This is a genomic window from Streptomyces sp. NPDC047974, assembly GCF_040653375.1.
Classification (GTDB): Bacteria; Actinomycetota; Actinomycetes; order Streptomycetales; family Streptomycetaceae; genus Streptomyces.
In genome coordinates this window covers 1-56713 of the sequence record NZ_JBEZNU010000038.1, presented here as the reverse complement: position 1 = coordinate 56713, position 56713 = coordinate 1, and the positions used below count along the sequence as shown (strand labels likewise).

The following is a 56713-nucleotide window of genomic DNA, read 5'->3' as shown; positions in this document are numbered from 1 at the left end:
TCCTTCGTTCCTGTTTCCAGGCCCTCCGGGCGCTTCCTTCGTTTCCGACTCTATCAGATCTTTCCGATCCGATTTCCTCGGCGCTTTCCGGTCCCTTTCGCTTTCGCTCCGGGCCCTTCCGGCGTTTCCGACTCTATCAGATCCTTTCGGCGTCTGATTCCCAGTCAGCGGGGTTTGTCTTCGCGGCCGATTGGGCCGTTCCGACGAGTGAGACATTAGCGGATTCCCCGCCCCCGAAGCGAATCGGGAGTTCCGAATCCTCATTCCGCTGGAAACACACGAAAAGCAGGTCGGCACGACGAATCGCAGCCGACAGGCTGTGTGGATCTTGCGGAGTGGCTGTCCGGGGCCGACCGGAGTCGGTGCTCACGTCGGACAACCCGGAGGACATTACGTATCGGGAAAACGCATGTCAACCCCACTCCGAGGTGGGGGTCCACACTCCCCACCACGGATACATCAGGTGACTGAGACGCTACTCCTGGTCACCGCATTCGGCATGTCGGCGAAAGCGTGGGTTCAGGAGTCCGGTGCGGCCCAGGTCTTCAGCGTGGCGGCCACCTCGCGGGCGTCGGCCTCGCCGGTCAGGACGCGGTCGACGAGGTCGATCGCGTCCTCGCTGGTGACGTCGACCGGGTGGCCGGAGGCATGGAGGTAGGCGGCGGCCACGGCGACGGCGAAGAGCTCGTTGGAGTGTTCCAGGGCGGGGACGCGGACGAGCTGGTGGAGGAGGGCCGCCGCGCGGTGGTGCGGCAGGTCGTAGACGGGCGTGCCCATGAGGTGGAAGGCGTGGCGGGCGCGGGCGGCTTCGAGCGAGCCCCAGTCGGTGATCTCCGGATCGCTGGGGATCATCTTCTGCGCGATGCCGAGGAGCCAGGCCAGGTCGACGTGGACGGTCACGGGCCGCTCCCCCGGTCAGGCGGCGCCGGTGGGGCGGACTCCGTACCGGGCGGCGAAGGCGTCGCCGTGCTCGTGGACGAAGGAGCGGGCGCCCTCGATGAAGCGGGACCGGGTGAGGTCGGCGTGCAGGACGTCGCCGGCGTAGTCCTCGGCGGCCAGGTGGCGCTCGGCGGCGGCCCGCTGGAGCGCCGCGTACGCCTCGTCGCTGATCTCTATGCGGATTTCCCGTGCCATGGCACCACGGTAGCGGCCCGGGACCCGGCGGGTGAGGGTTCCTGACGATCCGGGTCCGCTTCGGGGCGGGTGCTCACGCGCGCGCGGATGTGGCGGATGTGTACGCGTCGAGCCAGCCGGCCGCCAGCCGGTCTCCGCGCGTGAAGGCGGCCGCGCCGTGGCGGCCCGCCGACGGGTCGGCCGGGTCGGCGGGCGGGAGCGGCAGCGTGGTCCCGTCGGTGTCGATCTGGTGGTGCGTGGTCGTGGCGCCGTTCCACAGACGGATCACGGTTCCCGGCGGGGCCGACACCCGGACCGTGTCGTCCTCGACGGTGAGGCGGGTGCCGGTGGCGCGTTCGGCGAGCAGCGCGCGGTACCGCTCCGGGGGCAGGGCGCAGTCGGCGGGCGGCGTGGTGCCGGGCCAGTCGGGTGCGTCGACGCCGCGCGCCCGTGCGGCGCTCCACATGCGGGGGACGAGGGCGGGGGCCAGCGGGGCCGTGGCCATGCGCTCGCACATCCAGAGGAGCCGTCCGGCGCCGCGGCCGGGGCCCAGGGTGCGCCAGCGGATGCGCGCCGCGAGGTCGGCGGCGACGACGGCGGCCCAGGGGTGGACGGTGCCGAGGGGGCCTTGTGCGCCGAGCCAGGCCAGGTAGCGCTCGGCCTCGTCCAGGATGCCGGTCATGGAGTCGACGGGGATGCCGAGGACGTACGGGCGGCGGCCGCGGAACAGGTGGGGGCGGGTCGCGGCGAGCATGAGGACCGCGCGGGCGTGGTCGCCGGGCTCCGTCCGGCGCTCGTCGTCGTCCTGGACGGCCCCGTCCTCCCCCGCCGGGCCCAGGCCCCAGGGGTCGTCCGGCAGCCCGTCCGGGGCGTCGCCCTCCTGCTCGGTCTCGCGCAGGGCCCGGCGCAGGGTTGCCTTCGCGCGCTCGGTGAACGGCGCCTGCCCCAGGACCGGCAGATGGGCGCAGAGCAGGGTCGTGAGCAGCCGCTCGGCGGCGAGCGGGCCGTCGGGCACGGGGGCCCGGCGCAGCGCCGCCGCCAGGTCGTGGGCGACGGCGGCGTCGACCATGAAGCGGCTGGTCAGCCGGCCGAGCGCGCTGGGTTCCAGTCGGCTCTCCGCCGCGCCGGGGCGCAGGCAGCCGGCGGCGGTGAGGAACAGCGCGGCGTGGTGCAGGGGTTCGACGCTGTCGTGTCCCTGATGGGCGGCGAAGGTTCCGGCCCACCAGCGTTCCGCGTCCTCGACGGTCGACACCCGGTCCTGGACGGTCTCGGCGAGGAGGTGGTCGGCCAGGTGCTCGTCCAGTCGGGACCGCACGGTGTATCCGGCGACCAGCCGGGCCTGCCAGTGCGGGCGTTCCACCGGGTCGGCGAGGAGGAAGGCCCAGCCCTCGCGTTCCCCGGCGCCGATGCGCCCGGCGCGGCCGAACATCTGCTGGACCATCGACACCTCGACGCGGTCGAGGCCGAGGGTGGTGTCGCGGACGACGACCGCGCGGGCGGGGAGGTTGACGCCTGCCGCGACGGTGGAGGTGGCGACGAGGACCTCCGCCTCGCGGGCGCGGAAGGCCCGTTCGGCCTCGTGCTTGAAGGGCCAGTCCCGGTAGTGGAGGCGTACCCCCGCCTTCGTGCAGAGCCGCTCCACGGCCTCGGGGTCGTCGGCGTCCACGCCCGCGGTGGGCACACCGCGGTCGGCGGCGAGGGCGAGCGCCGTGATCCGCACCCCGCGCTTGCTGCCGCAGAAGACGAGGACACTGCCGCCGTCCGCGGTGACCCGCCGGGCGATGCGTACGGCGGCGTCGGTGCGGGCGGCGGCCCGCGCCGCCCGGTCGGTCGCGTCGGTCTGCGGCAGGAGGGGCAGCTGCCAGGTGAGCCGGGTGGGCCGCCAGGCGGTGCGGACCAGGCGGGCGCCCAGCCAGCGGGCGACCTCGTCGGCGTTGGCGACCGTCGCCGAGAGGCCGACGATGCGGGTGGTCGCGCTGTCCTCGCGTACGCGGGTGAGCAGCGCCTCCAGGACGGCTCCGCGCGTCGGGTCGCCGAGGAGGTGGATCTCGTCGACGACGAGGCAGCCGACCTCCGCGAGCGCGTCCCGCAGCGAGCCGGTGCGGCAGATCGCCTCGAACTTCTCGGTGGTGGCCACCCAGACGTCGGCCGAGCGGATCAGCTCCGTGTCCACGGCGGACTCGCCGGTCAGCCGCACGACCCGCAGCCCGTGGCTCCGCCACAGCCGCAGCTCGCGGTCGAGCTCGTCGGTGAGGGAGCGCTGCGGCACGAGCCAGGCGGCCTTGCGCCCCCGGGCGTGCGCCCGCAGCGCGGCGACCATCCCGACCGGGGTCTTCCCGGCGCCCGTCGGTGCGACGACGACCAGGTGTCCGGTGTCCTCCAGGACGGCGGGGACGGCGGCGGCCTGCATCGGGTTGAAGGTCGGGTGGGGCAGCAGGCCGGCCCACTCGGCCGGCACGAGGTCGGCGACGGGGACGTACGCGTCGTCGCCTCCGTCGCCGCTCTCCGCCCGGGTGTCGGGGAGGTCCTCCAGGGCGTCCCACTGGGCGGCGAAGGCGTCCCGGGCCGCGGCCGCCCAGGGTCCGGCGGCGGGGGCCGCGCCCTCGGCCGTGACGGCGACCAGGTCCGTACGGCCCCCGGTGTCGGAGACGGTGCCGACCCGGCCGGTCTCCTCCCAGTAGCGGCTGACGCGGCAGGGGACGCCCCGCTCCGCCAGCCAGGCGCGGAGGGGCTCGTGCGCCGGGCCGTCGGGGAGGATCACCCGTACGTCCTCGGCCGCGGTGAGCGCCGCGTCGGACGGGCGCCACGCGGGGTCGGCGACCTTGCACCACAGCAGGGCGCGCGGCTCGGTGGCGTCGGGTTCGGGCAGGTCCTCCGGCCAGCCGGGGCCGGGTTCCGGGCGCTGCTGTGCCGGGACCCTGACCCGTACGAGCACGGTGGGCACCGGGTCGCCGTCCGGGCGGGCGGAGGATCGGCGCGCGGACTTCCGCCCGGTGCCGGTCAGTTCGTCGTACCGTTTCGCGCCCAGGTCGGCGAGGGTGAAGGCGGCGGGGCAGGCGGGGCAGACGAGCGCCGTGTACCGGTAGGTCCGGCCCTGGGACTCGTACGGGCGGCGCAGGGCGTGCAGTGCGCCGGCGCAGACGGGGCAGGGGCGCTCGACGGCCGCCTCGTAGCTCCACCCCGGCTCGGTGAACCGCTCCGGGAACTCGCCGCCGGGCGTCACTCCCCACCGTTCGCGTGCCAGGTCGATGACGGATCCCTGGGCGTCGGCCTCGTCGCTGCGCATGACGAGACTCTCGCATCCCATGATCATCGCCCGCAGGCGATTTCACCGGGCCGGGCCGGGCCGGGCCGGGCCGGTCGGCGGGGGAAGGTTCAGGCCTCCTGGGCCGGGCCGCCGGCCTCGGTGTCGGCGACAGGCCGCGCCGACTTCCGCTTTCGGTACGCCACGACGCCGCACACCGCGAGGAGGAGGGCGGCGACCACGGCGACGCCGAGCGCCGTACTGCCCGCGAACACCCTGCCCAGCATGTCGAGCACCCCGATCCCGACGGTCGCGTAGAGCAGCGCCCAGGCCGCTCCGCCGAGGAACAGGGCCGGGAGGTAGCGCGGCAGGGGCATGCGCATGCTGCCCGCGAGGAAGTTGGCGGCGGTCTGGAAGCCGACGGTCAGGAAGGAGACGGCCACCACGGGCGCGCCCCACCGCTGGATCGCCCGCTCGACGCGCTGGAACCGCTCCGAGGAGAACCGCGCGGAGAGCCTGCTGCGCCGGGCGCCGGCCCCGGCGAGCCAGCCGAGGGCGAACGTCCCTCCGGCGCGCAGCAGCACGATCACGTACAGGGCGCCGGCGGTGAGCGCGACCTTATCCACGACACTCCGCTCCGACCGCCGGCCGGAGGGCCGCGGTCCCCGTCACGTCTCCGGTGGGCCGGACGCGTCCCGCCGTGGTGGGCCGTCGAAGGCCGTGATCCCGCTCTCCGACTCTCACCTGCGGTCCGCCTCTGCCCGTTCGGTCTCTCCCGACATAGGCCACCCTAACCGACCGCCCGAGGCCGTCTCGGGGGCGGTGTCCTGGCCGGTGACAACGCCGCTGTCCCCGGCCGTGGTGCGGCCGGGGACAGCGGGCGGGGGTGCGGGTCGGGCGGCGTCAGATGTGGATCTGCGCGGCCGTCCAGCCGGAGGAGCCGGTGGCGATGGTGCCCTGGTCGGCCCAGCCGTTCCGGTTGAGGTAGGCGCGGAGGCTGCCGTTGGCGCCGACGATCACGTAGTCGGCGCGGCCGTCGGCGTCGAGGTCGGTCATCCGGACCTGCGGGCCCGTCCAGGTGGACGAACCGGTGGCGACGGTGCCCTGGTCGGCCCAGCCGCCCTGGCCGTCGCCGCCCTTGTTCAGGAGGACCCGGGCGCTGCCGTTGTCGCCGATGACGACGTAGTCGGCGCGGCCGTCGGCGTCGTAGTCGGCGAAGCGGACCTGGGAGTCGGTCCAGGCGGTCGAGCCGGCGGCGATGAAGCCGAGGTCCGTCCAGGTCACGGTGGTGCCGGTGCCGGCGTTGCGGTAGGCGTGGACGCTGCCGTTGGAGCCGACCGCGAGGTAGTCGGCGCGGCGGTCGCCGTCGAGGTCGGCGAAGCGGACCTGGCCGCCGGTCCAGGCGGCCGAACCGGTGGCGACGTACCCGATGTTCGACCAGGTGATGGCGCCGCCGGCGCCCGCGCGGTTCAGCAGCGCCTGGGTGCCGCCGTTGGCGCCGACGACCAGGTAGTCGCTGCGGCCGTCGCCGTCGAGGTCGGCGAAGCGGACCTGGTTCCCGGTCCAGGACGAGGAGCCGGTGGCGATGTACCCGAGGTCGGTCCAGGTGATCGCCCCGTTCGCGCCGGCCTTGTTGAGGAAGGCGCGGGTGCTGCCGTTGGCGCCGACGATCACGTAGTCGGCGCGGCCGTCGCCGTCGAGGTCGACGTCGGAGTCGGCGACGCTGGTCGACTCGGGCAGGGCGGGCTTGACGACGACGTTCTCCTCGATCCAGCCCTTGCCCGCGGTGCGGGCGATGGCCTCGGAGAACGCGGTCGCGATCTTGGCGTAGCCGGTGTCGTTCGGGTGCAGGCCGTCGCTCAGGTCGGCGGTGGTCACCGCGGAGGTGTCGGCCAGCTCGACGTGCGCGCCCTGGGCCTGGTAGTCCGCGACCAGGGCGCGGACCGCGTTGTTGTAGGCGACGACCCGGGCCTGCGCGGCGCTGTCGGCGTTGGGGACGATGGTGGCGACGACGACGGTGATGCCGGGGGCGGAGGCGCGGATCCGGTCGACGAGGGCCTTCAGCCGGGCCGGCGCGTTCGCCACGTCGACGTTCTTGTTGATGTCGTTGGTGCCGATCTTCAGGGTGACCACGTTGGGCCGGGCCCGGTACAGCCAGGACCCGATGTTGTCGTGGATGCCGCCGATGAACCAGCCGGAGTGGCCCTCGTGGTCGGTGTCGGGGAGGGTGCCGCCGCTCAGCGAGCCGACGAAGTCGATCGTGGTCCCGTGCCCCTGGAGCCTGTTCCACAGCCCGGGGCGGTAGCCGTCCCTGGTGCCGCTGCCGACGCCCAGGGTGATCGAGTCGCCCAGGGGCATGACGGCGAGGCGCGAGACCTTCCACTGCGGGTCGCCGGGGACCGGCGGCGGCAGCGGGGCGGGGCCGGGCGGCGGGGTGGGGGTGGGTCCGGTGAAGGGCTCGCCGCGGTAGGTGTAGGTGTTGAGGGCGTTCACGGCGGCCATGGGGTCGCCGTCGCGGTACTGGTCGATGGCGAGGAAGTTGGGCTTCTTGCGGGCGGCGGGCATGCAGAACCGCTCGGCCCGGTTCTGCAGCTTCTCGTTGTCGTTCCGGTACGTCGGGTCCATCGCCACGTCACGGAAGTGGTTCATGACGAACAGCGGCCGGTAGGGCTTCACCGCGCCGGTGTCCTCGGGGGCGTACTCCTGGCGGCTCAGCGGGACGGAGTCCCAGCGGGTGCGGCAGGTCCAGTCGGAGGAGCCGAGACCGGGGCCCATGGACCAGTAGTTCTCGACCGTCCACTCGTCGTCGTTGAGGATGCCGAGCGACTCCTTGTCGGCGCCCTGGCTGAACATCACGAGCCGCTTGTTCCGGTCGATCATGTCCTGGACCCGGGGCCAGCCGTTCTCCTTCACCTTCCACTCGCGCGGGTCGAAGACGAGGTCCGAGAGGGTGCCGGCCGTCTTCACGGTGCCGTCGGCGTTGCGTTCGCCGAGCAGGCCGCCGAGCGCGGCGCGCAGCTGGTCCCCGCTGACGTGGTCCTCCATGAAGAGCGTCACGATCTGGTCGGGACGGCTCCGCAGGAAGGACGCGATCTCGCCCATCGGGACGGTCATGGCCTGCCGGGTCGCCGTGGAGCAGTCGGGCTTGTGGCAGAGGACGATCCGGCCCTCCTGGTCGTACACGTCGATCATCAGGCCCCGGACGCCGTCGTTCAGCTGCGTCTGGATGCTGTGCGGCTGGTTGGGCGCGATGATGTGCCCGGCGTCCTGCTCCGTGTTGCTCATGGAGTTGTGCGTCGTCAGGTACGTCATCTGGTCGAAGGTCCGCTCCGAGGCCGGCGGCATCGGGCTGCGGACGGGGTCGGCGGGGGTGAGGTACCAGACGGTCTCCTTGGCGTCTCCACCGGTGAGCGTGGCCTCCTGGTGGATGGTGCCGGGGTTCGCCGTGAGGCGGCGGCCGTCCGAGGGGCGGTAGACGTGGTACCGGTCGCCGCCGATGTGCGACAGGGACCACTCGGTGTCCGCGCCGCCGCAGCCGAGGAGTCGTACGAAGTCCCCGTCGCGGCCCGCGCAGGCCCGGCCGCCGGCGAGCGCGATCTCGTAGGCGCCGTTGTCGAGCGCCCGGAACTCCCATTGCTGGTTGTCCTCGTCGCCCTTCGGGGGACGGGTGGTCAGCGGGTCGTCGAGCGGGACCTCGATGGGGTAGATCGCGGACCCGGACAGGTTGTTGCCGTTGGCGAGGCTCTGGACGTAGTAGCGGGTCGCCGGGGCGGGCGCGGCGGCGGCGGGCGCCGCGTCGACGACGACGGCGAGGGCGCTCAGCGCTCCGACGGCGGTGGCACCGGCGAGGGACCGGACGAGCCGGTCGCGGAACCGGGCCCCTCCGGTCGTTCGTCGGGGAGCGGAGGATCTGGGCAAGGCGCGTCCTTCCCGGAGGGGAGTCGTGGGGGCGGCCGGCCGCACCGGGGCGCGGCGCGCGCCCGCGGCCGTCGCCCGCGGAGTCTTCGTGCGGCACCCGACCGTGGGGGACGCCTCCGCCGCGCGGGGCCGCAGCCCACCGCGGCGGGCGCCGTCTCCCCCGCGGAGCGACCGGTCGTTGCCGCCCCCAGCCTCCGCACCGGCACTGGCGCGCGGCTTGCGTGTCGCTAACGCGGGCGGCGGGACGGACGGCGGGGCCGGGCGCGTGACCCTCTCGGCGAGCGGCGCCGACGCCCCGACCACGCCTGTACGCGTCCGTAGGACGCCCCGACCACCCCCGCAGGCGTCCGTACGAAGCCCCGACCACCCCCGTACGCGTCCGTATGGCGCCCGGACCACCCCCGTACGCGTCCGTATGGCGCCCGGACCACGCCAGTACGAGGCCTGTACGAGGCTCGTACGACGTCCGGCGATCGGCCGCGGGCGCCGGGGCCGGGCGGGCCGCGTCCCGGTCCGTCCGGTGGCTCAGGTCTCCCGGCCCGCCGTCACCAGGCCCGTCTCGTAGGCGGCGATGACCGCCTGGGCCCGGTCGCGGACCCGCAGCTTGGCGAAGAGGGCGGTGATGTGGTTCTTCACGGTGGAGGCGCTCAGGCCGAGCCGGTCGGCTATCTCCGCGTTGTCCGAACCGCGGGCGATCAGCCGCCACACCTCCCGCTCCCGCGGTGTGAGCCCCTCGGCGCCGAGGGCCGGCGGGGGCGTCGCCCGGAGGTCCGGAGCGGTGACGTGCCGGGAGATGAGCCGGGTGAGGAGCCTCGGGGCGAGGATCGCCTCGCCGTCGCGGACCACGTGCAGGGCGGCGACGAGGTCCTCGGGCGAGATGTCCTTGGGCAGGAAGCCGCACGCCCCGGCCCTCAGGGCGCCCACGACGTGTTCGTCCATGTCGAAGGTGCTCAGGGCCAGGACCCGGCAGTCCGGCAGTTCGGCGGTGAGCCGCTCGGTCGCCGCGATGCCGTCGAGGACCGGCATGCGGATGTCCATGACGACCACGTCGGGCCGGTGCTCGTGGGCGAGGCGGACGGCCTCGGCGCCGTCCGCGGCCTCGGCCACGACCTGGAAACCGGGTTCGGGGGCGAGCATCAGGGCGAGGCCGCGGCGGACGAGCGGCTGGTCGTCGGCGATGAGGACCTTCACGGTCGCGCTCACGCGTACTCCTCCTGGCGGTCGGCCGGCAGCGGCAGTCGGGCCCGCACGGCGAACCCGTCGCCCTCCGGCCCGACCTTCAGGGTGCCGCCGTGGAGGGCGACGCGTTCGCGCATCCCCATGAGTCCGTGGCCCGAGCCGCGTACCCGGGGACGGCCGGGGCGCGGACCGTCGTCGGTGACGGTGATCCGCACCTCGTGGGCGGCGAAGGACAGCCGCACGTCGACGTGCGCGCCGTCGCCCGCGTGCCGACGGGCGTTGGTGAGGGCCTCCTGGACGACGCGGAAGACGGTGAGCGCGACCCCGGGCGGCAGCGACCGCGGGTCGCCGTCGGTGGTGAGGGTGGTGGGGAGGCCCGCGCGGCGGCTGTCCCCGACGATGCGGTCGAGGTCCCCGACGCCGGGCTGCGGCGCGGTCGGCTCGCCCTCGTCGTCCCCGTCGTCGGCCCGGAGCACGTCGAGGAGGTGGCGCATCTCGCGCAGGGCGGTGCGGCCGGAGCCCTCCAGGGTGACGAGCGCCTCGCGGGCCGCCTCCGGGGACCGGTCGAGGTTGGCCCGGGCGCCTCCGGCGAGCAGCTGCATCGTCGTCAGGTGGTGGGCGACGATGTCGTGCAGTTCCCGTGCGATGCGGCGCCGTTCCTCGGAGACGGCCCGCTCGGCGAGCAGCCGCCGCTGGGCCTCCGCTCCGCGCTGCCGGCGGCCGGCCACGACGGCGGCGGCGGCCACCAGCAGCGCGGACGCGACGTTGGCGACGAGCTCCGTCAGGGAGGGCGCGGGCAGTCCCGGACGCGCGAACTGGAGCACCGCGACGCAGCCGGCGACGGCCGCGGCGCCGACCGCGGGACGGTGGTGGCGTACCGCGGTGTAGAGGGCCACGATGGTGGCCGCCCCGTAGTGCTGGCCGACCGAACCGGTCCAGGTGAGCGCCAGGTTCGCCGCGAGGACGCCCGCGAGGACGCACAGGGGCGCGCGGCGGCGCGCCGGCAGGAACAGCGAGGCGGCGACCACGAGCAGGCACCCGGCCACCGGCACCTGGCCCCGGTCCATCTGGCTGGTGACGGTGAAGCCCACGAGGTCGACGGCCGCTGCGCCGGCGGCGACGAGTCCGTCGTGCCGGCTCCACGGTCCCGTCCTTCCGCGCCGGCTCCCCGCCCCGGTCCCGTCGGGGAGCGTCTCGTCCGCCCGCCGTCCCATCTCAGGCCCCCTGCCCGTCCACGCTCTCCCCGGAGCCGCCGCGGCACCCCGATGACCTGCGGTTCGTCCACCGAGTCTCCCATGGTGCCGGTGCCCGGGGTCCGGGGCGTCGGGACCGGGAGGGAGCCGGGACCAGGAGCAGGCTCCCAGCCGCCGGACGGTGCGGGCCCGTGCTCCCAGCCGGTTTCTCCTCCCCGGCTCCGAGGTGCGGGCCGTGGGCCGCTGATGTGCTGGACGCGTGCCGGAACGACCCGGCACGGGGAGCGGCCCGGACCTCCGCGGTCCCGCGGCTCCCCCTCCGCCCTCACCCCTTCCCGGAGGCTCCCGTGATCCGCGCCCTGACCGGATTCTCGACCCGCAGACCATGGCGGGTCATCGCCGTGTGGGGGGTGCTCGGCGTCTTCCTGACGATCATGGGCCAGGCTCTCGTCTTCCGCGTGACGCAGACCGACAGCGCCGGCTTCCTGCCGCCGGAGTACGACGCGGCCGCGGCGCTGCGGATCGCCCGGGAGGAGTTCGGCGCGGAGCCCGACTCCGAGGCGGTGACGGTGCTGGTGGCGCGTCGCGACGGCAAGCCGCTGGAGGACGCGGACAGGCGGCGCGTGGAGGACGTGGCGCGCGGACTGAGCGCCGCGCGCGTGGAGATGCCGTGGACGGACGAGCAGATACGGGGGCTGTCCGAGGACCACTCCCAGGTTCCCCGCGTGGCGCTGGTGACGACCGCCCCCGACGGTTCGTTCGCGCTGCTCGGCGCACGGCTGCGGGGCAACTCCACCGACCCGGGCGTGCACGCCGTGTACCGGGTCTTCCACGATCGGGCCCAGCGGGAGTTCGGCGAGGCCGGGCTGCGCACGGGGTTCACCGGGGGCCTGGCGGACGTGGTGGAGCGCGCCGACGCGGAGAAGACCACGCGGACGGTGGTCGGCCTCGTGATGGTCGGGCTGATCGTGCTGGTCAACGTGGTGGTGTTCCGCAGCGTCCTGGCGGCGTTCGTCCCCTTGTTCGCGGTGTCCGTGGTGGGCGGCGCCGCGACCGGCACGGTCGTGGGGGCGGCGCTCCTGACCGGTTTCGCGCTGGATCCGGGCACCCCGGGCATGATCGGCACCGTGCTGATCGGCATCGGCGTGGACTACTTCCTGTTCCTGCTGTTCCGCTTCCGCGAGGAGCTGCGCCGACGGCCGGAGGCACACCACCGTGCGGTGGCCGCGGACGTGGCCGGACGGGTGGGCATGGCGGTCACCTCGGCGGCGCTGACGATCGTGGCGGCCTTCGCGACGCTCGGCACGGCGTCGTTCGGGCAGTTCCGGGTGCTCGGCCCCTCGGTGGCGGTGTCGGTGCTCGTGATGCTGGTGGCGAGCCTGACGCTGATGCCGGCGCTGCTGGCGGTGACCGGCCGGAGGATGTTCTGGCCCTCGCGGACCCTCTCGAAAGCCGGGCGGCCCGGTGCGGCCGCCCGTGTCGGCGAGCTGGTGGCGCGCCGTCCCCTGCCGGTGCTCGTGGCGTCGGTCGCTCTGCTCGGCGCGCTCGCGGTCGGCGCGGTGGGCGTCCGCATGGACTTCGGCACCGGTGGCACCCCGCGCGACACGGCGGCCGCCGCGACGGCGCGGGAGATCGCCGGCGTCCTGCCGCCGGGGGTGTCCGATCCGACGACGGTGTACGTCTCCGCCGACGACGGCCGCCCCCTGGACCCCGCCGGGCTGGAGGCCCTGCGCCGGGCGCTGTCCGGGGTGGCCGGCGTGGGCGAGGTGGCCGCCCCGGTGCTCGCCGCCGACCGCACCGCCGCCCGGTTGGACGCCTATCTGACGGTGGACGCCCGGTCCCAGCCCGCCCGGGACCTCGTGGCGGGACCGGTGCGCCAGGCCGTGCGGGCGGCGGCGCCGGCCGGGACGACCCCGCACGTGGGCGGCACCGCGGCGGTGTTCGCCGACGTGGCGACCGCGGTCGACCGGGACCTTCGGACGGTGTTCCCGGTGGCCGCGGCCCTGATCGCGCTGATCCTCGTGGTGCTGCTGCGCAGCGTGGCCGCCCCGGTGGTGCTGATGCTGTCGGTCGGACTCTGCTTCGCGGCGACCTTCGGCGCCTCCGCGCTGGTCTTCCAGCACCTCGGCGGTGCGCCGGGCGTGAACTTCGTCCTGCCGCTGGTGCTCTTCCTGTTCGTCGTGGCGCTGGGCACCGACTACAACATCCTCGTCGGCGACCGCCTGCGGGAGGAGACGGCCGACGGGGGCCCGGTCCGCGCGGCCGTGGCCCGCGCGGTGCGGCACACGGCCCCGGCCGTCGCCACGGCCGGTGTGGTCCTCGCGGCCTCCTTCGGCAGCCTGGCGGTGGGCGCGGACGCCTCCACCCGCCAGCTGGGCTTCGCCACGGCCCTGGGCATCCTCCTGTCGGCCTTCGTCCTGTCGCTCCTGCTCGTCCCGGCGGCCGCGGCGCTGCTGGGCCGGGCCATGTGGTGGCCGGTGCGTGGGGCGAGGAGCAGGAAGGACGAGGCGGGTTCCGTCGCGGTGCTCCCCGTCGGCCAGGGGGCGTCCCGTCCGCTGTGACGGGCCTTCCGTGCGGGGCGGCCGCCCGGTCACGCGGGTGACCGGGCGGCCGTCTCACGGGTGGTGCCGCGAGGGCGCGGAGCCGTTCGGCGGCCGGGGGCTCAGCGGGCGGGTTCCTGCATGGTCACGCAGTGGGCGCCTCCGCCGCCGTTGCCGTAGAGGTTGTCGAGGTTGAGCTGGACGACGGGCCGGCCGTAGGCGGCGGCGATGGCCGACTTGGCGGCCGCGTCCTTGGCCGTGTCGCCGAACTGGGTGGTGATGATCGCGCTGTTGGTCACCGTCCAGTTCATGTAGGAGCTGAGGAACTCCGCCCGCCGGCCCGAGGGGATGCGGGGCAGCGTGTCGGGGCCCTCGATGGTGAGGACCTGGAGGCGGCGGCCCCGGGCGTCGGTGGCGTTGACCAGGACGTCGCGCATCGCCCGGGCGTTCTCGGTCCAGACGTCCGGGCGTACGGCTCCGGCGAGCTGCACCATCACGACGCCGGGCCTGATGTAGCGGGCGGTGCCGTCGATGTGTCCGTCGGTGACGTCCTGTCCCGTGACGCCCGGCAGCCAGATCATCTTGGTGGCGCCGAAGCGGGCGAGCAGTTCCGCCTCGATCTGGGCGCGGGTCCTGCCGGGGTTGCGGTTGGGGTTCACCCAGCAGCTCTCGGTGGCCATCAGGGTGCCGTCGCCGTCGTACTCGACTCCGCCGCCCTCGCCGACCACGGACGACGCCGCGAAGGGGACGCCGGCGTAGGAGGCGACGCGCTGGGCGAGGACGCGGTCCTTGTCGTAGGCGGAGGCGGGGATGCCGTAGAAGCGGGTGGCGTTCTCGCCCCAGGCGTTGAAGTTCAGGCCGAAGGAGTCGAGGCCGCCGGCGTCGTCGACGCGGAAGAGCGGACCGGTGTCGCGCATCCAGCAGTCGGAGACCGGGAGGGAACCGGTCACCGTGACCGTGGAGCCGCAGGCGCTCCTGGCCTGCGAGGCGGCGGTGGAACCGTCCGCGCACATGATGACGGGCTCGTACCTGGCGACCTCCCTGGCGAGCTTGGCGATGTCGGCCTGGATCTTGGAGAGGGCGCTGCCCCAGATCGTGTAGCTGGACGGCCACGCCATCCAGGTCCTGCGGTGCGTCTCGTCCTCTCCCGGTACGCGCCAGGAGGCGGCCATCGCGGGCTGGGCGCCGAGGACCGGTCCCGCCGCCAGGGCGGCCGCGACCGCTCCGGTGCGGGCGAGCAGGGACCGGCGGCTGAGGCCCGGCCGGTCGCCGTCGTGTGCGTTCTTCACGTGGTGCTCCTTCTGTGCGAGGGGTCTGTACGCGGGGATCGCGGGGATCGTGGGGATCCCCGGGGCACGCGGGTGCGGGGCCCTCCGTGCGGAGGTGTCGTCGTGTCGTCGTGCCGTCAGTGGAGGCGGCCCAGGAGTCCCTCCTCCCGGACCAGCCGGCGTTCGGTGGCCAGGTCGAGGCTCCGGGCGAAGGCCCAGTAGAGGCCGCCGGCCACGGGGAGGCCGACGAGGAGTGAGCAGTCCACGCCGCCGAGGAGCCGCGCGGCGGGGCCGACGAAGAGGCCGGTGATGACCATGAAGGGGGCCATGCAGACGAGGCCGATCGCATAGGCGAGGTTGCCGCGCCAGCCCCACCGGCCGTATATCCCGCGGGGGTTGAAGATCTCCTTGACGACGTACTGGCCGCGCCGGACGAAGAAGAAGTCGACCAGGTTGATGGCCGTCCACGGGATGAAGAGGTAGGTCAGGACCACCACGACGTTGGCGAAGAACCAGGTGAACCGGTCGATGCCGACGAGGGTGGAGACGGCGCCGACGGCGGCCAGCATGATGCCGATGGTGACGACCCGGAGCCTCCGCGTCGGCTTGACCGGGCGGAACGAGTCCATGATCGAGATCATGGTGAGGCTGCCGCCGTACTGGTTGATGGCCATGATGGAGAGCAGTCCGACCAGCAGGACGACGACCGCGACGGTCCCGAAGCCGTCGAACAGGCGGTCCGCCGCCAGCTTGAGGGCGGTCACCGGGTCGGTGCCCTCGGGGGCGCCGGCCGAGACGACCGCGCCGAGGACGAAGACCCAGATGCCGGAGACCGCGCTCGGCAGGTAGGTCCACCAGAACGTGCTGCGGACCGGGACGTCGGGTCTGAGGTAGCGCGAGTAGTCGGAGACGTACGGCGCCCAGCCGAGCTGGAAGCCGGCGACGAAAACGAACACGAGCATGAACGGGGAGAGTTCGAAGGGACCCGGCTCCCAGACGCCGTCGGGCAGACCGCCGCCGAAGAGGGCGGCCGCCGTGACGGCCGCGGTGATCACGACGAACGGCCAGGTGAGCCAGCCGTTGATGCGGTGGATCCACTCGTATCCGAAAAGGGCGATCACGGTCGCGAGGCCGGCGGCCAGGAGGTAGCCGACGGTGTTCGGCATCCCGGTGAGCAGGTTCATGGCCTGGCCGGAGAGCAGGGCGTCGGAGGTGTTGAAGGCGACGTAGTTCACCAGGGCGAACACCCAGACCGTGAGCGCGGCTCCCAGATAGCCGAACTGGGGCCGGGACTGGACGAGTTGGGGAAGCCCCAGCTGCGGTCCCTGGGCCGAGTGGAAGGCCATGAAGAACGTGCCGAAGAGGGAGCCGAGGACGGTGGCGACGACCGTCCAGACCAGCGAGGCCCCGAGCGAGAGGGTCACGACGCCGGTCGCCAGGCCGGTGAGGTTGAGGCTGCCGACGAACCAGATGGCTCCCACGTCGGACGGCTTGCCGTGCCGTTCCGGGAGGGGCACCCAGTCGATCGAGTGCTGCTCGATCCCGGCGAGGGGGGCGGGATCATTCGTCTGCGAGGCAACTGGCCCCATGCGGGCTCCTGTTCACGGGTGCTTCCACGAATCCGGCGGGCCGTGAGGGACGTCGGGCGCCGCTCGGATGGAGACACCGTAGGAACTGACTTAAATTTCAGTCAATCCCTTGGACGTAAGGAATCGACCGGGTTTTCGGTGCGGATTCCGTCGTCGGCGCCCGCCCTCGCCCCCCCTTTCCCAGGGTCAGAGGGCGCGGCGGGCGGCCGCGATCGCGGCGGGGTCCCAGCCGGGGCGGGGTACGGATTCCAGCAGCAGCCGGGTGTAGGGGTGTTCGGGGGCGGCGAGCACCTCGGCGGTGCGTCCGGCTTCGACGACGCTTCCCCGGCGCATGACGATGACGTCGTCGGTGACGCAGCGGACCACGCCGAGGTCGTGGGTGATGAACAGGTAGCCGATCCGGGTCTGTTCGCGGATGTCGGCGAGCAGGTTGAGGATCTGGGCCTGGACGGAGACGTCGAGGGCGGCGACGGCCTCGTCGAGGACGAGGACGGCCGGTTCGACGGCGAGGGCGCGGGCGATGGCGACCCGCTGCCGCTGTCCGCCGGAGAGCTGCCGGGGGCGGGCGTCGGCGGCCCGGGTGCCGAGGCCGACCTGGTCGAGGAGTTCGCGGACGCGCCGGTCGTGGTCGGTGCCGGGGAAGTGCAGGCCCAGGGTCTCGCGCAGCACCTGTTCGACGCTGGTGCGGGGGTCGAGGGAGAGGTACGGGTCCTGGAAGACCATCTGGACCTCGCGGGCGCGGGCCAGGCGCCGGGCCCGGCCGCGGCCGCCGGCCCGGGCCCGGCCCCGTATCCGTACGTCTCCGGCGTCGGCCCGCTCCAGGCCGACGACGATGCGGGCGGTGGTGGTCTTGCCCGAGCCGGACTCCCCCACGATGCCGAGGGATCCGCCCTCGGGGAGGACGAAGGAGACGTCGTCGACGGCTTGGACGCTCCCGTAGGCGCGGTGGAGGCCTACGGCCTCCAGGACGGGCTCAGGCATCGGCGGGGCTCCCTTCGAGCCGGTCGGTGTGGTGGCAGGCGGCCCGGTGGTCCGGGAGGCCGGGCGCGGACCTCGGTTCGGGCGCCTGCCGCGCGCAGAGCTCCGTGGCGAGGGGGCAGCGGGCGGCGAACGGGCAGCCGCTCGACTCCCGCCGCAGGTCGGGGGGTTGGCCGTCGATGGCGGCGAGCCGGCCGCCGGGGGCTTCGAGGCGGGGGGTGGAGGCCAGCAGGGCGGCGGTGTACGGGTGCCGGGGCCGGGCGAAGAGGGCGTCGGCGGGGCCGCTCTCCGCGATCCGGCCGGCGTACATGACGTGGACGCGGTCGCTGACGGCCGCCGCGAGGTCGAGGTCGTGGGTGACGAGGAGCAGCCCCGTGCCGAAGCGGGCGCGCAGCTCGGCGAGGAGGGCGATGACCTCGGCCTGGGTGGTGACGTCGAGCGCGGTGGTGGGCTCGTCGGCGAGCAGCAGCTCGGGGTCGCCCATGAGCGCGGCGGCGATCATGACGCGTTGCAGCATGCCGCCGGAGACCTGGCCGGGGTACTTGCGCAGCGCGGAGTCGTCCAGGCCTACGGCGCGGAGCAGTTCGACGGCGCGGGCGGTGGCGTCGGCCCGGTTCATGGTCCGGGTGAGGGTGACGCTCTCGGTGAGGAAGTCGCCGATGCGGCGCATCGGGTTGAGGGCGGCCCGGGGGTCCTGGAAGACCATGGCGACGGTGCCGGTGCGCAGGGCCCGCAGTTGTTCGGCCTTCATGGCGAGGACGTCGTGGCCGCGGACGCGGATCCGGCCCTCGACGGCGGCGCCGGGCGGCAGCAGGCCGAGGGCGCCGCGCGAGGTGAGGGACTTCCCCGAGCCGGACTCGCCGACGAGGGCGACGGTCTCGCCGGCGGCGACGTGCAGGTCGACGCCGTCGAGGACGGGGCGGGCGGTGCCGGGCAGGGTGACCCGCAGTCCTTGGACGTCGAGCGCGTGCGGGGGTTTCGTGGGGGTCATCGGTCTCTCCTGGCGACGCGGTCGGCCCAGCGCTCGCCGACGACGTTGAAGGCGACGACGGTCAGCACGATGAACACGCAGGGCAGTACCGCGGAGAGCGGGTAGCCGTGCTGGATCGCGGTCTGTCCGTCGAACACCATGCGGCCCCAGTCGGGGGTGAGGGCGGGGACGCCGAGGCCGAGGAAGGACAGGCCGGCCAGGTCCATGAGCGCGTAGCCGAAGTTGATGGTGGACTGGGCGAGGACGACGGGGGCGATGTTGGGCAGGATGTGGCGCAGGCAGATCTGGAGCGCCGAGTGGCCCTGGACCCGGTAGGCGCTCACGTAGGGCCGGGCGCGTTCGGCGAGGACGAGCGAGCGGGTGAGCCGGCTGACGTAGGGCAGGTAGGCGAGCGACAGCGCGACGACGGGGGCGAGCAGCCCTTCGCCGTGGATCGAGATGATCAGGATCGCGAGCAGCATGCCGGGGAACGCGAAGACGAGTTCGGTGGAGCGGGACAGGACGGAGTCGAGCCAGCCGCCGCGCCAGGCCGCCGCCATGCCGATCGCGAGGCCGGCGAGCGTGGAGAAGAGCACGACGCCCAGCGGCCCGAGGAGCGAGGTGCGGGCGCCGAGCAGCAGCCGGGACAGCGTGTCGCGGCCGGCGGCGTCGGCACCGAGCGGGTGCGCGGCGGACGGGCCCGCGAGCGCGTTGCCGAGGTCGACCGCGTGGGGGTCGTACGGGACGATCCAGGGCGCGAGCAGGGCGGCGGCGGTGACGAGGCCGACGAAGCCGAGGCAGAGCAGGTGGAGCGGGGACCGGGTGGTGCGCAGCCGGGCGAGGCCGGGCCTGCGGGTGAGGACGGCGGTCATGCGGAGGAGCTCCTCGATCCGAGCGTGATCCGCGGGTCGACCAGGGGCAGCAGCAGGTCGACGATCAGGTTCACGGTCATGAAGAGAGCGACGATGATCAAGGAGATGGCCTGGACGGTCGGGAAGTCCTTGGTGGAGGTGGACAGTTCCAGGAGTTGGCCGACGCCTCCGATGCTGAAGGCGGTCTCCACGAGGATCGTGCAGACGAGCAGGGTGGAGACGATGAGTCCGCCGGTGGTGAGGACGGTGCCCAGCGCGTTGCGGAAGACGTGGCGGCGGATGACGTGGCGCTCGGGGACGCCCCTGCTGCGGGCGACGGTGACGTGCTCGCTGTCGAGGGCGTCGAGCATGGCGGAGCGGGTGACGCGGGCGAGCATGCCGATCAGGTAGAGCGCGAGGGCGATCGCGGGCAGGGTGAGGTGACGGACCCGGTCGAGGAGGCCGTCGCCGGCGCCGCTGCTGGGGAACCAGCCGAGCTTCACGGCGAAGACGCCCTGGAGCAGCACGGCGGCGACGAACGACGGGGTGCCGACGGCGAAGGTCGTGCCGACCAGGACGGCGGTGTCGGTGGCGCCGCCGCGGACGGCGGAGAGCCGGCCGAGGAACAGGCCGACGGCCACGACCACGACGAGCGCCATGCCGATCAGGAGCAGGGTGGTCGGCAGCCGGTCGGCCAGGAGGCGCGAGACGTCGGTGCGGTAGGTCAGGGAGCGCCCGAAGTCGCCCTGGATCATGTCCCCGAGCCAGCTGAGGTAGCGGACGGCGAAGGGGTCGTCCAGGTGGTACTGGGCGTTGACCGCGGCCAGCGCCTCGGGCGAGGCCGAGCGGCCGGCGAGCAGGAAGCTCGCCGGGCTGCCCGGGGCGAGGTACAGGGCGCCGAAGACCACGAAGGAGGCGGCGAGGAGGGTCGCGGCCATCTCCGCCACGCGGCGTACGGCGAAGCGGAGGAAGCTCACCGCGCGGCCCCCACGGAGGCGGCCCACGGCCCGTACATGTACGAGATGGTCGTGGGGGCGCCGGTGATCCTCTTGTTGAGGAAGACCGAGGTGGGCCACTCGGCGACGGGGATCCACAGGAACCGCTCGGCGGCCATGCGGTTGAGCTCGGCCTCGGCCTCCATGCGCGCCGCGGGGTCGTACGCGGCGGAGGCCCGGTCGACGAGTTCGTCGTACCGAGGGTCGCTGTGGCCCCCGTAGTTGAGGTAGGCGCCGGTCTTGAAGTTGGTGAGGAGGTCGAGCGGGTCGGTGATCGAGTTGTAGATCGTGAGCGGGAACATGTCGACGCCCTCGCGCGCCTCGGGGTCGGTGAAGAGCGCGGTGAAGGCGTTCGGGGAGACCGTCTTGAGGCGGATGTCGAGGCCGATCCGCGTGCCGGCCGCCTGGACGGCGGTCGCGAGGAGCGAGACGTCCTGGCCGATGGGGCTGGTGACCATGGTCAGGGTCTTGCCGGTGGCACCGGCCTCCGCGATCAGGGCCTTGGCCTTCTCGATGTCCGGCTCGGTGGGCGGAAGCCCGTCGAAGGCCTTCCTGAGGGCGCTCTCCGGTGCGGCGGCCCAGGCCGCGCGGGTGGTGAGGGAGCCGGTGGCGGTGCCGGCACCGCCGAGCCCGGCCTTGACGAAGCCGGAGCGGTCGAGGGCGAGGGAGAGGGCGCGGCGGACGCGGACGTCACCGAGCGCGCCCTTCATGTTCGTGATGTTGACGTTGACGGTGCTGAGGCCCTCGCCGAAGTAGAGGGTGCCGACACCGGAGGCCCTCAGCCGGGCGTAGCTCTCGGTGGGGATGAGGTAGCCGCCGTCGATCTCGCCGCTGAGCAGGGCGTTGGTGCGGGCGGACGGGTCGGTGAGGACGCGGAAGACCGCCTTCCTCGCCTTGGCCCGGGTTCCCCAGTAGCCGTCGAACCGCTTCAGCTCGATGGACTGGCCCTTCTGCCAGGCGCCGAGCTCGAAGGGCCCGGTGCAGGCGAGGCCGCCGGTGGTGCCGTAGTCCCTGCCCGCCGCCTGGACGCCCGCCTTCGAGGCGACGACGCCGGCGGCGGTGGCCATGTACTGCGGGAACTGGGAGTCGGGCCGCTTGAGGCGGACGGTGACCTGGAGGGGGCCGGTCGCGCGGATGGAGGCGACGTTCTGGAAGACCTGCGCCCAGGCCGCGGCGTTCTCGGGGTCGGTCTGCCGGCCCAGGCTGAAGACGACGTCGTCGGCGGTCATGGTCCGCCCGTCGTGGAAGCGCACGCCGGCCCGCAGGTCGTACACCCAGGTCCGCGGGTCCGGGTTGGCCGCCGCGCGGGCGAGCCCCGGCTCGACGGTGAGCTGCGGCGTCCAGCGCATGAGGCTCTCGCACACGTTGGCCAGGACGGTGTTCTGCGGGTAGTCGAAGGCGACCGTGGGGTCGAGGGTCGGCGGCTCGGCGTAGAGGGCCCAGGTGAAGGAGTCGATGTCGGCGCGGGCGGGGGGCGTGGAGGCGGAGAGCCGGGCCTCGACACCGCTCGCGCCGCCCTTCGGCGGGCCGGAGCACGCGGCGAGCAGGGCGAGGGCGGAAAGGACCGCGGTCGCGGCGGCACTCCGGCCGACCCGGCCGTTCCGGCCACGCCGGCCGGAGAAGCGTCTGCGACGCGGGGAGGGCGCTGTCGTGATCGTCATCGTCATCGTCGCGCTGTCTTTCGGTGAGGGGTACGGGGGGGAGGAGCGGGCGCTGCGCTGGGGAGGAGGTGTTGTCGGGGAGGAGAGGGGAGGGAGGGGAGGGAGGGGAGGAGGGGAGGGAGGCTGTCCGGGGCGGGGCGGGTTGCGGCGGACCCGGGGTGGATCCCCGCGAGCCCGGGCGGGTCACCGCGGGCCGGGTGCGGGTGGCTGCGGGTCCGGACCTGGCCACCGTGGATCCGTTACGGGTGGCGGCGGGCCCGATGCGGGGTCACTGCGGGCGCGGACAGGTCACCGCGGGTACGAACAGGTCACCCGGACCCGATACGGTCCGGCCGCAATGCCCGTCCGATCCGGAGGCGGCGCCCGTCCGATCCGGAGGCGGCGCCCGTCCGGTGCCGAGGGCCGCCGTGGCCCTGAGGGGCCGGAAGCCCGGTGTGAGCCAGAGGCCCGAAGGTGCCGGTTCGGGGCGGAGGAGTCGGTGCGGGCCGGCGGGGTCGCCCTACGCGGGGGTGCCGGGCGCCGGCAGTTGCTGGGTGATGCAGTGGACTCCGCCACCGCCGTAGGCGATGGCGACGGCGCGCACCGGGACGACCTTGCGGCCGGGGTACGCGGAGGCGATCACCGCGAGCGCGGCCTCGTCCTGGGGCTGTCCGGCCACGGGGACGACGACGCCGCCGTTGGCCACGTAGTAGTTGAGGTACGAGACCTCGACCTCGCCGTCCGGCAGGTCGGCGAAGGCGGTCTGGGGCACGTCGACGATCTCCAGCCGCCGGCCGCGGGCGTCGCGGGTGGACTCCAGGACCGCCCGGTTGGCACGCATCCGGGCGTAGTCCGGGTGGTCGGGGTCGTCGGGCAGGGAGACCACGACCGTGCCGGGGGCGGCGAAGGCGCAGACGCCGTCGACGTGCCCGTCGGTCTCCGTGTCGAGGAGACCGCCGTACGGCAGCCAGATCACCTTCTCCACACCGAGCCGGTCCTTCAGTTCGGTCTCGATCTGCTCGCGGGTGAGCCCGGGGTTGCGGTTCGGATGGAGCAGGCACTGCTCGGTGGTGATCAGGGTGCCTTCGCCGTCGACCGTGATCGCCCCGCCCTCCAGGACCATGCCGGAGGCGAGGCGCTCGACGCCCAGGTGCTCCAGGAGGAGCGCGGCGACGCGGTCGTCGGAGTCGTACGGGTGGTGCTTGCGGCCCCAGGCGTTGAAGCGGAAGTCCACGCCGGCGCGGTTGCCGGCGCCGTCGAGGACGAAGAGCGGGGCGGAGTCGCGGAACCACGAGTCGTCCTGCGCCAGCTCGACGACGGTGACGCCGTCGCCGCACCTGGCCCGGGCCTCGTCGCCGTGGCCGGGCGGCGCGACCATGGTCACGGGCTCGAACCCGGCGATCGCGCGGGCGACGTTCGCGTACTCCTCCTTGGCGTCGTCCAGCACGTCGCCCCACAGGTCCTCGCGGACGGGCCAGGCCATGAGACACGCCTCGTGCTCGGACCATTCGGCGGGCATACGGAATGCAGTCATCACGGGTCTCTCTTCGTTTCGCCAGAAGTACCCGTCGGCGGCGCCGGCTCTGCCTGGCGCGAGCGTGGGGACGGGTACGCGGTGTGCACAGCATCCTCCTCCCGACTGAAAATTCAGTCAAGACTGCGGACATGGCTTTCGGCGGATCGGAACACGGGCAAGGGCAGGGGCAAGAGCAACGGCAACGCGGAACGCGGAACGGGCGTAGGGCTGACGGCCCTACGCCGGATCCGCGACGGGCGCCCGGGGCCCGCGGGCGTCAGCGGCGGCCGAGCCGCTCGATCTCGGCGTCGATTCCGTCGCTCATCAGGGCCCGGGCGTGGGAGATCCGGAGCGTGCCGCTGAGCCAGCGCATGCTGAGGCCCTCCAGGAGCGCGGTGAGCCGCTCGGCGGCGCCCGCGAGGGCGACCGCCGGGGCCATCGGCTGGACCCGGCCGAGCAGCGCGGCGACCTCCTGGACCCAGACCAGCGTGGCCCGGGTCAGGTCCTCGCGCAGGACGTCGTCGAAGACCGCGCTGGCGCGCAGCTCGCCCCAGGCGCTGCTGTTCTCCCGGACCTCGGTGGTGTCCTGGAGCTCCAGCAGCAGCGTGTGCTCCAGCTCCTCGCGCGGGCTGAGCGGCGGGGCGTCCGGGTCGCGCTCGGTCGTGTACCGCTCGGCGCGGTCGTTGATGAACTCCAGCGTCTTCAGCAGGATCCCGTTGCGGTCCTTGAAGTGGTAGTAGATCAGCGCGGTGGAGACGCCCGCCTCGGCGGCGAGTTCCTCCACGCGCAGCCCGCGGACCCCGCGCCGGGCGATCACCCGGGCGGCCGCTTCGAGGATCTGAGTACTACGAGACGCCATGGCCCGAACCTTACCGGTCCCCGCCCGCCCCGACCGGGGCGGGCGGGGACGACAGGTCAGACGGCCGGCGGGACGGCGGGCTGCGACTGGGTGGCGCAGTGGATGCCGCCCCCGCCGCTCGCGATGTCGTCGATGTTCAGCTGGACGACGTTCCGGCTCGGGTACGCGGCCGCGAGGATCGAGGCGGCCGCGGCGTCGGCGTCGGGGTCGCCGAAGTGCGGGACGAGCACGGCGCCGTTCACCGTGTAGTAGTTGGTGTAGCTGGAGAGGAAGCCCGAGCCGCCGCGCCGGATCTTGAGCCGGTCCGGGCCGGGGAGTTCGGTGAGGGCGAGCCGGCGGCCCTGCGCGTCGGTGGCGCTCTGCAGGATCCGCTTCGTCTCCTCGTAGACGGCGACCCACTGGGGATCGGTCCGGGGCCCGGGCCGGTCCAGGATGACGTGCCCGGGCGCGACGAAGCGGGCCAGGCAGTCGATGTGGCAGTCGGTGATGTCCTGGCCGGCGAGGCCGGGCACCCAGATCACCTTGGTGACGCCGAGCGCCGTCCTCATCGCCTGCTCGACCTGGTCCTGCGTCATGCCGGGGTTGCGGTTGGGGTTGACGAGGGAGCTGACCGTGGCGAGCAGGGTGCCCTCGCCGTCGGTCTCCAGCGAACCGCCCTCGCCGACGAACCCGGCCTGCACGCGCGGGACGCCGTACTGCGCGAGCAGGGCCTCCGCCGCCAGGGCGTCGTTGGCGTAGGGCTGCGCGTACGAGGTGCCGGCCTTGCCCCAGCCGTTGAAGTGGGTGTCCACGCCGGCGACGGCGCCGGGAGCGACGACGAAGGTGGGGCCGAAGTCCCGTATCCAGAGGTCGTCGTTGGGGACCTCCAGGACGTCGATGCCGTAGTACGCCCCCGCTCCGCACTGGTGGCGGGCGTCGGCGGCCTGCGCGGGGCGCGCCAGCACGGTGACCGGCTCGTAGCGGGAGATCGCGTCGGCGACCCGCGCGATGTCGCGGCGGACGCCGTCGAGCCTGGTGGACCAGATCGACGAGAGCGCCGGCCAGGCCATGAAGGTCCGCACGTGGCGGTCGGTCTCGGCGGGCATCCGCAAGGGGGTGGCCGCGGCGTCGGTGGCGGTGATGGCGCCGGTCGCGTGGGCGGCGGTCGAGGGGAGCGCCGAGCCGAGGGCCGCGAGCGGCAGGGCCGCCGCGCCGAGGTGGAGCAGGCGGCGCCGGGAGGTGGTGGGAGTGTCCATGGGTTCCTGCCTGAGGGAGGGAGGGGCGGAGGGGCACACCCATCGTTCAACAGACTGAAAATTCAGTCAATGATCTCGTCAGGACTGTCCGTGCCGGACCGCCGGCCCTACTCCCGGCGGTAGCGCTCGAAGAGCGCGGTGACCGGTCCGCCGTCGGGCCGGGCCTCCAGGAGCCACACGACGACGAGGTCCCGGCCGTCGGCGCCGCGGATGCAGAAGGGCCTCTCGTCGGCCAGGTCGGCGAAGGCGATCCGGGTGACCGGCTCCGTGTCGACGCCCCGGACGCAGTCGGCGGGGCCCAGCTCGCCGCCGTCGGCGAGGTAGGCGTCGCTGTCCTCGGGCAGGACGAACTCCGCCCCGTCCCGCGCCAGGTACCAGCGGGCCGTGTCGGCGGGTACGACCTTCCCGGCGCCGAGGTCGAACTCGTAGCTGTCGTCCGGGGCGGTGAGCGTGGCCTCCTGGCCGACCCGGACGTAGGAGGCCGGGGAGGCGGCCGGGGACGCCGGATCCGTACCGGTCGGCGGGCCGAGGAGGTACACCCCGCCGCCGATCGCGCCGACGGCCGCGCATGCGGCGAGGGCCCACGCCACCGGACGCCGGCGGCTCCGTCGCGCCCGGCGCGCGGGCGAGCCGGAGGACCTTCCACCGTCCAGGACCGACGGCTCCGGAGACGGCGCCGAGCCCGGAGCCACCACGACCCCCGGAGGCCGTGCCCCGGGGCCCTGCGGAGTCGCGGCACCGGGCGGCGCACCAGGAGTGGCACCCGGCGGGGTCGGCGCGCCGGGAGTGGCCGCCGGCGCCGCGAGGGTCGGCCACGCGTGCACCGGCGCCGCGGACGGCCAGGCCGGCGACTCCTGCCGCGCCGCCCGTCCCGCCACCTCGCTGCCGATCGGCCACGGGAGCCATCCCTCCCCGAACTCGGACCGGGAGCCCACGAGGGGGTGGGCGTGGACGGCCGCGATGAGGTCGGCCGGCGACGGACGGTCCTCGGGCCGCTTGGCGAGGCACCAGGCCGTCACGTCGCGCAGGTCCCGCGGCACGCGGGCGAGGTCGGGCTCCTCGTGGACCACCCGGTAGAGCGCCGCCGACTCCGGCCCCGCCCCGAAGGGCGCCTCGCCGCCGACCACGTACGCGACGAGGGCGCCGAGCGCGAAGACGTCGGTCGCCGGCGACACCGGGCCGCCGAGCGCCTGCTCCGGCGCCATGAACGCGGCGGTTCCGATGCGCAGGCCCGTCCCGGTCAGCGCGACGGCGTCGGCGGCCCGCGCGATGCCGAAGTCGATGACCCGGGGGCCGTCCTCCGCGATCAGCACGTTGGCGGGCTTGAGGTCGCGGTGGACGACACCGGCCCGGTGGATCGCCTCCAGCGCCTCGGCGATCCCGGCCAGCAGCATGAGGACCGTACGCACCGGGAGCGGGCCGTGCCGCTGGACCACCTCGTGCAGCGACGGGCCGGGGACGTAGGCGGTGGCGAGCCACGGGGTGGGGGCGTCCACGCCCGAGGCGACCACCTGCGCGGTGAACAGGCCGTGGATGCGCTCGGCGCTGGCCACCTCCCGGGCGAAGCGCAGCCGGAACCCGGGGTCCCCCGCGAACTCCTCCCGCACCGCCTTCAGGGCGATGGGACGGCCGCCGGGAGTATGCGCCAGGTACACCACGCCCATGCCGCCCGATCCCAGTCGCGCCTGGAGGCGGTAGCCGCCGATCTCTCGCGGGTCGTCGGCCGTCAGCGCCATGGGGGCGGGCTGTGCACCGGGAAGCTGAGCGGACATGCGGGGCTCTTTCGACGAGGGGAACGAAGCAGCGCGGGTCGACGGACGCAACGGGCGCATCGTGCATCTAACTAAAGATTCAGTCAACATGCGACACTGGCGACTCGGACCGCATGGGAGGGGAACACACGTGGCGACGGACCGCCGAGGCGCCATCCTGGAAGGCGCCGCCCGGGTCATTGCCCGGCGAGGAGTGCGCGGGCTGCGCATGGAGGAACTGGCCACCGAGGCCGGGGTCTCCACCGCGCTGATCTACTACCACTTCAAGGACCGGGCCGGCGTCCTCCGGCACACCCTGGAGTTCATCAGCGACCGGGCCGACCGGTACACCTCCGGGGAGGACGACGCCGACGCCGGCACGGACGCGCCCCAGGACCCGCGGTGGGAGCTGGAGCAGTCCCTGCTCCTCGAATTCCAGGACCTCCCCGAGGTCCGCGAGAACAGCACGGCCTGGGGCGAGCTGCGCGCCAGCGCCGTCTTCGAGCCCGAGTTGCGCGGCGACCTGGCCAGAGCCACGCTGTCCTGGATCCACGATGTCGCGGACCTCCTGGGCGGCATCCGGCCGACCGCTCCCGCGCCCGCCCTCACGGCCTCCGCCGAGCGGCTCACCGGCCTCCTGGAAGGGCTCAGCACGCGCTGGCTCAGCGGTGCGCTCCCCCTCCCCCACGCCCGCGAGCTCCTGAAGGAGGCGGTCGCCCTCGAAATCGAACGCCTGAGCCGCTGACCGCAGGGCCAGAGTTTGACTGAATATTCAGTCAGTGTCAGAGTGGCGGTACGACAGACCGCCGGGGCGGCACGACACGGCCCCGTCCGGCCCGGCCATGCCGGGGTTCGGCGGGTCCGTCCGTGCACGCTGTTGACCTGCTCCGCCCCCACCTCGAACGGAGACCCCGATGTCCGACTTCCGCCCCTCCCGCCGCTCCGCCCTGCGGGTGCTCGCCGGGATCGGCGCACTCGCCCTCGGCTCCACGGCGTGCGGCCCCACCGACCCCGGCGGGACGGGCGCCTCCGCCACCGGTTCCGCCGCCGGCAGGGGTACCGGCACCGACGTGGACCGCCGCCTGGGCGCCGAGTGGGAGAGCCACGCCCGCACCTTCATGTCGTGGCCCGCCCTCGCCTCCGTCTGGGGCGAGGACCTGCCGTACGTGCGGAAGGACATCGCGCGCGTGGCCCGGGCCATCGCCGAGTACGAGTACGTCGTGATGATGGCGCGCCCCGACCAGGTGGCCGCGGCCCAGAAGGCGTGCGGCCGGGACGTCGAGGTCATCCCGCTCGCCGTCGACGACCTGTGGGCCCGTGACACCGTGCCCGTCTTCGTCGAGGAGGCCGGCAAGGTGGTCGGCGTCGACTTCAACTTCAACGGCTGGGGCGAGAAGCAGGTCCACGACAACGACGCCCAGGTCGGCCGGAAGCTGCCGGCCAAGTACCGGATCCCCCGCGAGGAGGCCCCCCTCGTCGCCGAGGGCGGCTCCTTCGAGACGGACGGCGAGGGAACCCTCCTCGTCACCGAGAGCTCGATCGTCAACGACAACCGCAACCCGGGCATGAGCCGCGCCGAGATCGAGGCCGACCTCAAGGAGCTCCTCGGCATGGAGAAGGTGATCTGGCTGAAGGGCGTCCGCGGCGAGGACATCACCGACGCCCACGTCGACAGCCTCGTCCGGTTCACCGCCCCCGGTGTGATCCTCCTGGACCGGGCGTTCCCCGGCATGCCCGCCGACTCCTGGTCGCGCTCCTCGGACCAGGCCGCGTCCGTGCTGCGCGAGGCCACCGACGCGAAGGGCCGCCCCTTCGAGGTCATCGACCTGCCGCAGCCCGACCCCGACCGGATCAGCGGCTACAGCGACGACTTCCTCTCGACGTACGCGAACTTCTACATCGGCAACGACGCGGTGTACATGCCCAAGTTCGGCGACCGGAAGGCCGACGACCGCGCCCGGGGCATCCTCCGGGAGCACTTCCCCAAGCGGGACGTCGTGCAGGTGAACATCGACACCATCGCCACCGGAGGCGGCGGGATCCACTGCGCCACCCACGACCAGCCCGGCAAGCCGGTCGACTGACCGCCGACAGCCGACCGACACCTGCCGGAGAAGAGACCGAGGAGGGCCCGCGTGTCCACCACCCGCCGCCGCGGACCGACCCGGGGCGGCCTGCTTCCCGCCGCCCTCGCCTGCCTCCTGATCGCGGCCGCCGCCGCCCTGGGCATCTGGGTCCAGTTCGGCGAACGCCAGACGCAGGACACGGTGTACGCCGTGGGCGGGTCGCCCCCGGACCGGGTGGACGTCAGCGCCTCGGTCCAGCGCGTCGACGCCGCCGGCCGGGAACTGGTCCTGCGAGTCCTGGTCACCCCCCGGGGCACCCTGGCCGAGGCCGGCGGCGTCTCCCCCACCGAGGATCTGACGCTGCAGACCTCCCCCTCCACCCGGGGCGACCTGTCCTTCCCGGCGCACGGCCGCATCGCGACCACGGACCTGGCCGTCACCCTGACGGGCGGCTCGATCACCGACTACCCCTTCGACTCCTACGACGCGGCGATCGAGTTCACCGCCGTCCAGGGTGGCGAGCGGGTCCCCGTCCGCGTGACGCTGACCAACGGCGACGCGCTCTTCTCCGCGGCGGTGGACGCCACCGAGGGGGACGGGACCGCGTACTACGCCGTCGCCCTCGGCCGCTCCGACAGCGTGCTCGTCTTCGCCGTCTTCATGATGGTGGCCATGTGGGCCCTGGCCGTCGCCGTGTTCCTCGGCGCCTGGTTCCTCGTCACCCGCCGCAAAGGACTGACCTGGCCCGCCCTCGGCTGGATGGCCGCCACGCTCTTCGCCCTCGCCGCCTTCCGGAACACCGCCCCCGGAACGCCCCCGATCGGCAGCCTCCTGGACTACCTCGCCTTCCTCTGGGCCGAGACCGTGATCGCCTGCTGCCTCGTCACCGTGGCGGTCACGGGCTTCCGCGCCGAACGCGACGAGCAGGAAACCCCCGAGACCCCGAAGATCCCGGGGACCCCGTAGCCACCCACGACCCCGGCGCGGTCGCTCCGGGCGCCATCCCTGAGCGACCGCCCGGGGGCAGGCGTCAGTTGCCGCCGGCCGGCAGGCCGTGCCCGCCGCGTCCCGCGTACACGGCGTCGTAGACGGGCCGTTCGATCCCGCCCGCGTCCGAGAGGACGTTCTTCACCTGCCCGTCGACGACGAACGTGGTGGATCCGCCGCCGTCCAGGTTGAGCGCGTCCACGGCCCCGAGATCCTCCATGATCTTCGCGAGGTCGTAGATCGGGACACCTCGGCGCAGGCCCTCCTCCCTGGCGGTGACGGTGACCAGGAGGGTCCGCCCGTAGCCGTCCGCGCCGATGGCGGTACGCGGGTCGTTCGCGACGTTGTCGTCCGGTTCGGCCACGACCCTGCCGTGCCGCATCAGATCGTGGGTGCCGTTGACGACGTCGATCGACGGGTACGCGGGGTCGAGCGGCAGGTCGACGTCGTCGTCCGGGTCCCCGACGACGCCCAGGTCCGTGGCGCGCTGCGTGTACGTGAGCTTCGCGCCCACCATGGCGTGGTCCCTGAGCCACTGCGCGCCGCCCCCGGTCTGGGCGTCGTCGCCGATGCCCTGGAGCACCATGCCCCCCGGAGGGACGGCCGTTCCGCCACGCGGGGACTTCACCGCCGTGACCCTGCCCGACGCGTCGACGGCGACCTCGACGCCGTCGGCGTCGTCCGCCGCCACGAAGGGCGTGTGCCGGGGCTCCGGCGTCTTCTGGCCGTAGGCCGACGTGAAGACGACGATCTCGCTGGAGTCCTGGTAGTACGGGCCGCCCTTGATGACGTTGCCGTACTGGTCGAGCCGTTGGACGACGCCGTCCGCGTCCTTCCGGTACGGAAGGACCACGTCACCGGCCTCCTGCGGGCAGAACACGATCCAGCCCGGGTACCGGTTGACGCCGTCGACCACGCGCGTGGCGTCGTCGGCGGTGTCCGCGGTGTTCCGGTCCGACGTGATGCCCAGCGCCGTCGTGATCTTGGTGAAGTGCGGCCGGCCGTGCTGGAGGACGACGGAGTTCTGCCCCTTCAGGCAGCCGGCGCCCTGCACGACGTCCTCCTGGACCGAGGTCACCATCGGGACCGACCGCTCCTCCGGGATGCCCTTGCCGGTGAGGTCGTCCTCGTCCTTGGTGGAGACGGAGTAGCCGCCGTTCACACCGACGTACGGCGCGCCCCCGCCGGCGGCGACGGTCGCGAGCATCGCGGTCGTGGGCTCCTTCACGCTCACCCCGGCGCCCACCGTGCTGTCCAGGGATATCGCCCCCAGGTCCGGATCGATGACCGACACACGGACGACGATCTCGGAGGAGTCGCTGGAGTACGTGGTCCGCTCGATGCCGTCCGCCACCGTGAGGTGATGGGGTGTCAAGGTGTCCAGGACCGACGGGACGCCGTTGGTGGCGGGGTCGGCGACCGCCGCGGTCTGCGTGAGGGCCAGTGTGGCCAGGGCGACGGGAACGGCCGCGACGCGGCGCACGCGTGAGCGGCCGGCGGAGGTCGTGGCGTGGCGCACGGTCAGCACTTCCCTTCCGCGTCGGCGAGCTTGTGGGAGCTCACGGAGGACTGGTGGAGGGTGGGCAGGGTCGTCTCCTCGCCGGGCGGGACCACGAACGCCCGGTACGCGACGCCGCCCGCCTGCCAGGTTCCGGAGTATCCGGGATCCCGGTAGAAGCAGGCGAACTTGTGCGAGCGGTTCGCGACGGACACGAGCTTCTCGTCCCAGGTCACGCCGTAGTCCCTGTTGCCCAGGACGCCGTCGGGAAGGACCTCGGCCTGGCTCGTCACGCCTCCGACTCCGCGCCCGCTGGGGCCTTGGAAGATACAGACCCGGCCGGCGTCGCAGCGGTCGAACCCGGTGCGGCAGAGCGACTTCGACGGGGCGAACTTGTGCGAGGCCACGGTCACCTTCGGCAGTCCGTCGGCGCCCTTGGCCAGGTCGCCGCCGGTGTGGCCGGGCAGTACGGCCTGGATGTCGGCCCCGCCGTACGCCGGATCGTCGTAGAGGCACGTCCAGGATGCGGTCTTGTTGATGAACGACAGGAAGGTCCGGTTCTTCAGGCTCTCGACCACGCCGTAGTCGAGCACGGGCCCGTCCTGCGGCGCGAGCGACACCATCTCGCCCTCGCCGCCGGCCTGGGTGTACAGGCAGAACGTCTTCTCCGGACAGTCGTCGTACGCGGCCTGCGCCGGCCCGGCCTGCCACCACACGAGGCAGGCGGCCAGGAGAACGGCGGCCAGCCCGGCGGCGGGCAGACGGCCGAGTGAACTCTTGATCATGTGCATGGTCGTGCACTCTAGACAACGCCGCACCCTCGCCCCCTCCTGCCGGGGACCGCCCGCCCCGGCCCGCACGTACACCGCCGGGCCGTCGGCTCACCGCCCCCCTGACAGGGCGGCCGGACCGGCTGGTTGCCGTTGCGGAAGGTCCCGACGTCCGCGTGCGACGCTGTCCTGCGCACCAGCGCGTCGATGAGCGCCGGGATCGCCGGCGCCCTTCGTTCGCGGCCACGTGCGGCGCCGCCATGCTCGTGCCGCTCATGGTGGTGACACGGTCCCGCACGCGTCGTCCGTCGGCGGGCGCCGTTGCACAGGGTGTCGGTCGTGAACAGCGGGTCCGGTGCCGTGAAGTGACTCTGGCGGCCGCGGTGCACTCGCTCCATCCAGCCGTGCACCTCTGTGTCGGCCCTCCCGAAGTGCGGGATCCGCCCCCGTCGCACACGCTGGGTGTGTGAGCTGAACCGCGTCGCCGACCGCAGTGCCCAATGGGGCGGCGCGATGAGAAATTCCACACCGTGGCAGCGCATGATCACATCGCCGAAACGGCCTCGACGGCTGCCATTCCCCCCCACCTCGCCCCTTACAGCCCAGGCTGTTCAGGCCTTTTCCGGGCGGGCTTCCTGTTCGCTTATCGATCGGCCCGACGGGCTCTTTCCGCATGCTCCTCACCGCGCGGGAAACGCCGGTGCCCACAAGGCAGCACGAGAGAGGATGAAGGACCATGTCCGAAATGTTCGAGCTGGCACAGGGAGGCATCGGCGTGATGCCCGATCCTCAAGACAATCCCGACAACCACACGGTTCCCCACCACGACTCCGGAACGCGCATCAGCTTCGAACTCGCCAATGTGGGAGACGCCGGCGGGGTCGCGCGGGTAGGAGTCGAAGTCGATGGGAATTTCGTCGTCGAATGGACGTCGCAGTCCCTCAATCCGGGAGACTCAGCCATGGGTTACGTCAGCCTCGGCCGACTCGACCAGGGTTCACATAAGGTGCTCATCTACGTCAATCCGGGATCAGGCACAGCAGATCACCAGGAGAACACATTCGACGTAAATTGAGCCGCCCGGGTCGGCAGCTGTGACCGTGTCACTTCCCCTGCCCCTTCTGGTTCGGGATGGGGGAGTAGGAGGTACCGAAGATGTCAGACAATGAACCCACCGACGGTGGGCTGCTACCAGGCGGTGTTCCGGAGCAGCAAACCTGCCCCTTCGGGCCGTGCCCGGCGTGCAGTGAAGATCGGCAGATGTCCTCCCCCTGCGTTCACGGGCTGGGGCACGGCGGCGACCACCAATGCGCCTTCGGTGACGTCTGGGAACAGGCGAGCCCCCAAGCGACGCCGCAGCGCAAGTACTGTGGCTCTTCGTGCCCCACGGCAGGCTGCGGCAAGACGTGCACAAGGCAATTCATCCACGAACATCCGCACATGTGCCCTCTTGGCCATACCTGGTAGTGCGTGGGAGGCAGTCGACCACGTTGCGGGCGAGCCGGTCGGCGGCGGCGAGAACGTCGTACGTGCATCGACTCGATCAGCCCAGGAAGCTCAACCGCACCTGCCGCTGCGGGTTGTCCTTGTTCGTGTCGACCAGGCAGACCGACTGCCAGGTGCCGAGGCTGAGGCGGCCCGCGATCACGGGGAGGGTGGCGTGGGGCGGGAGGAAGGCGGGGAGGACGTGGTCGCGGCCGTGGCCGGGGCTGCCGTGGCGGTGCTGCCAGCGGTCGTCGGCGGGGAGCAGGTGGTGGAGGGTGGACAGGAGGTCGCTGTCGCTGCCGGCGCCGGTCTCCAGGACGGCGAGGCCGGCGGTGGCGTGGGGGACGAAGAGGTTGAGGAGGCCGTCGCGGCCCGTGGCCGTCTCCGTCAGGAAGTCCTCGCAGGCACGCGTCAGGTCGGTGACCGTCTCCCGGGTGCCGGTGCTGAGGCTGAGGACGCGGGTGGTGAAGGAGTGGGACATGGGGCCATCCTGCCGCCCGGGGGGCGGGGGCGCGCGGGCGGCGGGCGGGGCGCTCGGCGGTGGGGAAGATCCTGGGGGCCGCTTCAGTTAGTAGAAACGTGAACGAATCTTTGGTGGACGTGGTGGTGGTCGGGGCCGGTCAGGCGGGGCTGTCCGCCGCGTTCCATCTGCAGCGGGCCGGGCTGGAGCCGGAGCGGGATTTCGTGGTGCTCGACCACGCGCCGCGCGCGGGCGGGGCGTGGCAGTTCCGGTGGCCGTCGCTGACCTACGGGAAGGTGCACGGGATGCACGCCCTGCCGGGGATGGAGCTGGTCGGCGCCGATGCCGCCCGGCCCTCGTCCGAGGTGATCGCGGGGTACTTCGACGCGTACGAGCAGCGCTTCGGGCTGCGGGTGCACCGGCCGGTGGACGTGACCGCCGTCCGGGAGGGCGCCGGCGGGCTGCTGCGGGTGGAGAGTACGGAGGGGACGTACGCGACCCGGGCGCTGATCAACGCCACCGGGACGTGGGACCGGCCCTTCTGGCCCCGGTATCCCGGACAGGAGACCTTTCTCGGCCGTCAGCTGCACACGGCGCACTATCCGGGCCCCGAGGCGTTCGCCGGGCTGCGGGTGATCGTGGTGGGGGGCGGCGCCTCGGCGACGCAGCATCTGCTGGAGATCGCGGAGTACGCCGCCGCGACGACCTGGGTGACGCGGCGCGAGCCGGTCTTCCGGGAGGGGTCGTTCGGCGAGGCCGAGGGGCGGGCGGCGGTGGCCCTCGTCGAGGAGCGGGTGCGGCAGGGGCTGCCGCCTCGGAGCGTGGTGTCGGTGACCGGGCTGCCGCTCAACGACGCCGTCCGGGCCGGCCTGGCGAGCGGCGTGCTCGACCGGCAGCCCATGTTCGAGCGGATCACGCCGACCGGGGCCGTCTGGGCGGACGGCCGTACGGTCGACGCGGACGTGATCCTGTGGGCGACCGGCTTCCGGCCGGCCATCGACCATCTGGCGCCGCTGCGGCTGCGGGGTCCGGGCGGGGGCATCCGGCTGGAGGGGACCCGCGCCGTCCTCGACGAGCGCGTCCACCTCGTCGGCTACGGCCCCTCGGCCTCGACGATCGGCGCCAACCGGGCCGGCCGTGCCGCGGTGGCCGAGATCCGCCGCCTGCTGGCGCGCGGGCCGGAGCGCGCGCGGGAGACCGTCACGGTCTGAGCGAGCCGTCGCGCGGGCGCCGCCACTCCCGGTCCTGCGCGCACCCGGGGCCCTCCTCCAGGAAGACGGCGCTCCGGCTGAGGAGGACCTGGGTGAGGACGTCGTGGGCGAGGGCGAAATGACGCTCGTCCGGATGGGTGGTCAGCCGGATCTCCACCCAGGCGTCGTCGAAGTCCACCCCGCTGACCCGGGCCACCCGCCTCGCCTGCCAGGAGGTGATGGGAGACCAGATCCAGCGACGCCGCCTGAGTCGTCTGAGCTGCTTCATGCGCTGCCCAACGAGCCGGCTGCCCTCTCGATGCGATGGAAATCGGACGATATCGGGGCGATTCGACCTTGATCAGTTGCCGCCGCCCCGTCGTCGCCGCTCGTTGAACTCGGCGACGTTCGCCTGATGGGCCGCGTAGTCGGCAGTGAAGCGGGTGTCTCCGGGGGCGACGGTGACGAAGTAGAGCCAGTCGCCGGGCGGCGGGCGGAGCGCGGCGGCCATGGCCTGCTCGCCGGGGTTGCCGATGGGGCCGGGCGGGAGGCCCTGGCGGGCGTAGGTGTTGTAGGGGCTGGTGTGGCGGGTGTCCTCGACGGTGGTGTCGACCGTGCTGCGGTCCAGGGCGTAGTTGAGGGTCGAGTCCATCTGGAGGGGCATTCCGCGGGCGAGGCGGTTGTGCACGACGCGGGCGACCTTGGCCATGTCGTCGGGGGTGTCCGCCTCGGCCTGGGCGATGCTCGCGACGATCAGCGCCTGGTGGGCGGTGAGGCCCTGGGCCCGGGCGGCCTCGGCGGTCGCCGGGGTGCCGAAGCGGCGCCCCGCGGTGGCGACCATGTAGCGGAGCAGGCCCTCGGCGGTGGTGCCTTCGGGGAGCGGGTACGTGGCGGGAAAGAGATAGCCCTCGGGGTTTCCGGACGCCTCGGCCGGGAGTCCGAGAGCCGCCGCGGGGGCGGTGGCGGCCTTGCGGGCGGTGCCGCCGGGCAGGGCGAGGGCGCGGTCGACGGCCTCGTACACCTGGGTCGAGCGCCAGCCCTCGGGGACGAGCAGGGTGGGCGGCGCGGCCGGCACCCGCGGGGCGGCGGGCTCGTCGCGCGGGAGGAGCAGCAGGAGGGGGACGGCGGTCGCGACGGCGAGCGCGAGGAGCGCCCCTGCGAGGAGGGCCAGCCGGCCGCGACGGGTGAGCCGGGGGCGGCGGCGGGGTGCGTACGGGGAGGACGGCCGGTACGGCATGGGCGCACCGTAACCCGGCGGCCCGAGGATTCCGGGGAGCCCGCGCACACGGCGGCGCCGCCGGTCCCCTGGGACGGGGGACCGACGGCGCCGGGAACTGCGTGCGTCAGACGAGCCAGCCCAGGAAGTGGAAGACGCCGGCGAGCAGATCGGTGATGACGTTCATGGTGGTGCTTCTCCTCGTACAGGTGTTTCGTGGGACAGCGCAGTCGCGGTCTGCAGCCCGTCGCTTGCGCACCGTAATCATCCGACGCCGTACGGGAGTTGGGCAACGAATCCCGGAACGATCACACGTTCGCGGGAACAACCGATCGCACGTTCGCCTGTTCGTCGCGGCGGACCAGGGCGGCGTACCTGCCGTCCTTCGCCATCAGCTCCTCGTGGGTGCCGCTCTCCGCGATCCGGCCCGCCTCCAGGACGACGATCCGGTCCGCGTCGCGCACGGTGGAGAGGCGGTGGGCGATGGTGATCGTGGTGCGGCCCGCGGAGAGGGAGTCGATGGCCTGCTGGACCGCGTGCTCGGTGCGGGTGTCGAGGGCGCTGGTCGCCTCGTCGAGGATGAGCACCGGCGGGTCGCGCAGGATCGTGCGGGCGATCGCCAGGCGCTGCTTCTCGCCGCCGGAGAAGCGGTAGCCGCGCTCGCCGACCAGGGTGTCGTACCCGTCGGGCAGCGAGGCGATGTGGTCGTGGATCTGGGCGGCGCGGGCGGCGGCCTCGATCTCCTCGTCGGTGGCGTCGGGCTTGGCGAAGCGCAGGTTGTCGGCGACGGAGGCGTGGAAGAGGTACGTCTCCTGGGAGACGACGCCGATCGCGCCGGCGAGGGTGTCGAAACCGAGGTCGCGGACGTCGACGCCGTCCAGGGTGACCCGGCCCTCGGTGACGTCGTAGAGCCGGGGCACGAGGTAGCTGAGGGTGGACTTGCCGGAGCCGGTGGGACCGACCACGGCGAGGCTGCCGCCGGCCGGCACGGCGAGGTCGATGCCGTCCAGGGTGGGGCGGCCCTCGCCCTCGGGGTCGTAGTGGAAGCGGACCCCCTCGAAGCCGATCTCGCCCCGGACCGTGTCGGGGCGGACGGGCTCCTCGGGCTCGGTGATGTCCACCGGGAGGTCGAGGTACTCGAAGATGCGCTGGAAGAGCGCGAGCGAGGTCTGGATCTGGACGCCGGTGGAGAGCAGGCTCACGGTGGGCCGGAAGAGGCCCTGCTGGAGCGAGACGAAGGCGACCAGGGTGCCGAGCGACAGCGCGGCGCCGCCCGCCTGCACGGCGAAGCCCGCGGCCCAGTACAGCAGGGCGGGCATGGCGGCCATGACGATGCCGATGACGGACATCCGCCAGCGCCCGGCCATGGAGGAGCGCACTTCGAGGTCGACGAGGCGCTCGGACTCCCGGGAGAAGGACTCGGTCAGCGAGTCGGCGCGGCCCATGGTGCGGCCCAGCAGGATGCCGCTGACGGAGAGCGACTCGGTGACGGTCGCGGCCATGGCGGCCATCTGCTTCTGGCGCTGGGTGGTGATCCGCTTCCGCTCGTCGCCGACCCGCCGGCTGATCCAGACGAAGACGGGGAGCAGGAGCAGGGAGAAGAGGGTGAGCCGCCAGTCGAGCGCGAGCATGGCGACGACCGTGGCGACGACGGCGGTGAGGTTGGAGACCAGGGAGGTGGCCGTGGAGGTCACGGTGGCCTGCATGCCGCCGATGTCGTTGGCGATCCGGGACTGGACCTCGCCGGTCCTGGTCCGGGTGAAGAAGGCCAGCGGCATCCGCTGGAGGCGGCCGTAGACGGCGGTGCGCAGGTCGTGCATGACGCGCTGGCCCACCGTGGTGGAGATCAGGGTCTGGAGCACGCCGAAGACACCGGTGAGCACGGCGGTGACGATCATGCCGAGGGCGAGCAGGCTGAGCAGCCCGGTGCGCCCCTGGGGGATCGCGGTGTCGAGGATCTCCTTGAGGAGGAACGGTGAGGCGACCGAGACCAGCGAGGCGGCGGCGACCAGGAGGCCGACGAGCGCGAGGCGGGCGCGGTAGGGACGGAACAGGCCGAGGATGCGCCGCAGCTGGGCGGGCTCCCTCGGCTGCACGGGATCGCGCGGCGGTGGCGTCCAGGTGGACTCGTCGTGGGGGCGCATGGGCTCCTTCGTGGGTTCGAGAAGCGAGGTCCGGGACACGAGGGCCGAGGCCTCAGGGTCCAAGAGATGAGGGGTCGAGACATGAGGGTACGGTTCGGACTATAGCTCACTCTTACCTATGTTCACAATGAACCAGGTCCTGATAGTGTTCCCCCATGAACACCCCCGTCCCGAGCGCCCCCGACCCCGACGGGCTCCTCGCCGAGCAGCTGCTCCGGCTCACCCGCAGGCTGCACCGCATCCAGAAGCGCCATCTGGAGCCGGTCGGCATCACCCCGGCGCAGTCCCGGCTGCTGCGCACGGTCGCGCACTACGGGGACGCCCCGCCGCGGATGGCCGACCTCGCCGCCCGCCTCGAAGTGGTCCCCCGCGCCGTGACCAGCCTCGTCGACGGCCTGGAGGGGGCCGGGCGGGTGCGCCGGGTGCCCGACCCGAGCAACCGCCGGGTGATCCGGATCGAGCTCACCGACGAGGGGCGCGCCACGCTGCGGGAGCTGCGCAGCGCGCGCCGGGCGGCCGCAGAGGACATCCTGGCTCCATTGACCGTCGAACAGCGCGAGGTGCTCGGAGGTCTGCTGACCGCCCTGGCCGGGCCCGTCCCGGAGAGCGGCTGCTGACGCCGCCGGCGCCCGCGCCGAGGGGAGCCGTGCCATGCCGCTGCTGGAACCGAACCCGCAGGCCCTCAGCCCGGGCCGGAAGCGGACCCCGGCTCCCGACCGGGTCCCGGACCTCCAGGCGCGGGGCACACCGCGGCGGCTGCGGGAGGAGCTGGCGGCGCTCCTCGGCGCGGAGAAGGTCCTGTCCGGCGTCTCCGACCTGGTGCGGTACGCCTCCGACGCCAGCCCGTACCGGTTCCTGCCGCAGGTGGTCGTGGTCGCCGAGGACGTCGACGACGTCTCGGCCGTGCTGTCCTACGCGCACGGCAAGGGCCGCGAGGTGGTCTTCCGGGCCGCCGGGACCAGTCTCAACGGGCAGGCACAGGGCGAGGACATCCTCGTCGACGTCCGCCGCCACTGGGTCGGCGTGGAGGTCCTGGACGGCGGCGCCCGCGCCCGGATCCGCCCCGGCACCACCGTCGTCCGCGCCAACGCGGCCCTCGCGCCGTACGGCAGGGTGCTCGGCCCCGACCCGGCGAGCGCGGTCGCCTGCACGATCGGCGGGGTCGTCGCCAACAACGCCTCCGGGATGACCGCCGGCACCACCCGGAACTCCTACCGGACGGTCGCCTCGCTCACCTTCGTGCTGCCGAGCGGCACGATCGTCGACACCGCCGACCCGGCCGCCGACGCGGAGCTCGCCCGGGCCGAGCCCCGCCTGTGCGCGGGGCTGCTCGCGCTGAAGGCCGAGATCGAGGCCGACGCGGAGCTGACGGACCGGATCCGCGCCAAGTACCGGATCAAGAACACCAACGGCTACCGCCTCGACGCCTTCCTGGACGGCACCTCTCCGGTGGAGATCCTGCGCGGCCTGATGGTCGGCTCGGAGGGCACCTTCGGCTTCCTCTCCGAGGTCGTCTTCGACACCCTGCCGCTCGACCGGCTGGTCTCCACCGCCCTGCTCTTCTTCCCCTCCCTGCCCGCCGCCGCGGCGGCCGTGCCGCGCTTCAACGAGGCCGGGGCGCTCGCCGTCGAGCTGATGGACGGCAACACCCTGCGGGCCTCGGTGAGCGTGCCCGGCGTCCCCGCCGACTGGGCGGAGCTGCCGAAGGACACCACGGCGCTGCTCGTCGAGTTCCGGGCGCCGGACGAGGCGGCGCTCGGTGCCTACGAGGAGGCGGCGGGCGAGGTCCTGGCCGGGCTCGGCCTGGTCGCCCCGGTGGCCTCCGTCGTCAACGCCTTCACCCGGGACGCGGGCACGATCGGCCGCTACTGGAAGGCCCGGAAGGCCTTCGTGACGGCCGTCGGCGGCTCCCGTCCCTCCGGCACGACCCTGATCACCGAGGACTTCGCGGTGCCGCCGGACCGGCTCGCCGAGGCCTGCGCCGAGCTGCTCGACCTGCAGGCCCGGCACGGCTTCGACGCCGCCGTCGCCGGTCACGCCGCCCACGGCAACCTCCACTTCCTGCTCGCCTTCGACGCCGCGGACCCCGCGGACGTCGAGCGGTACGCCTCCTTCATGGACGACTTCTGCAAGCTCACCGTGGAGCGGTTCGACGGCTCGCTGAAGGCCGAGCACGCCACCGGCCGCAACATCGCCCCCTTCCTGGAGCTGGAGTGGGGCCCGAAGGCGACCGAGCTGATGTGGCGGACGAAGGAACTCATCGACCCCGACGGGGTCCTCGCCCCCCGGATCGTCCTCGACCGCGACCCGCAGGCCCATCTGCGCGGCCTGAAGACCATCCCCTCCGTGGAGCGGATCGCCGACCCGTGCATCGAGTGCGGCTTCTGCGAACCGACGTGCCCCAGCCACGACCTGACGACCACGCCGCGCCAGCGGATCGTGCTGCGCCGGGAGATGCTGCGGCAGGCCGACGGCTCCCCCGTCGAGCAGCGGCTCCTGGAGGCGTACGGCTACGACGCCGTCGACACCTGCGCGGGCGACTCCACCTGCAAGCTGGCCTGCCCGGTCGGCATCGACACCGGCTCGCTGATGAAGGACTTCCGGCACGAGCGGCACTCCCCGCGCGAGGAGCGGATCGCCGCCCTCGCCGCCCGGCGCTTCCGGGCCGTGGAGGCCGCCGCGCGGCTCGCGGTGGGCGCCGCCGACCGCATCGGCGACGGCTTCCTGGAGCGGGTGACCGGCCTCGCCCGCAAGGCCGTCCGGCCCGACCTCGTCCCGGAGTGGCTGCCGGAGGTCCCCGGTGCGGCCCCCCGCCGGCTGCCCCGCACCCACCGCCCGGCGGCCGTCGCCGTCTACTACCCGGCCTGCGTCAACCGCATCTTCGGCAATCCGGACGGCGTCTCCGGCCCCTCCCTCCCCGAGGCCGTCGTCGCCGTCTCGGCCCGGGCCGGGAAGCCCGTGTGGATCCCCGACGACGTGGCCGGCACCTGCTGCGCCACGATCTGGCACTCCAAGGGGTACGAGCGGGGCAACGAGGTGATGGCCAACCGGATCGTCGAAGCCGCCTGGGGCTGGACCGCCGGCGGCCGGCTCCCGCTGGTCGTGGACGCCTCCTCCTGCACCCTCGGCATCGCCCACGAGGTCGTCCCGTACCTCACCGAGGACAACCGCGCCCTGCACGCCGAACTGACCGTGGTGGACTCCCTGGTGTGGGCCGCCGAGGAGCTCCTCCCCCGCCTGGAGGCCCGCCGGACCGTGGGCTCCGCGGTCGTCCACCCCACCTGTTCGATGCGGCACCTCGGGGACGCCGACCGGCTCACCGAACTCGCCGGGTTCTGCGCCGAGGAGGTCGTCGTGCCGGTCGACGCGGGCTGCTGCGCCTTCGCCGGCGACCGGGGCATGCTCCATCCGGAGCTGACGGCCTCGGCGACGGCCCGGGAGGCCGCGGAGGTCACCTCCCGCCCCTTCGACGCCCACCTCTCGGCCAACCGCATGTGCGAGATCGGCATGGACCGGGCCACCGGTCGCCGATACCGCTCGGCGCTGCTCGCCCTGGAAGAGGCGACCCGCCCCTGAGACCGCCGCCGACCGCCGAGAGCCCGTTCTCAGGTCCGTCCGTCAACCGCGACAGGGCCCCCCACCCCCACAGGTGAGGGGCCCTTCCCATGTTCGATTACCGGCCGTCCGGTGCCGCGCACCGGTGGAAGATCCGGAACAGTAAAGTCCAACGACCCGCCGCAGGAGTCCAAACAGGCATCCTTGCGCGCCACAGGTCACAGGGGCCAGGGTCCTGAGCGGGATTCATGAAACAGCCGCCCGGACAGCCTCTGGAGGTTCCATGAACGAGCAGTCACCCCACGACCCGAGCCGCCGATCGGTCCTCAGGACCACCGCGGGAGCCGCCGGCGCGAGCCTCGGCATCGGTGCCCTCGCCGCCGGCACCGCCCACGCCGCCGGACCGGCCGAGACCGCCCCCGACACACCCGCCACGGCCGGGACCGCCGCCGCGCCGACGCGCCAGGGCGCCACCATGGCCGGAGTCCCCTTCGAGGGCCGCTCCACCGTCCGGGTCGGCATCATCGGCCTCGGCAACCGCGGCAGCAGCATGATCGACAACTTCCTCGTCGTCCCGGGCGTCCGGGTGGTCGCCGTCTGCGACCCGGTGCGCGCCAAGGCCGAGCGGGCCGCCGCCAAGGTCACCGCCGCCGGGCAGCCGGCCCCCGCCGTCTACACCCACGGCGAGAACGACTACGAGAAGCTGTGCGCCCGCGCCGACCTCGACTTCGTGTACGTGGCCACGCCCTGGGAGCTGCACTTCCCGATGGCCAAGGCGGCGATGCTGAACGGCAAGCACGTCGGCGTCGAGTGTCCCGTCGCCATGGAGCTCCAGGAGCTGTGGGAGCTGGTGGACCTCTCCGAGCGGACCCGGCGCCACTGCATGCAGCTGGAGAACTGCTGCTACGGACGGAACGAGCTGCGGGTCCTGCGGATGGCGCACGCCGGGAAGTTCGGGCAGCTGCTGCACGGCGCCGGGGCGTACAACCACGACCTGCGCGGCCTGATGTTCTCGCCGACGTACTACGAGGGGCCCTGGCGGCGCCTGTGGCACACCCGGCTGCGCGGCGACCTCTACCCCAACCACGGCTTCGGCCCGGTCGCCAACTACATGGACGTCAACCGGGGCGACCGCGTGGTCAGCATCAGCAGCTTCGGGACCCCGGCCCTGGGGCTCGCCGAGTACCGCGCCGCCCACATGCCGGCCGGCGACCCGAGCTGGAAGGAGTCGTACATCGGGGCCGACCGGACCGTCAGCATGCTGCGGACCGCCAAGGGCCGGGTCATCCGGCTCGAACACGACGTGTCCACCCCGCATCCGTACAGCAGGATCAACAGCCTGGGCGGCACGAAGGGCGTCTTCGAGGACTACCCGGCCCGGATCTACATCGAGCCGGACCACACGGACGACCGGTGGGCCGACTTCTCCGCCTACGCCGACGAGTTCGACCACTGGCTGTGGAAGGAGCACGCCAACCCTCCGGGCGGGCACGGCGGCATGGACTACATCATGGTCTTCCGGCTGATGCAGTGCATGCGGCTGGGGCTCGTGCCCGACTTCGACGTCTACGACGCCGCGACGTGGACGGCCCCGGTGCCGCTGAGCCACGCCTCCGTCCGGGCGAACGGCGCACCGCAGCAGATCCCCGACTTCACGCGCGGCGAATGGCGCAAGGCCCGCTCGGGGATGGACTCGCCCCGGCCCGCCTGAGCCACCGGGCCACCCAGCCACATGGCTACGTCGCCGCGTAGCCACGGCAGGAAAATCGATTGCCCCTCTCCGGCGGAGGGGGCCAGGCTGGAACGGTTTCCCCGGCGGCGCCGTTCACCTCGGCGGCCCGCCCCCAGCCACCCCCGGAGACCGTGGGACGCCATGCAGATCCAAGACCTTCCCTACGCCGACCCGGGGGTGCCCGACGTCCGTTCGGGCACCCGCTTCCTGATCTGGCTGGGGCGCATGCAGCTCGGCGGGCAGGTGCGGTCCCTGCTGTGGGGACTGCTGCTCCAGCTGTCGATCGCCGGGCTGCCCGTCGGTGTCGGCATCGCCGTGCAGGCCGTCGTCGACGGCGACGGCGGCCGGCTCGCGGTCGGCTGCGGGGTGGTCGCGGCGCTCGGCGCCGGGATCGCCCTGGGCGACACCATGCTGCACCGCACCGCCGTCACCAACTGGATCACCGCCGCCGCGCGGGTCCAGCAGCTCCTCGCCCGCAGGACCGCCGAGCTCGGCTCGCTGCTGACCCGGCGGGTCGCGGCCGGCGAGGTCGTCTCCGTGTCGACGAGTGACGTCGAGAAGATCGGCTGGTTCGTCGAGGCGTTCTCCCGGTTCGCCGCCGCCGTCCTCACCCTCCTCGCCGTCTGCGTCGGACTCATCGTGTACGAGCCCGCCCTCGGCCTCGTCGTCGCGGTGGGCGTCCCGGCGCTCGCCCTGGCCGCGCTGCCGCTGCTGCCACGCGCCACCCGGCGGGCGGACGAGCAGCGCGAGAAGGCGGGCAAGGCCACCGAACTCGCCTCCGACACGGTCGCCGGACTGCGCGTGCTGCGCGGCATCGGCGGCGAGGAGCTGTTCCTCGGCCGCTACCGGACCGCCTCGCAGGAGGTCCGCCGCGCGGCCGTGCGCAGCGCCCGGATGTGGGCGCTGATCGCCGCCGTCCAGGTGCTCCTGCCGGGGCTGCTGCTCATCGCCGTGGTGGCGTACGGGGCGGGGCTCGCGCTCGACGGCCGGATCACGGTCGGTGCGCTGGTCACCGTCTACGGCGCGGTGGCGCTCACCCACCACCCGCTGCGGAACGTGGAGGAGATCGCGATGGCGTACGCCTTCTCCCGGCCCTCCGCGAAGCGCGCCGCGCGGGTGCTCGCGCTCACCCGGGCGACCGAACCGGCCGGGGACTCCCGGGACCGGCGGGCGGCCGGTGACCTGTACGACCCGGTGAGCGGACTCATCGCGCCCGCCGGGCAGTTCACGGCCGTGGTGTGCGGTGACCCGGACGCGGCCGGGCGGCTCGCGGAGCGGCTCGGCGGGCATCCGGCCGAACCGGGCGACGACCACGTCTCCGTGCGCCTCGGCGGGGTGCCGCTCGACGAACTGTCGCTGGACGCGGCCCGGACGGCCGTCCTGGTCCAGGACAAGGAGCCGGTCCTGCTGTCGGGCACTCTCCACGAGCTGCTCGACGTGCCGTCGTCCGGCGCGGTCCGGCCGGAGGAGGCGCTCGCCGCCGCCCAGTGCGGGGACGTCCTCGACGCGCTCGCGCAGGCCTCGGTGGACGCCGACGGCGACCCGATGCGGACCCGGATCACCGAGCGGGGCCGCTCGCTCTCCGGTGGCCAGCGGCAGCGTCTCGCGCTGGCCCGCTCGCTGGCGACCGACCCGGAGGTGCTCGTCCTGGACGAGCCGACCTCGGCGGTCGACTCGCACACCGAGGCGCGGGTCGCGGCCGGCGTGCGCAAGCTGCGCGCGGGCGGCACCACCGTGGTGCTGTCCTCCTCCCCGCTGCTCCTGGACCTGGCGGACCGGGTGGTCCTGGTCCACGAGGGCCGGGCCGTCGCCCACGGCACCCACCGCGAACTGCTCTCCGACGAGCCGCGCTACCGGGCGGTCGTCACCCGGGAGACGGACGACGAGACGCACCACGAGACGGACGACGAGACGGATTCCGCGCTCGCCGCGACGACCGCGGCCGGACGCGAAGCCCTGGAAGGGGAGACGGCATGATCGGCCTGGCGCCGCCCTCGTACGACCCGGCGGCCCCGACGACCGCCACCACCCTGCCGGTCGCCGCCGCCGCGACCGTGCGGGCCTATGTCCGCGAACTGCTGCGCCGGCACCGCACGGCGTTCGCGCTGCTCGTCGGCGTGAACGCGGTGGCCGTGACCGCCTCCATGGTGGGGCCGTACGTGCTCGGCCAAGTGGTGGACCGGCTCGCCGAGGGCGCCCGGGAGCTCCGTCTGGGGCCCGCGGTGGCGCTGTTCGCCGTCGCGCTCGCCGTGCAGGCGGTCTTCGTGCGCCTGGTCCGGCTGCGCGGGGCCATGCTCGGCGAGGAGATGCTCGCCGACCTCCGGGAGGACTTCCTGGTCCGCGCGGTCGGGCTGCCGCCGGGCGTCCTGGAGCGGGCGGGCACCGGCGATCTGCTCTCCCGGATCACCACCGACGTGGACCGGCTGGCCAACGCGATGCGCGAGGCCGTGCCGCAGCTCGTCATCGGCGTGGTCTGGGCGGGGTTGCTGATCGGCGGGCTCGCGTTCACCGCGCCGCCGCTCGCGCTGGCCGTGGTGATCGCCGCGCCGCTGCTGATCGCGGGCTGCCGCTGGTACTTCAAGCGGGCGCCGTCCGCGTACCGTTCGGAGGCGGCGGGGTACGCGGCGGTGGCGGCCGCGCTGGCCGAGACGGTCGACGCGGGCCGCACGGTCGAGGCGCACCGGCTCGGCGCGCGCCGGGTCGCGCTCTCGGACCGGCGGGTCCACGAGTGGACCCGATGGGAGCGGTACACGCTCTACCTGCGGGCGGTGCTGTTCCCGGTGGTCAACCTCACGCACACGCTGGTGCTGTGCGGGGTCCTCGCCATCGGCGGCTACTGCGTCGTCCGGGGCTGGATGGACGTCGGGCAGCTCACGACGGGCGCGCTCCTCGCCCAGATGCTGGTGGACCCGATCGGGATCGTGCTGCGCTGGTACGACGAGCTGCAGGTGGCGCAGGTGTCGCTGGCCCGGCTCGTGGGCGTGCGGGACATCGAGCCGGAGCCCGGCGACGCGTCGGTGCGGCCCGAGGGGCGGGCGGTCGAGGCGGCCGACGTGCGCTTCGGGTACCGGGAGGGCGTGGACGTCCTGCACGGGGTGTCCCTGGCGGTGGCGCCGGGCACCCGGCTCGCGCTGGTCGGCCCGTCGGGGGCGGGCAAGTCGACGCTGGGCCGGCTCCTCGCGGGCATCTACGGCCCGCGCGCCGGAGAGGTCACCCTCGGCGGTGCCGAGCTGGCCCGGATGCCGGCCGAGCGGGTCCGCGAGCACGTGGCGCTGGTCAATCAGGAGCACCACGTCTTCGTGGGCACGCTCCGCGACAACCTGCTGCTCGCCCGCCCGGAGGCCGGGGACCCGGAGCTGTGGTCGGCGCTCACGGCGGTGGACGCGGAGGGCTGGGCGCGGGCGCTCGACGCGGGCCTGGACACCGAGGTCGGTTCGGGCGGCCGGGCGCTGACCCCGGCGCAGGCCCAGCAGATCGCGCTGGCCCGGCTGGTCCTCGCCGATCCGCACACGCTGGTCCTGGACGAGGCGACCTCGCTGCTCGACCCGCGCGCGGCCCGTCATCTGGAGCGCTCCCTGGGGCGGGTCCTGGACGGGCGGACGGTGGTGGCGATCGCCCACCGCCTGCACACCGCGCACGACGCCGATCTGATCGCGGTGGTCGAGGACGGCCGGATCAGCGAGCTGGGCCACCACCACGACCTGGTCGCGGCGGACGGCGCGTACGCGGCGCTGTGGCGGTCCTGGCACGGCTGAGCCGTGCCGGGGCCCTCCCCGGGCGCCCCGCGGGGGTCAGGAGAAGGTGAGGACCGCCTTGCCGTGGAGGTCCCCGGCGCGCAGGGCGGCGACGGCGTCCGCGGCGGCGCTCCAGTCGCCGCGCCAGGCGACGCCGGGGTCGAGCTCGCCGGCCGCGACGCGGTGGGCGAGCCGGCCCAGGTCGCGGTCGAGTCCGGTGCAGCCGAGCAGGAAGAAGGTGACGAGGGAGCGGTCGTGCCGTCCCTGGTCGCCGAAGAGCGCCCCGAAGGGGAAGTCCTCGCCGCGCCCCGCGGCGTGACCGACGGCGACGAGCGTGCCGCCCTCGCGGAGCGTCCCGTACGCCTCGACGAGCCGGGCGCCGCCGACGAGGTCGAGCACGCCGTCCACCGGCCGTGCGGCCTCCTTCGGGGTGGCGACCACCTCGTGCGCGCCGAGGCGGCGCAGCAGGTCGCCGTGGGCGTCCGGGTCGCCCGTGCAGGCGACGACGTGCGCGCCGGCGGCGCGGGCGAGCTGGACGGCGTACCGGCCGACGCCGCCGGTGGCCCCGGTGACGAGGACGTCCCGTTCGAGCAGGGGGCCGAGCCGGTGGAGGGCGCGCAGGGCGCTGGTGGCGGCGACGGGGACCGTGGCCAGGGCGGCGGGGTCCGCTCCGGCGGGCGCGGTTCCGATCAGGGTGGTGTCGACGGCCCGCAGTTCGGCCCAGGCCCCGTCCCCCATGAGGGTCACGACGGGTGTCCCGGCGGCCGGTCCCGTGCCGTCGGCGGCGGCCCGTTCCACCACTCCGGCGCCGTCCCAGCCGAGGACCGTGCCCGGGGGCGCGGCGTCCAGCGCGAAGGCGATCTCGCCCGCGTTGAGGGAGGTCGCGGTGGTGCGGACGAGTGCCTGGTGGGGTGCGGGGACCGGGTCGGGGGCGGTACCGAGGCGGAGGCCGCCGGGGGCCGAGGGGTCGACGAGAAGCGCGCGCATGGGTGTCCTCCATCGAGCATGGACATCGAAGTGCCACTGAGTGGCATAAGCCTATAGGGGGCGTTTGCCGCTCCACTACAGTGGGCCCGATGACGGCCGAGATCCCTCCCTCGCTCCCGCTGCGGGAACGCAAGAAGCTGCGCACCCGGCAGACCCTGGTCACCACCGCGCTCGAACGCTTCGGCACGCACGGCTTCGACGGCGTGACGCTCGACGGGCTCTGCGACGCGGCCGAGGTGTCGAAGCGGACCTTCTTCCGCTACTTCGACAGCAAGGAGGACGTGGCCATGGCCCCCACCCAGGACCTGTGGACCGCGTTCCTCGACGTCCTGGACACCGCCCCGGAGGACGGCCCGGAGGCCCGGCGGCCGCTCCTCGCCCTGCTCGCCGACCGCCTCGCCGAGGCGATCGCCCGGATGCCCGCCGACGGCTGGCCCGAGCGCGCCCTGGCGAGCCGCCGGCTCGCCGCGCACACGCCGTCGATGGACGCCCACGGTCTCGCGTTCTGCGACCGCACCACCCGCGCCGCGCTGCTCGTGCTCGACCGCCGCTTCGCCCTCGACGGTCCCGGCACCCTCCGCGCCCGGCTGGCGCTCGACATGCTCGTCTCGGCCTTCCACCAGGCCCTTGAGACCTGGGTGGCACAGCCGGCCGGCCACACCGCGGAGGACCTGACGCGCCGCCTGCGCGCGGTCGCGGCGGAGCTGCCGCACGCGGTCACCGCGACGGCCGCCCCGCGCCCCTGAGCCGTACGGATACGGGGAGGGGCCGCACCGGATCCCTCCGGTGCGGCCCCTCCCCGTATCCGTACGGCTAGAAGAACCCGAGCGCCGAGGCTCCGCCGACGCCTCCGAGGACCATGAAGGCCGGCATGAGGACCTTCAGCTCGACCCAGCTGCCGGCCCGGAAGCGCATGCCCTTGGGCGGGCCGATCGGGTACCAGCGCTTGCGGCCGATGGGGATCGGCCACAGGATCGGGCAGCCGGAGACGGTGAGGGCGTCGCCGACGTCGTGGACGAGGGCGCCCAGCACGATCGGCAGGCCCAGCCACAGGTACTCCTGGCCCGCGCCGGTGAAGAGCCAGTCCGAGCCGTTGCCCGGCTGGTCGAGCACGCCCGCGAGGATCCAGGCACTGGTCGCGCCGAGCAGCCACACCAGGACGTCGCTGGACATCCGGGCGGCCCGCCACAGCAGGCCCTCGACCGCCAGCACGAGGTGGACGAAGAGGATCGCGAGGACCGCCCAGCGCCCGCCGGTGACGGCCGCCACCGAGCAGCCGCCGCCGATGAGCACCGCCCACAGCCAGGTGTGGGTGAGGGTGCGGTGGCCGCCCGAACGGCGCGGGTCCTGGGGGCTGCGGGTCGCCTTGTACACGGCGTACGACAGCTTGTCGACGATCTCGCACAGCCCCCGCGAGACGGGGCCGAAGGCGCGCGAGATGGTCGCCGACTTGTGGTCGAGGTCGGGGGCGAGGGCCGCGCCCGCGCACAGCAGCGCGCCGACGAGCAGCACCGGCCACGGCATCGGGTGGTCGAAGGCGGCCGCGGCGGCTCCCACGCCCAGCCAGGCCGCCGCGCCGGACAGCGAGTGCGCCGGTCCCATCATGGTCGGTGTCGCCCCGTTTCTCCCCTGCCGGCGCCGAGTTGACGACCGGTCGACGGATCAGCCTATCGGGCGTGATCTTCGAGTCCGGCAGCCGGTTCCCTCATCCGAGCGGAATGCAGGCAAGATGGGAGCGTGACCCTTATCGATCAGCTGCCGCCGACCGCCGACCCCGATGCCCTCTTCGAGGCCTTCTCCGCCTGGGCCGAGGAGCGCGGCATCTCGCTCTACCCGGCGCAGGAGGAGGCGCTGATCGAGGTGGTCTCGGGGGCGAACGTCATCCTGTCGACCCCCACCGGGTCCGGGAAGTCGCTGGTGGCCGCGGGCGCGCACTTCACCGCGCTCGCCAACGACCAGGTCACCTTCTACACGGCCCCGATCAAGGCGCTGGTGTCGGAGAAGTTCTTCGACCTGTGCAAGATCTTCGGCACCGAGAACGTCGGCATGCTGACCGGCGACGCGTCCGTGAACGCGGACGCGCCCGTCATCTGCTGCACGGCCGAGGTGCTGGCCTCGATCGCGCTGCGCGACGGCAAGGACGCCGACATCGGCCAGGTCGTCATGGACGAGTTCCACTTCTACGCCGAGGCGGACCGGGGCTGGGCCTGGCAGATCCCGCTGCTCGAACTCCCCCAGGCGCAGTTCGTGCTGATGTCGGCGACGCTCGGCGACGTGTCGATGTTCGAGAAGGACCTGACCCGGCGCACGGGCCGGCCGACCTCGGTGGTCCGCTCGGCGACCCGGCCGGTGCCGCTCTCGTACGAGTACCGGCTCACGCCCATCACCGACACGCTGACCGAGCTCCTGGAGACCAAGCAGGCGCCCGTCTACATCGTGCACTTCACGCAGGCGCAGGCCGTCGAGCGGGCGCAGTCGCTGATGAGCATCAACATGTGCACGCGCGAGGAGAAGGACAAGATCGCCGAGCTGATCGGCAACTTCCGCTTCACCACCAAGTTCGGCCAGAACCTCTCCCGGTACGTCCGCCACGGCATCGGCGTGCACCACGCCGGCATGCTGCCGAAGTACCGGCGGCTCGTGGAGAAGCTGGCGCAGGCCGGTCTGCTCAAGGTGATCTGCGGGACGGACACCCTCGGCGTCGGCGTGAACGTGCCGATCCGCACGGTGCTCTTCACCGCCCTCACCAAGTACGACGGCAACCGCGTGCGCACCCTGCGCGCCCGCGAGTTCCACCAGATCGCCGGCCGGGCCGGCCGGGCCGGCTTCGACACCGCCGGCTTCGTGGTGGCGCAGGCCCCCGAGCACGTCATCGAGAACGAGAAGGCGCTGTCGAAGGCGGGCGACGACCCGAAGAAGCGCCGCAAGGTGGTCCGCAAGAAGGCCCCCGAGGGCTTCGTCGCCTGGAGCGACACCACCTTCGAGAAGCTGCAGACCGCCGAGCCGGAGCCGCTGACCTCCCGCTTCAAGGTCACCAACATCATGCTGCTCTCGGTGATCGCCCGCCCCGGGAACGCCTTCGAGGCGATGCGCAAGCTCCTGGAGGACAACCACGAGCCGCGCCGCAACCAGCTGCGGCACATCCGCCGGGCCATCGCCATCTACCGCTCGCTGCTCGACGGCGGGGTCGTGGAGCAGCTGGACACCCCGGACGCCGAGGGCCGCCACATCCGGCTCACCGTCGACCTCCAGCAGGACTTCGCGCTGAACCAGCCGCTGTCGACCTTCGCCCTCGCCGCCTTCGACCTGCTCGACCCCGAGTCGCCGTCGTACGCCCTCGACATGGTCTCGGTCGTGGAGTCGACGCTCGACGACCCGCGCCAGATCCTCGCCGCCATGCAGAACAAGGCGCGCGGCGAGGCCGTCGGTCAGATGAAGGCGGACGGCGTCGAGTACGAGGAGCGGATGGAGCGGCTCCAGGACATCTCGTACCCGAAGCCGCTGGAGGAGCTGCTCTGGCACGCGTACAACGTCTACCGGAAGTCGCACCCGTGGGTCGGCGACCACCCGGTGTCCCCGAAGTCCGTCATCCGTGACATGTACGAACGGGCCATGACCTTCACGGAGTTCACCTCCCACTACGAGCTGGCGCGCACCGAGGGCATCGTGCTGCGCTACCTGGCGAGCGCGTACAAGGCGCTCGACCACACCATCCCGGACGACCTGAAGACGGACGACCTGGAGGACCTCATCGCCTGGCTGGGCGAGATGGTGCGCCAGGTGGACTCCTCGCTGCTCGACGAGTGGGAGCAGCTCGCCAACCCGGAGGTCCAGACCGCCGAGGAGGCGCAGGAGAAGGCCGACCAGGTCAAGCCGGTCACGGCGAACGCCCGCGCCTTCCGCGTCCTGGTGCGCAACGCGATGTTCCGGCGCGTGGAGCTGGCGGCGCTCGACAAGGTCGGCGAGCTGGGCGAGATGGACGCCGACTCCGGCTGGGACGCGGACGCGTGGGGCGAGGCGATGGACGCGTACTGGGACGAGTACGACGACCTGGGCACCGGACCGGACGCGCGCGGCCCGAAGCTGCTCGCCATCGAGGAGGACGCGGCGCACGGCCTGTGGCGCGTCCGCCAGACCTTCGCCGACCCGAACGGCGACCATGACTGGGGCATCGGCGCGGAGGTGGACCTGGCGGCCTCCGACGAGGAGGGCCGGGCGGTCGTCCGCGTGACGTCGGTCGGACAGCTGTAGAGGAGTTCCGTGGTGACGAATCCCGCCGAGAGGCTCGTGGACCTGCTCGACCTGGAGCAGATCGAGGTGAACATCTTCCGCGGCCGCAGCCCGCAGGAGTCGCTGCAGCGGGTCTTCGGCGGGCAGGTCGCCGGGCAGGCCCTGGTGGCGGCCGGGCGGACCGTGGACGCGGACCGGCCGGTGCACTCGCTGCACGCCTACTTCCTGCGGCCGGGCCGCCCGGGCGTGCCGATCGTCTACCAGGTGGAGCGGGTCAGGGACGGCCGCTCGTTCACCACCCGGCGCGTCACGGCGGTCCAGGAGGGGCGGACGATCTTCAACCTGACGGCCTCCTTCCACCTGCCGGAGGAGGCGGGCTTCGAGCACCAGCTGCCGCCCCGGCACCTGGTGGACCCGGAGAGCCTGCCGAGGCTCGCGGACGAGGTCCGCGACCACCTCGGAGGGCTGCCGGAGTCGATGGAGCGGATGGCTCGGCGCATGCCCTTCGACATCCGGTACGTCGACCGGCTGCGCTGGACGAAGGACGAGGTCAAGGGCGCGGATCCGCGCAGCGCGGTGTGGATGCGGGCCGTCGGCCCGCTGGGGGACGACCCGCTGGTGCACACCTGCGCGGTGACGTACGCCTCCGACATGACCTTGCTCGACGCCGTACGCATCCCCATCGAGCCGCTCTGGGGTCCGCGAGGCTTCGACATGGCGTCCCTGGACCACGCGATGTGGTTCCACCGCCCGTTCCGGGCCGACGAGTGGTTCCTGTACGAGCAGGAGTCCCCGGTCGCGACCGGCGGCCGGGGACTGGCCCGGGGCCGGATCTACGACCGGGAGGGCCGGATGCTCGTCTCGGTGGTCCAGGAGGGCCTGTTCCGCTCCCTGGGCTGACCGGTCACTCGTACTCGGTGCCGCCCTTGCGGGTCAGGTACGCCGGGCTGACCGCCTTGGCGACGGCCCGGCCGCCCGTGACCGGGCTGTACCGCTCCACGGCCGGCCGGACCACGACGCCCTCCCGCAGGTGGGCGGCGCGCCCGGAGACGGTCTCGGTGCCGCTCGCGTGGGCGAGGACGGTGTCCAGGTCGTACGGACCCTCGTACAGGCGCGGGACGAGGGGGACCTCGCCCGGCTCCAGGACCTCGGCCGGGTCGAGCCAGCGGACCTGGCCGTCGATCTCGGCGGAGACGTCGAACAGCGCGTAGCCGATCGCCTCGCGGCGGGCGTCGGCGCCGTACGCCAGGTCCTGGACGCCGGAGCCGTACACCTCTCCGAAGAAGCCGACCCGGGTCGCCCCGAGGCGGGCGGCGAGCCGCTCGGCGACGGCGGGCAGGCCGTGCGCGTGGACGGCCCGCCAGTACAGGTTGCGCGGGTCCTCCTGGAGGGCGAGCCCCTTGGCGCCGAAGCCCTTGGAGGACACGTACGCCCGGCCCTCCCCCACGACGTGCGTGAGCAGACAGGCCGTGCCGTGGATCTTCTCGGTGAGGACGACCGGCTCGCCGGGCTCGAAGATGCCCGGATAGCGGTGCAGGTTCTCGATGTCGACCCACGGCAGCAGCTCGGGCGCCGCCTCCACGTCGCCGCTCATGGTCGGCGGGACCGGCGGCACCCACTTGGAGATCCCGAGCGCCTCCGCGAAGTCGGTTCCGTCGGCGGCGGCCCGGTCCAGGTCGACCCCGGCGAGCGCGCCCGGCCGGCAGACGATCCCCTGCGACAGCTCCCCGCGCAGCCGTACCGCCTTCACCCGGTCCGAGGCCTTCCCGGCGAGCCGTCCGGTCAGCCCCAGCTCGTCGACGAGCGCGGCGGGCAGCACGGCCTGCTCCGGGATGTAGACGGCGGTGTCGCCGGTCCGGTAGGCGCCCTTGGCGACGACGGCGCGGTAGAGGCCGACCTGGGCCAGTTCGAGGGCGTCGGCATTGGGGTGGGGATGGACGGTGAGGACTTCGGCGGTGACGCGCAGGGTGGACATGGTTCAGGACTCCGGTCGTTCGGCTGGCTCGGGTTTCGGTCTCATCGCGGCCCACCCTGACGGACCGTGAAATCCCTGCCCACCGCTTTTGCCGGCTGGTATCGTCGCGATCTTCGCCGGGCGCCGCCCCGGACGGAGTCCCGTCAGGACCACACCGTGGCCTCTCCCGCGCTGACCGCGGCCCTCCGTCGCGTCGACTCCGTCTTCGGCGGCATGACCGCTCCCGCCGACGGGTGCCTCCACTGTTACGGGGCGGAGGAGCTGGCGCTCCTCGCGATACCCCGGGCGCCGCTGGGCGACGATCTGGCACGCCTGTTCTTCCACGAGGTGCCCGACCACTTCGGCGACCACCCGGCGGTGGTGCGGCGGGTGCTGCCGGAGTTCCTCGGCTATCTCGCGGACGGCCGGTTCTCCGGCATGGGGTACGCCCCCGCCGGTCTCGGCCGGGTGCGGTGGCGGGAGTGGCCCGCCGAGCAGGCCGGGGCGATCGCCGGTTTCCTCGACGTGTGGTGGCGGGAGACGCTCGCCGATCCCGCGCCCCCGTACGGGGTGGGGGCGGTGTGGGAGCTGTGCGTCGAGATCCACCAGTCGCTCGCGCCCGTGCTCGACGTCTGGGCCGCCGCGCCCCGGGGCGGGACGGCGGACCGGCATCTCGCCGACTGGGTGGCGTACCGGATCGAGGACCTGCTCAACGACGACTCGTGCCTCCTGCCCTGGTACGTGGACATGGACGGCGTCCTCCTGCCCGAGCTCCAGGCCTGGCTCGTCGAGCACGCCCCGGCCCGGCTCGCCGGCCACCCCGACCCGCTGCTCGCCCGCAAGGTCGCGCTGCTGGCGCTCGGGGAGGAGGAGCGGTGGCCGGCGTACTCGGAGCTGGTCGCCGGCGCCGGCTAGGCCGGTTCTTCCGGATCACGCCGCGAGCCCGGCATGATCCGGAAGGGACGGCCTAGGGGTCCAGGCCCGGCAGCGGGTCCTGGTCGACCTCGTGGCGGCGGGTGCGGATGTCGGGGGCCGGGGGATGGAGCTTGGCGTCGCAGGTGGGGCCGAGGCCGGTGCGACGGGAGTCGGCGCCGGTCAGCGGGCGGCCGCAGAGACGGCAGCGGACCGGGCGCCGCGACGCGCCGGTCGCGGAATCGACCGCGATTGCCAGCGGTTCTTCACTCATGTTGTCATCTCACCCTAGTCTCGACGAGGAGCTCCCCCATGAGTCTGTACGACATCCCGCTGAAGAACCTGGCCGGCGAACCGGTCTCCCTGGCCGACTACCGGGACAAGGCCGTGCTGGTCGTGAACGTGGCGTCCAAGTGCGGCCTCACCCCGCAGTACGAGGGCCTGGAGCGGCTGCAGAAGACGTACGGCGAGCGCGGTCTCACCGTCGTCGGCGTGCCCTGCAACCAGTTCCTCGGGCAGGAGCCGGGCTCGGCGGAGGAGATCCTGTCGTTCTGCTCGACGACGTACGGCGTGACCTTCCCGCTCCTGGAGAAGACCGAGGTCAACGGCGACGGCCGGCACCCGCTGTACACCGAGCTGACGCAGGTCGCCGACGGCGCGGGCGAGGCCGGTGACGTGCAGTGGAACTTCGAGAAGTTCCTGATCTCCGCCGACGGCGCCGTGACCCGTTTCCGTCCGCGCACCGAGCCGGAGGCCCCCGAGGTCGTCGCGGCCATCGAGGCGCTCCTCGTCTGAGGCCGCGCCCAGGGGCCGCGCCGGGCGGCCGACCATCTGGAGGTTCTCGCGGCCGGTGAGGTACTCGTCGACGGCGGCGAACTGGCCGGAGCCCGACCGGGCCGTCCTGGCTCAACCTGATGGAGCGACGGTTCGCCGAGCTGACGAACAAGCGGATAC

The 56713-nt window shown here is 73.5% G+C and carries 44 protein-coding genes; 16 read left to right on the top strand and 28 right to left on the bottom strand.

All coding sequences use genetic code 11. The features are described 5' to 3' along the window. Positions 1-519 precede the first annotated feature (519 nt). From AB0E19_RS34055 to AB0E19_RS34025, 7 genes are all read right to left on the bottom strand, one after another. A complete protein-coding gene (locus AB0E19_RS34055; protein WP_362187439.1) occupies positions 520-852 on the bottom strand; it encodes a fic family toxin-antitoxin system, toxin component in 333 nt (110 codons plus the stop codon). Positions 853-915: 63 nt separating this feature from the next. Beyond that, positions 916-1134 carry a hypothetical protein gene (locus AB0E19_RS34050; protein WP_362187436.1) on the bottom strand — a complete coding sequence of 73 codons (219 nt, stop codon included), beginning with the start codon at positions 1132-1134 and terminating at the stop codon, positions 916-918. Between the two features lie 73 nt (positions 1135-1207). Next, positions 1208-4399, bottom strand: coding sequence for a DEAD/DEAH box helicase (locus tag AB0E19_RS34045; RefSeq protein WP_362187433.1), 3192 nt, complete (start codon positions 4397-4399; stop codon positions 1208-1210). A gap of 89 nt (positions 4400-4488) precedes the next feature. After that, on the bottom strand, positions 4489-4983 hold the full coding sequence (locus AB0E19_RS34040; RefSeq protein WP_362187430.1) for a VTT domain-containing protein: 495 nt from the start codon (positions 4981-4983) through the stop codon (positions 4489-4491). A 277-nt stretch (positions 4984-5260) separates the two neighbouring features. Continuing rightward, positions 5261-8275, bottom strand: coding sequence for an FG-GAP-like repeat-containing protein (locus tag AB0E19_RS34035; RefSeq protein WP_362187427.1), 3015 nt, complete (start codon positions 8273-8275; stop codon positions 5261-5263). A 525-nt stretch (positions 8276-8800) separates the two neighbouring features. Further along, positions 8801-9478 (bottom strand): response regulator transcription factor, encoded by a 678-nt coding sequence (locus tag AB0E19_RS34030; protein ID WP_362187424.1) that lies wholly within the window; start codon positions 9476-9478, stop codon positions 8801-8803. Continuing rightward, positions 9475-10668 (bottom strand): sensor histidine kinase, encoded by a 1194-nt coding sequence (locus tag AB0E19_RS34025; RefSeq protein WP_362187421.1) that lies wholly within the window; start codon positions 10666-10668, stop codon positions 9475-9477. The genes AB0E19_RS34030 and AB0E19_RS34025 overlap by 4 nt, the downstream gene beginning before the upstream one ends. A 326-nt stretch (positions 10669-10994) precedes the next feature. Between AB0E19_RS34025 and AB0E19_RS34020 the strand changes: the two genes are divergently transcribed. Further along, positions 10995-13208 (top strand): MMPL family transporter, encoded by a 2214-nt coding sequence (locus tag AB0E19_RS34020; protein ID WP_362187417.1) that lies wholly within the window; start codon positions 10995-10997, stop codon positions 13206-13208. A gap of 101 nt (positions 13209-13309) precedes the next feature. Here AB0E19_RS34020 and AB0E19_RS34015 read toward each other — a convergent pair whose 3' ends face one another. The 11 genes from AB0E19_RS34015 to AB0E19_RS33965 all read right to left on the bottom strand — a co-directional run bounded on the left by AB0E19_RS34015 (position 13310) and on the right by AB0E19_RS33965 (position 26860). Further along, positions 13310-14476 (bottom strand): agmatine deiminase family protein, encoded by a 1167-nt coding sequence (locus tag AB0E19_RS34015; protein WP_362187414.1) that lies wholly within the window; start codon positions 14474-14476, stop codon positions 13310-13312. A 116-nt stretch (positions 14477-14592) separates the two neighbouring features. After that, positions 14593-16044: a cytosine permease gene (locus tag AB0E19_RS34010; protein ID WP_362187411.1), complete on the bottom strand. Its 1452-nt coding sequence runs from the start codon at positions 16042-16044 to the stop codon at positions 14593-14595. Between the two features lie 186 nt (positions 16045-16230). After that, positions 16231-17025, bottom strand: a complete 795-nt coding sequence (locus AB0E19_RS34005; protein WP_362187407.1) for an ATP-binding cassette domain-containing protein — start codon at positions 17023-17025, stop codon at positions 16231-16233. Continuing rightward, positions 17018-18013, bottom strand: coding sequence for an ABC transporter ATP-binding protein (locus AB0E19_RS34000; protein ID WP_362187404.1), 996 nt, complete (start codon positions 18011-18013; stop codon positions 17018-17020). Before AB0E19_RS34000 ends, AB0E19_RS34005 begins: the two co-directional genes overlap by 8 nt. After that, a complete protein-coding gene (locus tag AB0E19_RS33995; protein ID WP_362187401.1) occupies positions 18010-18864 on the bottom strand; it encodes an ABC transporter permease in 855 nt (284 codons plus the stop codon). The genes AB0E19_RS34000 and AB0E19_RS33995 overlap by 4 nt, the downstream gene beginning before the upstream one ends. Continuing rightward, positions 18861-19820 carry an ABC transporter permease gene (locus tag AB0E19_RS33990; protein WP_362187398.1) on the bottom strand — a complete coding sequence of 320 codons (960 nt, stop codon included), beginning with the start codon at positions 19818-19820 and terminating at the stop codon, positions 18861-18863. The genes AB0E19_RS33995 and AB0E19_RS33990 overlap by 4 nt, the downstream gene beginning before the upstream one ends. Next, entirely contained in the window at positions 19817-21499 is a 1683-nt protein-coding gene (locus tag AB0E19_RS33985; protein WP_362187395.1) for an ABC transporter substrate-binding protein, read from the bottom strand. Before AB0E19_RS33985 ends, AB0E19_RS33990 begins: the two co-directional genes overlap by 4 nt. 499 nt (positions 21500-21998) lie before the next feature. Beyond that, entirely contained in the window at positions 21999-23012 is a 1014-nt protein-coding gene (locus AB0E19_RS33980) for an agmatine deiminase family protein (RefSeq protein WP_362187392.1), read from the bottom strand. A 259-nt stretch (positions 23013-23271) separates the two neighbouring features. Continuing rightward, the gene (locus AB0E19_RS33975) at positions 23272-23853 is read right to left on the bottom strand and encodes a helix-turn-helix domain-containing protein (protein ID WP_362187389.1); all 582 of its coding nucleotides are present in this window, start codon (positions 23851-23853) and stop codon (positions 23272-23274) included. Between the two features lie 56 nt (positions 23854-23909). Further along, positions 23910-25088 (bottom strand): agmatine deiminase family protein, encoded by a 1179-nt coding sequence (locus tag AB0E19_RS33970; protein WP_362187386.1) that lies wholly within the window; start codon positions 25086-25088, stop codon positions 23910-23912. A gap of 107 nt (positions 25089-25195) precedes the next feature. Further along, positions 25196-26860 carry a serine/threonine-protein kinase gene (locus AB0E19_RS33965; protein WP_362187383.1) on the bottom strand — a complete coding sequence of 555 codons (1665 nt, stop codon included), beginning with the start codon at positions 26858-26860 and terminating at the stop codon, positions 25196-25198. A 130-nt stretch (positions 26861-26990) separates the two neighbouring features. Between AB0E19_RS33965 and AB0E19_RS33960 the strand changes: the two genes are divergently transcribed. The 3 genes from AB0E19_RS33960 to AB0E19_RS33950 all read left to right on the top strand — a co-directional run bounded on the left by AB0E19_RS33960 (position 26991) and on the right by AB0E19_RS33950 (position 29871). Beyond that, on the top strand, positions 26991-27584 hold the full coding sequence (locus AB0E19_RS33960; RefSeq protein ID WP_362187380.1) for a TetR/AcrR family transcriptional regulator: 594 nt from the start codon (positions 26991-26993) through the stop codon (positions 27582-27584). A gap of 169 nt (positions 27585-27753) precedes the next feature. After that, entirely contained in the window at positions 27754-28923 is a 1170-nt protein-coding gene (locus tag AB0E19_RS33955) for an agmatine deiminase family protein (RefSeq protein ID WP_362187377.1), read from the top strand. Between the two features lie 51 nt (positions 28924-28974). After that, positions 28975-29871, top strand: coding sequence for a DUF4436 family protein (locus tag AB0E19_RS33950; protein ID WP_362187374.1), 897 nt, complete (start codon positions 28975-28977; stop codon positions 29869-29871). Between the two features lie 64 nt (positions 29872-29935). Here the strand turns inward: AB0E19_RS33950 and AB0E19_RS33945 are convergent, their stop codons facing one another. Together AB0E19_RS33945 and AB0E19_RS33940 are read right to left on the bottom strand one after the other, a co-directional pair. Next, positions 29936-31411 carry a phosphodiester glycosidase family protein gene (locus tag AB0E19_RS33945; protein ID WP_362187370.1) on the bottom strand — a complete coding sequence of 492 codons (1476 nt, stop codon included), beginning with the start codon at positions 31409-31411 and terminating at the stop codon, positions 29936-29938. Positions 31412-31413: 2 nt separating this feature from the next. Further along, positions 31414-32175, bottom strand: coding sequence for a peptidase inhibitor family I36 protein (locus AB0E19_RS33940; protein ID WP_362187367.1), 762 nt, complete (start codon positions 32173-32175; stop codon positions 31414-31416). A gap of 721 nt (positions 32176-32896) precedes the next feature. Here AB0E19_RS33940 and AB0E19_RS33935 point away from each other — a divergent pair. After that, on the top strand, positions 32897-33235 hold the full coding sequence (locus AB0E19_RS33935) for a hypothetical protein (protein ID WP_362187364.1): 339 nt from the start codon (positions 32897-32899) through the stop codon (positions 33233-33235). Between the two features lie 468 nt (positions 33236-33703). Here AB0E19_RS33935 and AB0E19_RS33930 read toward each other — a convergent pair whose 3' ends face one another. Continuing rightward, positions 33704-34126 (bottom strand): secondary thiamine-phosphate synthase enzyme YjbQ, encoded by a 423-nt coding sequence (locus tag AB0E19_RS33930; protein WP_360606638.1) that lies wholly within the window; start codon positions 34124-34126, stop codon positions 33704-33706. Between the two features lie 98 nt (positions 34127-34224). Between AB0E19_RS33930 and AB0E19_RS33925 the strand changes: the two genes are divergently transcribed. After that, the gene (locus tag AB0E19_RS33925; RefSeq protein WP_362187360.1) at positions 34225-35316 is read left to right on the top strand and encodes an NAD(P)-binding domain-containing protein; all 1092 of its coding nucleotides are present in this window, start codon (positions 34225-34227) and stop codon (positions 35314-35316) included. Here AB0E19_RS33925 and AB0E19_RS33920 read toward each other — a convergent pair. From AB0E19_RS33920 to AB0E19_RS33910, 3 genes are all read right to left on the bottom strand, one after another. Continuing rightward, positions 35306-35512: a hypothetical protein gene (locus AB0E19_RS33920; RefSeq protein ID WP_362187357.1), complete on the bottom strand. Its 207-nt coding sequence runs from the start codon at positions 35510-35512 to the stop codon at positions 35306-35308. The genes AB0E19_RS33925 and AB0E19_RS33920 overlap by 11 nt on opposite strands. Before the next feature lie 144 nt (positions 35513-35656). Next, positions 35657-36532, bottom strand: coding sequence for an endolytic transglycosylase MltG (gene mltG, locus AB0E19_RS33915; RefSeq protein WP_362187354.1), 876 nt, complete (start codon positions 36530-36532; stop codon positions 35657-35659). A 287-nt stretch (positions 36533-36819) separates the two neighbouring features. Next, on the bottom strand, positions 36820-38655 hold the full coding sequence (locus AB0E19_RS33910) for an ABC transporter ATP-binding protein (protein WP_362187351.1): 1836 nt from the start codon (positions 38653-38655) through the stop codon (positions 36820-36822). Positions 38656-38810: 155 nt separating this feature from the next. Between AB0E19_RS33910 and AB0E19_RS33905 the strand changes: the two genes are divergently transcribed. The 5 genes from AB0E19_RS33905 (at position 38811) to AB0E19_RS33885 (ending at position 47697) form a co-directional block, all read left to right on the top strand. Next, the gene (locus AB0E19_RS33905) at positions 38811-39272 is read left to right on the top strand and encodes a MarR family transcriptional regulator (protein ID WP_362187348.1); all 462 of its coding nucleotides are present in this window, start codon (positions 38811-38813) and stop codon (positions 39270-39272) included. Between the two features lie 34 nt (positions 39273-39306). Next, complete coding sequence (locus tag AB0E19_RS33900; RefSeq protein ID WP_362187345.1) at positions 39307-42231, top strand: FAD-binding and (Fe-S)-binding domain-containing protein; 2925 nt, start codon at positions 39307-39309, stop codon at positions 42229-42231. Positions 42232-42493: 262 nt separating this feature from the next. Next, the gene (locus AB0E19_RS33895) at positions 42494-43921 is read left to right on the top strand and encodes a Gfo/Idh/MocA family oxidoreductase (RefSeq protein WP_362187342.1); all 1428 of its coding nucleotides are present in this window, start codon (positions 42494-42496) and stop codon (positions 43919-43921) included. Between the two features lie 162 nt (positions 43922-44083). Further along, positions 44084-45919 (top strand): ABC transporter ATP-binding protein, encoded by a 1836-nt coding sequence (locus AB0E19_RS33890; protein WP_362187339.1) that lies wholly within the window; start codon positions 44084-44086, stop codon positions 45917-45919. Continuing rightward, positions 45916-47697 carry an ABC transporter ATP-binding protein gene (locus AB0E19_RS33885; RefSeq protein WP_362187336.1) on the top strand — a complete coding sequence of 594 codons (1782 nt, stop codon included), beginning with the start codon at positions 45916-45918 and terminating at the stop codon, positions 47695-47697. Before AB0E19_RS33890 ends, AB0E19_RS33885 begins: the two co-directional genes overlap by 4 nt. A 36-nt stretch (positions 47698-47733) precedes the next feature. On the opposite strand, the gene AB0E19_RS33880 is transcribed toward AB0E19_RS33885, so the two are convergent. Then, positions 47734-48663, bottom strand: a complete 930-nt coding sequence (locus AB0E19_RS33880; protein ID WP_362187333.1) for a zinc-binding dehydrogenase — start codon at positions 48661-48663, stop codon at positions 47734-47736. Positions 48664-48752: 89 nt separating this feature from the next. On the opposite strand from AB0E19_RS33880, the gene AB0E19_RS33875 reads away from it, so the two are divergent. Continuing rightward, positions 48753-49409 (top strand): TetR family transcriptional regulator, encoded by a 657-nt coding sequence (locus tag AB0E19_RS33875; protein WP_362187330.1) that lies wholly within the window; start codon positions 48753-48755, stop codon positions 49407-49409. Positions 49410-49476: 67 nt separating this feature from the next. Here AB0E19_RS33875 and AB0E19_RS33870 read toward each other — a convergent pair whose 3' ends face one another. After that, positions 49477-50268: a metal-dependent hydrolase gene (locus AB0E19_RS33870; protein WP_360606662.1), complete on the bottom strand. Its 792-nt coding sequence runs from the start codon at positions 50266-50268 to the stop codon at positions 49477-49479. A 132-nt stretch (positions 50269-50400) separates the two neighbouring features. On the opposite strand from AB0E19_RS33870, the gene AB0E19_RS33865 reads away from it, so the two are divergent. Together AB0E19_RS33865 and AB0E19_RS33860 are read left to right on the top strand one after the other, a co-directional pair. After that, positions 50401-52914, top strand: a complete 2514-nt coding sequence (locus AB0E19_RS33865; protein ID WP_362187326.1) for a DUF3516 domain-containing protein — start codon at positions 50401-50403, stop codon at positions 52912-52914. Between the two features lie 12 nt (positions 52915-52926). Beyond that, positions 52927-53793, top strand: coding sequence for an acyl-CoA thioesterase II (locus AB0E19_RS33860; RefSeq protein ID WP_362187323.1), 867 nt, complete (start codon positions 52927-52929; stop codon positions 53791-53793). Between the two features lie 4 nt (positions 53794-53797). On the opposite strand, the gene AB0E19_RS33855 is transcribed toward AB0E19_RS33860, so the two are convergent. Beyond that, the gene (locus AB0E19_RS33855) at positions 53798-54868 is read right to left on the bottom strand and encodes an RNA ligase (ATP) (protein WP_362187320.1); all 1071 of its coding nucleotides are present in this window, start codon (positions 54866-54868) and stop codon (positions 53798-53800) included. A 156-nt stretch (positions 54869-55024) separates the two neighbouring features. Between AB0E19_RS33855 and AB0E19_RS33850 the strand changes: the two genes are divergently transcribed. After that, a complete protein-coding gene (locus AB0E19_RS33850) occupies positions 55025-55762 on the top strand; it encodes a hypothetical protein (RefSeq protein WP_362187317.1) in 738 nt (245 codons plus the stop codon). 52 nt (positions 55763-55814) lie between these two features. Here the strand turns inward: AB0E19_RS33850 and AB0E19_RS33845 are convergent, their stop codons facing one another. Beyond that, on the bottom strand, positions 55815-56033 hold the full coding sequence (locus AB0E19_RS33845; RefSeq protein WP_360606672.1) for a DUF6011 domain-containing protein: 219 nt from the start codon (positions 56031-56033) through the stop codon (positions 55815-55817). 38 nt (positions 56034-56071) lie between these two features. On the opposite strand from AB0E19_RS33845, the gene AB0E19_RS33840 reads away from it, so the two are divergent. Then, positions 56072-56554: a glutathione peroxidase gene (locus tag AB0E19_RS33840; RefSeq protein ID WP_362187313.1), complete on the top strand. Its 483-nt coding sequence runs from the start codon at positions 56072-56074 to the stop codon at positions 56552-56554. Positions 56555-56713 lie beyond the last annotated feature (159 nt).

Excerpts from the sequence above, each read along its gene's own strand:
- AB0E19_RS33935 (WP_362187364.1), top strand. The coding sequence starts at position 32,897 with ATGTCCGAAATGTTCGAGCTGGCACAGGGAGGCATCGGCGTGATGCCC.
- AB0E19_RS33895 (WP_362187342.1), top strand. The coding sequence starts at position 42,494 with ATGAACGAGCAGTCACCCCACGACCCGAGCCGCCGATCGGTCCTCAGG.
- AB0E19_RS33980 (WP_362187392.1), bottom strand. The coding sequence starts at position 23,012 with ATGACTGCATTCCGTATGCCCGCCGAATGGTCCGAGCACGAGGCGTGT.
- AB0E19_RS33940 (WP_362187367.1), bottom strand. The coding sequence starts at position 32,175 with ATGATCAAGAGTTCACTCGGCCGTCTGCCCGCCGCCGGGCTGGCCGCC.
- AB0E19_RS33965 (WP_362187383.1), bottom strand. The coding sequence starts at position 26,860 with ATGTCCGCTCAGCTTCCCGGTGCACAGCCCGCCCCCATGGCGCTGACG.
- AB0E19_RS34005 (WP_362187407.1), bottom strand. The coding sequence starts at position 17,025 with ATGCCTGAGCCCGTCCTGGAGGCCGTAGGCCTCCACCGCGCCTACGGG.
- AB0E19_RS33885 (WP_362187336.1), top strand. The coding sequence starts at position 45,916 with ATGATCGGCCTGGCGCCGCCCTCGTACGACCCGGCGGCCCCGACGACC.
- AB0E19_RS33930 (WP_360606638.1), bottom strand. The coding sequence starts at position 34,126 with ATGTCCCACTCCTTCACCACCCGCGTCCTCAGCCTCAGCACCGGCACC.
- AB0E19_RS33845 (WP_360606672.1), bottom strand. The coding sequence starts at position 56,033 with ATGAGTGAAGAACCGCTGGCAATCGCGGTCGATTCCGCGACCGGCGCG.
- AB0E19_RS34025 (WP_362187421.1), bottom strand. The coding sequence starts at position 10,668 with ATGGGACGGCGGGCGGACGAGACGCTCCCCGACGGGACCGGGGCGGGG.
- AB0E19_RS34045 (WP_362187433.1), bottom strand. The coding sequence starts at position 4,399 with ATGCGCAGCGACGAGGCCGACGCCCAGGGATCCGTCATCGACCTGGCA.
- AB0E19_RS34055 (WP_362187439.1), bottom strand. The coding sequence starts at position 852 with ATGATCCCCAGCGATCCGGAGATCACCGACTGGGGCTCGCTCGAAGCC.
- AB0E19_RS33890 (WP_362187339.1), top strand. The coding sequence starts at position 44,084 with ATGCAGATCCAAGACCTTCCCTACGCCGACCCGGGGGTGCCCGACGTC.
- AB0E19_RS34000 (WP_362187404.1), bottom strand. The coding sequence starts at position 18,013 with ATGACCCCCACGAAACCCCCGCACGCGCTCGACGTCCAAGGACTGCGG.
- AB0E19_RS33855 (WP_362187320.1), bottom strand. The coding sequence starts at position 54,868 with ATGTCCACCCTGCGCGTCACCGCCGAAGTCCTCACCGTCCATCCCCAC.
- AB0E19_RS33975 (WP_362187389.1), bottom strand. The coding sequence starts at position 23,853 with ATGGCGTCTCGTAGTACTCAGATCCTCGAAGCGGCCGCCCGGGTGATC.
- AB0E19_RS33875 (WP_362187330.1), top strand. The coding sequence starts at position 48,753 with ATGACGGCCGAGATCCCTCCCTCGCTCCCGCTGCGGGAACGCAAGAAG.
- AB0E19_RS33910 (WP_362187351.1), bottom strand. The coding sequence starts at position 38,655 with ATGCGCCCCCACGACGAGTCCACCTGGACGCCACCGCCGCGCGATCCC.
- AB0E19_RS33955 (WP_362187377.1), top strand. The coding sequence starts at position 27,754 with ATGTCCGACTTCCGCCCCTCCCGCCGCTCCGCCCTGCGGGTGCTCGCC.
- AB0E19_RS34010 (WP_362187411.1), bottom strand. The coding sequence starts at position 16,044 with ATGGGGCCAGTTGCCTCGCAGACGAATGATCCCGCCCCCCTCGCCGGG.
- AB0E19_RS33905 (WP_362187348.1), top strand. The coding sequence starts at position 38,811 with ATGAACACCCCCGTCCCGAGCGCCCCCGACCCCGACGGGCTCCTCGCC.
- AB0E19_RS33985 (WP_362187395.1), bottom strand. The coding sequence starts at position 21,499 with ATGACGATCACGACAGCGCCCTCCCCGCGTCGCAGACGCTTCTCCGGC.
- AB0E19_RS33870 (WP_360606662.1), bottom strand. The coding sequence starts at position 50,268 with ATGATGGGACCGGCGCACTCGCTGTCCGGCGCGGCGGCCTGGCTGGGC.
- AB0E19_RS33995 (WP_362187401.1), bottom strand. The coding sequence starts at position 18,864 with ATGACCGCCGTCCTCACCCGCAGGCCCGGCCTCGCCCGGCTGCGCACC.
- AB0E19_RS33900 (WP_362187345.1), top strand. The coding sequence starts at position 39,307 with ATGCCGCTGCTGGAACCGAACCCGCAGGCCCTCAGCCCGGGCCGGAAG.
- AB0E19_RS33880 (WP_362187333.1), bottom strand. The coding sequence starts at position 48,663 with ATGCGCGCGCTTCTCGTCGACCCCTCGGCCCCCGGCGGCCTCCGCCTC.
- AB0E19_RS33840 (WP_362187313.1), top strand. The coding sequence starts at position 56,072 with ATGAGTCTGTACGACATCCCGCTGAAGAACCTGGCCGGCGAACCGGTC.
- AB0E19_RS33970 (WP_362187386.1), bottom strand. The coding sequence starts at position 25,088 with ATGGACACTCCCACCACCTCCCGGCGCCGCCTGCTCCACCTCGGCGCG.
- AB0E19_RS34050 (WP_362187436.1), bottom strand. The coding sequence starts at position 1,134 with ATGGCACGGGAAATCCGCATAGAGATCAGCGACGAGGCGTACGCGGCG.
- mltG (WP_362187354.1), bottom strand. The coding sequence starts at position 36,532 with ATGCCGTACCGGCCGTCCTCCCCGTACGCACCCCGCCGCCGCCCCCGG.